This window comes from Rhodococcus sp. 24CO, assembly GCF_050586165.1.
Classification (GTDB): Bacteria; Actinomycetota; Actinomycetes; order Mycobacteriales; family Mycobacteriaceae; genus Rhodococcus_F.
Map to the genome: position 1 here is coordinate 1 of NZ_JAZFNF010000007.1, position 57,671 is coordinate 57,671.

50 protein-coding genes (1 of these 50 running past the window's edge) are annotated in these 57,671 nt (G+C 61.9%); 24 read left to right on the forward strand and 26 right to left on the reverse strand.

Features of this window, described 5'->3' with window-relative positions; all coding sequences use genetic code 11:
* Nucleotides 1–208 precede the first annotated feature (208 nt).
* The 3 genes from V2B23_RS17770 to V2B23_RS17780 are packed head-to-tail and all read right to left on the reverse strand — an operon-like array spanning nt 209 to nt 3,413.
* The gene (locus V2B23_RS17770) at nt 209–1,030 is read right to left on the reverse strand and encodes an enoyl-CoA hydratase/isomerase family protein (protein ID WP_430951574.1); all 822 of its coding nucleotides are present in this window, start codon (nt 1,028–1,030) and stop codon (nt 209–211) included.
* Nucleotides 1,030–2,274: an acetyl-CoA hydrolase/transferase family protein gene (locus V2B23_RS17775; RefSeq protein WP_430951575.1), complete on the reverse strand. Its 1,245-nt coding sequence runs from the start codon at nt 2,272–2,274 to the stop codon at nt 1,030–1,032. Before V2B23_RS17775 ends, V2B23_RS17770 begins: the two co-directional genes overlap by 1 nt.
* On the reverse strand, nt 2,265–3,413 hold the full coding sequence (locus V2B23_RS17780; RefSeq protein ID WP_430951576.1) for a CaiB/BaiF CoA transferase family protein: 1,149 nt from the start codon (nt 3,411–3,413) through the stop codon (nt 2,265–2,267). The genes V2B23_RS17775 and V2B23_RS17780 overlap by 10 nt, the downstream gene beginning before the upstream one ends.
* Before the next feature lie 80 nt (nt 3,414–3,493).
* Between V2B23_RS17780 and V2B23_RS17785 the strand changes: the two genes are divergently transcribed.
* The 4 genes from V2B23_RS17785 to V2B23_RS17800 all read left to right on the forward strand — a co-directional run bounded on the left by V2B23_RS17785 (nt 3,494) and on the right by V2B23_RS17800 (nt 8,345).
* Entirely contained in the window at nt 3,494–5,020 is a 1,527-nt protein-coding gene (locus tag V2B23_RS17785) for a class I adenylate-forming enzyme family protein (protein WP_430951577.1), read from the forward strand.
* Nucleotides 5,017–5,793, forward strand: coding sequence for an SDR family NAD(P)-dependent oxidoreductase (locus V2B23_RS17790; protein WP_430951578.1), 777 nt, complete (start codon nt 5,017–5,019; stop codon nt 5,791–5,793). Before V2B23_RS17785 ends, V2B23_RS17790 begins: the two co-directional genes overlap by 4 nt.
* A 123-nt stretch (nt 5,794–5,916) precedes the next feature.
* Complete coding sequence (locus V2B23_RS17795) at nt 5,917–7,056, forward strand: acyl-CoA dehydrogenase family protein (RefSeq protein ID WP_430951579.1); 1,140 nt, start codon at nt 5,917–5,919, stop codon at nt 7,054–7,056.
* A complete protein-coding gene (locus tag V2B23_RS17800; protein WP_430951580.1) occupies nt 7,053–8,345 on the forward strand; it encodes an acyl-CoA dehydrogenase family protein in 1,293 nt (430 codons plus the stop codon). Before V2B23_RS17795 ends, V2B23_RS17800 begins: the two co-directional genes overlap by 4 nt.
* 13 nt (nt 8,346–8,358) lie before the next feature.
* Here the strand turns inward: V2B23_RS17800 and V2B23_RS17805 are convergent, their stop codons facing one another.
* Nucleotides 8,359–9,750, reverse strand: a complete 1,392-nt coding sequence (locus V2B23_RS17805; protein ID WP_430951581.1) for a diguanylate cyclase — start codon at nt 9,748–9,750, stop codon at nt 8,359–8,361.
* A 337-nt stretch (nt 9,751–10,087) separates the two neighbouring features.
* Between V2B23_RS17805 and V2B23_RS17810 the strand changes: the two genes are divergently transcribed.
* From V2B23_RS17810 to V2B23_RS17820, 3 genes are read left to right on the forward strand one after another with little or no spacing between them, the layout of a single operon-like run.
* Nucleotides 10,088–11,071, forward strand: a complete 984-nt coding sequence (locus V2B23_RS17810) for an MDR family oxidoreductase (RefSeq protein ID WP_430951582.1) — start codon at nt 10,088–10,090, stop codon at nt 11,069–11,071.
* Between the two features lie 16 nt (nt 11,072–11,087).
* On the forward strand, nt 11,088–12,287 hold the full coding sequence (locus tag V2B23_RS17815) for an FAS1-like dehydratase domain-containing protein (RefSeq protein ID WP_430951583.1): 1,200 nt from the start codon (nt 11,088–11,090) through the stop codon (nt 12,285–12,287).
* 28 nt (nt 12,288–12,315) lie between these two features.
* On the forward strand, nt 12,316–14,031 hold the full coding sequence (locus V2B23_RS17820) for a class I adenylate-forming enzyme family protein (protein WP_430951584.1): 1,716 nt from the start codon (nt 12,316–12,318) through the stop codon (nt 14,029–14,031).
* 50 nt (nt 14,032–14,081) lie between these two features.
* Here V2B23_RS17820 and V2B23_RS17825 read toward each other — a convergent pair whose 3' ends face one another.
* Genes V2B23_RS17825 through V2B23_RS17845 form a run of 5 tightly spaced genes read right to left on the reverse strand, consistent with a single transcriptional unit; the run spans nt 14,082 to nt 19,297 of the window.
* On the reverse strand, nt 14,082–15,185 hold the full coding sequence (locus V2B23_RS17825; RefSeq protein WP_430951585.1) for an acyl-CoA dehydrogenase family protein: 1,104 nt from the start codon (nt 15,183–15,185) through the stop codon (nt 14,082–14,084).
* Nucleotides 15,185–16,360: an acyl-CoA dehydrogenase family protein gene (locus V2B23_RS17830; protein ID WP_430951586.1), complete on the reverse strand. Its 1,176-nt coding sequence runs from the start codon at nt 16,358–16,360 to the stop codon at nt 15,185–15,187. The genes V2B23_RS17825 and V2B23_RS17830 overlap by 1 nt, the downstream gene beginning before the upstream one ends.
* The gene (locus V2B23_RS17835) at nt 16,357–17,139 is read right to left on the reverse strand and encodes an enoyl-CoA hydratase/isomerase family protein (RefSeq protein ID WP_430951587.1); all 783 of its coding nucleotides are present in this window, start codon (nt 17,137–17,139) and stop codon (nt 16,357–16,359) included. The genes V2B23_RS17830 and V2B23_RS17835 overlap by 4 nt, the downstream gene beginning before the upstream one ends.
* Nucleotides 17,136–18,125 carry an acyl-CoA dehydrogenase family protein gene (locus tag V2B23_RS17840; protein ID WP_430951588.1) on the reverse strand — a complete coding sequence of 330 codons (990 nt, stop codon included), beginning with the start codon at nt 18,123–18,125 and terminating at the stop codon, nt 17,136–17,138. Before V2B23_RS17840 ends, V2B23_RS17835 begins: the two co-directional genes overlap by 4 nt.
* The gene (locus tag V2B23_RS17845; RefSeq protein WP_430951589.1) at nt 18,122–19,297 is read right to left on the reverse strand and encodes an acyl-CoA dehydrogenase family protein; all 1,176 of its coding nucleotides are present in this window, start codon (nt 19,295–19,297) and stop codon (nt 18,122–18,124) included. Before V2B23_RS17845 ends, V2B23_RS17840 begins: the two co-directional genes overlap by 4 nt.
* A gap of 96 nt (nt 19,298–19,393) precedes the next feature.
* Between V2B23_RS17845 and V2B23_RS17850 the strand changes: the two genes are divergently transcribed.
* Nucleotides 19,394–20,200 (forward strand): FadR/GntR family transcriptional regulator, encoded by an 807-nt coding sequence (locus V2B23_RS17850; protein ID WP_430951590.1) that lies wholly within the window; start codon nt 19,394–19,396, stop codon nt 20,198–20,200.
* Here the strand turns inward: V2B23_RS17850 and bioD are convergent.
* Both bioD and V2B23_RS17860 read right to left on the reverse strand, forming a co-directional pair.
* Nucleotides 20,156–20,857, reverse strand: coding sequence for a dethiobiotin synthase (bioD, locus tag V2B23_RS17855; protein ID WP_430951591.1), 702 nt, complete (start codon nt 20,855–20,857; stop codon nt 20,156–20,158). The two genes, V2B23_RS17850 and bioD, sit on opposite strands and share 45 nt — an antisense overlap.
* A complete protein-coding gene (locus tag V2B23_RS17860) occupies nt 20,854–21,999 on the reverse strand; it encodes an 8-amino-7-oxononanoate synthase (protein WP_430951945.1) in 1,146 nt (381 codons plus the stop codon). The genes bioD and V2B23_RS17860 overlap by 4 nt, the downstream gene beginning before the upstream one ends.
* A gap of 38 nt (nt 22,000–22,037) precedes the next feature.
* Here V2B23_RS17860 and V2B23_RS17865 point away from each other — a divergent pair, with 38 nt between their 5' ends.
* From V2B23_RS17865 to V2B23_RS17885, 5 genes are all read left to right on the forward strand, one after another.
* Entirely contained in the window at nt 22,038–23,324 is a 1,287-nt protein-coding gene (locus tag V2B23_RS17865; RefSeq protein ID WP_430951592.1) for an adenosylmethionine--8-amino-7-oxononanoate transaminase, read from the forward strand.
* A gap of 60 nt (nt 23,325–23,384) precedes the next feature.
* Nucleotides 23,385–25,739 carry a glycogen debranching protein GlgX gene (gene glgX / locus V2B23_RS17870; protein ID WP_430951593.1) on the forward strand — a complete coding sequence of 785 codons (2,355 nt, stop codon included), beginning with the start codon at nt 23,385–23,387 and terminating at the stop codon, nt 25,737–25,739.
* A gap of 10 nt (nt 25,740–25,749) precedes the next feature.
* Nucleotides 25,750–28,104 (forward strand): malto-oligosyltrehalose synthase, encoded by a 2,355-nt coding sequence (treY, locus tag V2B23_RS17875; protein WP_430951594.1) that lies wholly within the window; start codon nt 25,750–25,752, stop codon nt 28,102–28,104.
* Between the two features lie 109 nt (nt 28,105–28,213).
* A complete protein-coding gene (locus V2B23_RS17880; protein WP_430951595.1) occupies nt 28,214–29,026 on the forward strand; it encodes a mycofactocin-coupled SDR family oxidoreductase in 813 nt (270 codons plus the stop codon).
* Nucleotides 29,027–29,103: 77 nt separating this feature from the next.
* Nucleotides 29,104–30,027 carry an NADP-dependent oxidoreductase gene (locus tag V2B23_RS17885; protein ID WP_430951596.1) on the forward strand — a complete coding sequence of 308 codons (924 nt, stop codon included), beginning with the start codon at nt 29,104–29,106 and terminating at the stop codon, nt 30,025–30,027.
* Between the two features lie 26 nt (nt 30,028–30,053).
* Here V2B23_RS17885 and V2B23_RS17890 read toward each other — a convergent pair whose 3' ends face one another.
* Nucleotides 30,054–30,482 (reverse strand): PaaI family thioesterase, encoded by a 429-nt coding sequence (locus tag V2B23_RS17890; RefSeq protein WP_430951597.1) that lies wholly within the window; start codon nt 30,480–30,482, stop codon nt 30,054–30,056.
* Between the two features lie 55 nt (nt 30,483–30,537).
* Here V2B23_RS17890 and V2B23_RS17895 point away from each other — a divergent pair, with 55 nt between their 5' ends.
* Nucleotides 30,538–31,131 (forward strand): TetR/AcrR family transcriptional regulator, encoded by a 594-nt coding sequence (locus tag V2B23_RS17895; protein ID WP_430951598.1) that lies wholly within the window; start codon nt 30,538–30,540, stop codon nt 31,129–31,131.
* A 34-nt stretch (nt 31,132–31,165) separates the two neighbouring features.
* Here V2B23_RS17895 and V2B23_RS17900 read toward each other — a convergent pair whose 3' ends face one another.
* The 3 genes from V2B23_RS17900 to V2B23_RS17910 are packed head-to-tail and all read right to left on the reverse strand — an operon-like array spanning nt 31,166 to nt 32,475.
* Nucleotides 31,166–31,522 carry a PLD nuclease N-terminal domain-containing protein gene (locus V2B23_RS17900; protein WP_430951599.1) on the reverse strand — a complete coding sequence of 119 codons (357 nt, stop codon included), beginning with the start codon at nt 31,520–31,522 and terminating at the stop codon, nt 31,166–31,168.
* A gap of 56 nt (nt 31,523–31,578) precedes the next feature.
* A complete protein-coding gene (locus V2B23_RS17905; protein ID WP_430951600.1) occupies nt 31,579–32,229 on the reverse strand; it encodes a TetR/AcrR family transcriptional regulator in 651 nt (216 codons plus the stop codon).
* A 57-nt stretch (nt 32,230–32,286) separates the two neighbouring features.
* Complete coding sequence (locus V2B23_RS17910) at nt 32,287–32,475, reverse strand: DUF1918 domain-containing protein (protein ID WP_430951601.1); 189 nt, start codon at nt 32,473–32,475, stop codon at nt 32,287–32,289.
* A gap of 175 nt (nt 32,476–32,650) precedes the next feature.
* On the opposite strand from V2B23_RS17910, the gene V2B23_RS17915 reads away from it, so the two are divergent.
* Complete coding sequence (locus V2B23_RS17915; protein WP_430951602.1) at nt 32,651–34,642, forward strand: MFS transporter; 1,992 nt, start codon at nt 32,651–32,653, stop codon at nt 34,640–34,642.
* Between the two features lie 109 nt (nt 34,643–34,751).
* The gene (gene treZ / locus V2B23_RS17920; protein ID WP_430951603.1) at nt 34,752–36,473 is read left to right on the forward strand and encodes a malto-oligosyltrehalose trehalohydrolase; all 1,722 of its coding nucleotides are present in this window, start codon (nt 34,752–34,754) and stop codon (nt 36,471–36,473) included.
* Between the two features lie 56 nt (nt 36,474–36,529).
* Here the strand turns inward: treZ and V2B23_RS17925 are convergent, their stop codons facing one another.
* A complete protein-coding gene (locus tag V2B23_RS17925) occupies nt 36,530–38,074 on the reverse strand; it encodes an MFS transporter (protein ID WP_430951604.1) in 1,545 nt (514 codons plus the stop codon).
* A 126-nt stretch (nt 38,075–38,200) separates the two neighbouring features.
* On the opposite strand from V2B23_RS17925, the gene V2B23_RS17930 reads away from it, so the two are divergent.
* Entirely contained in the window at nt 38,201–38,722 is a 522-nt protein-coding gene (locus tag V2B23_RS17930; protein WP_430951605.1) for a TetR/AcrR family transcriptional regulator, read from the forward strand.
* A gap of 19 nt (nt 38,723–38,741) precedes the next feature.
* On the opposite strand, the gene ilvA is transcribed toward V2B23_RS17930, so the two are convergent.
* The 4 genes from ilvA to V2B23_RS17950 all read right to left on the reverse strand — a co-directional run bounded on the left by ilvA (nt 38,742) and on the right by V2B23_RS17950 (nt 43,937).
* On the reverse strand, nt 38,742–40,097 hold the full coding sequence (gene ilvA, locus V2B23_RS17935) for a threonine ammonia-lyase IlvA (protein ID WP_430951606.1): 1,356 nt from the start codon (nt 40,095–40,097) through the stop codon (nt 38,742–38,744).
* 54 nt (nt 40,098–40,151) lie between these two features.
* The gene (locus tag V2B23_RS17940) at nt 40,152–41,399 is read right to left on the reverse strand and encodes a phytanoyl-CoA dioxygenase family protein (RefSeq protein ID WP_430951607.1); all 1,248 of its coding nucleotides are present in this window, start codon (nt 41,397–41,399) and stop codon (nt 40,152–40,154) included.
* 312 nt (nt 41,400–41,711) lie between these two features.
* Nucleotides 41,712–43,487, reverse strand: coding sequence for a pyruvate dehydrogenase (locus tag V2B23_RS17945; RefSeq protein WP_430951608.1), 1,776 nt, complete (start codon nt 43,485–43,487; stop codon nt 41,712–41,714).
* A 15-nt stretch (nt 43,488–43,502) separates the two neighbouring features.
* A complete protein-coding gene (locus V2B23_RS17950; RefSeq protein WP_430951609.1) occupies nt 43,503–43,937 on the reverse strand; it encodes a nitroreductase family deazaflavin-dependent oxidoreductase in 435 nt (144 codons plus the stop codon).
* Between the two features lie 169 nt (nt 43,938–44,106).
* Here V2B23_RS17950 and V2B23_RS17955 point away from each other — a divergent pair, with 169 nt between their 5' ends.
* Complete coding sequence (locus V2B23_RS17955) at nt 44,107–44,337, forward strand: hypothetical protein (RefSeq protein WP_430951610.1); 231 nt, start codon at nt 44,107–44,109, stop codon at nt 44,335–44,337.
* 86 nt (nt 44,338–44,423) lie between these two features.
* On the opposite strand, the gene dnaE is transcribed toward V2B23_RS17955, so the two are convergent.
* The 5 genes from dnaE to lspA all read right to left on the reverse strand — a co-directional run bounded on the left by dnaE (nt 44,424) and on the right by lspA (nt 51,182).
* Nucleotides 44,424–47,960 (reverse strand): DNA polymerase III subunit alpha, encoded by a 3,537-nt coding sequence (gene dnaE / locus V2B23_RS17960; RefSeq protein ID WP_033230986.1) that lies wholly within the window; start codon nt 47,958–47,960, stop codon nt 44,424–44,426.
* A gap of 99 nt (nt 47,961–48,059) precedes the next feature.
* Nucleotides 48,060–48,983 (reverse strand): EamA family transporter RarD, encoded by a 924-nt coding sequence (rarD, locus tag V2B23_RS17965; protein WP_430951946.1) that lies wholly within the window; start codon nt 48,981–48,983, stop codon nt 48,060–48,062.
* A gap of 26 nt (nt 48,984–49,009) precedes the next feature.
* A complete protein-coding gene (locus V2B23_RS17970; protein ID WP_430951611.1) occupies nt 49,010–49,654 on the reverse strand; it encodes a hypothetical protein in 645 nt (214 codons plus the stop codon).
* A complete protein-coding gene (locus V2B23_RS17975; RefSeq protein WP_045070283.1) occupies nt 49,651–50,577 on the reverse strand; it encodes an RluA family pseudouridine synthase in 927 nt (308 codons plus the stop codon). Before V2B23_RS17975 ends, V2B23_RS17970 begins: the two co-directional genes overlap by 4 nt.
* Complete coding sequence (gene lspA / locus V2B23_RS17980) at nt 50,574–51,182, reverse strand: signal peptidase II (RefSeq protein ID WP_430951947.1); 609 nt, start codon at nt 51,180–51,182, stop codon at nt 50,574–50,576. Before lspA ends, V2B23_RS17975 begins: the two co-directional genes overlap by 4 nt.
* An 81-nt stretch (nt 51,183–51,263) precedes the next feature.
* Here lspA and V2B23_RS17985 point away from each other — a divergent pair, with 81 nt between their 5' ends.
* From V2B23_RS17985 to V2B23_RS18010, 6 genes are all read left to right on the forward strand, one after another.
* A complete protein-coding gene (locus V2B23_RS17985) occupies nt 51,264–52,205 on the forward strand; it encodes a hypothetical protein (protein WP_430951612.1) in 942 nt (313 codons plus the stop codon).
* On the forward strand, nt 52,205–52,963 hold the full coding sequence (locus tag V2B23_RS17990; protein ID WP_430951613.1) for a sensor domain-containing protein: 759 nt from the start codon (nt 52,205–52,207) through the stop codon (nt 52,961–52,963). The genes V2B23_RS17985 and V2B23_RS17990 overlap by 1 nt, the downstream gene beginning before the upstream one ends.
* 126 nt (nt 52,964–53,089) lie before the next feature.
* Complete coding sequence (locus V2B23_RS17995; RefSeq protein ID WP_430951614.1) at nt 53,090–53,608, forward strand: SDR family NAD(P)-dependent oxidoreductase; 519 nt, start codon at nt 53,090–53,092, stop codon at nt 53,606–53,608.
* A 48-nt stretch (nt 53,609–53,656) separates the two neighbouring features.
* On the forward strand, nt 53,657–55,423 hold the full coding sequence (locus tag V2B23_RS18000) for a flavin-containing monooxygenase (RefSeq protein ID WP_430951615.1): 1,767 nt from the start codon (nt 53,657–53,659) through the stop codon (nt 55,421–55,423).
* 127 nt (nt 55,424–55,550) lie between these two features.
* A complete protein-coding gene (locus tag V2B23_RS18005; protein WP_430951616.1) occupies nt 55,551–55,931 on the forward strand; it encodes a hypothetical protein in 381 nt (126 codons plus the stop codon).
* A 119-nt stretch (nt 55,932–56,050) separates the two neighbouring features.
* Complete coding sequence (locus tag V2B23_RS18010; protein ID WP_430951617.1) at nt 56,051–57,442, forward strand: glutamate decarboxylase; 1,392 nt, start codon at nt 56,051–56,053, stop codon at nt 57,440–57,442.
* Between the two features lie 73 nt (nt 57,443–57,515).
* Here V2B23_RS18010 and V2B23_RS18015 read toward each other — a convergent pair whose 3' ends face one another.
* Nucleotides 57,516–57,671, reverse strand: partial view of a hypothetical protein gene (locus V2B23_RS18015; RefSeq protein ID WP_239654799.1) — the end only. It continues 327 nt past the right edge of the window; only the last 156 of its 483 coding nucleotides appear in the window; its start codon lies off the right edge, out of view; its stop codon occupies nt 57,516–57,518.

Consider the following 57,671-nt stretch of genomic DNA (forward strand, 5'->3'; position numbering starts at 1 on the left):
ACGCAAACGCCACAACCTGCCGCGCACACCCACAGCCGAACCGGCTACAACATCCCCCACCGAAACGAAATCGCTCAACGTAGTCATCAAGGCCTCCCCACCCTGACTCAATTATACTCGAACATATATTCGATTCAAGGGACATACCGGGCACGTTTCGTTCCCCCCACATTGTCACATTGCGAGGGTCAACAGTCACAGGAGCCCGTCAACTTCCCGTCCACTGCGGGCGACGCTTTTCGGCAAATGCAGCCGGCCCTTCCTGCGCGTCGTCGCTGTTGTAGCAATACTCGGACACGTGGCGCGCGGCCTTCAGTGCGGCCGAACGACCCATGTCCGTCGACAGCATCACAGTTTCCCTCGCCGCTTTGACAGAAAGTGGTGCACCGGAGAGTATTTCGGTTGCCAGGTCCAGAGCCGTAGCCATCAGATCCGCAGGCTCGGCAAGTCGGTTGACCAGACCGATCTCGTAGGCGCGCGCAGAAGATATCGGCTTACCGGTGAGCAGGATTTCCATCATGATGCGCTGCGGAATCATATGAATCAGCGGCGACGCCCACGGAGAGCTTCTCCCTACCTTGACCTCCGTCACGGCAAACTTCGCGGTGGTACTGGCGACACATAAGTCACAGGCCTGGGCAATCATCCACCCACCTGCATAGGCAACCCCGTTGACCGCGGCGATGGTGGGTTTCGAGAGTTCGACTGTGTCGTAGGGAAGTGCAAACATATCGCGCGGCGGCACTGCCATTGCGGTGTTTACCATCTCTTTGAGATCTCCACCTGCACAGAATGTTTCGTCCCCGGAACCGGTGAGGATCGCTACCCGCAACGCGTGATCATGTTCAAATCGGTTCCAGGCGTCACGTAATCCCTCTCGCACGTCCCGATCGAGACAGTTACGGGTCTCCGGTCGGTTCAGCGTGATGACGGCGATACCGTCGTCACGCGCATCGAACAACACGGCATCCTTCGACAAAACAGCGTCATTCGACAAAACAGCGTCATTCGAGAACGCACCGCCATTCATCAGAATCCCCTCTGCTTGATTGCGTGTGCTTCGCGCATCAAATCTTCGCGAAAATCCGGATGGGCAATATTGATCAAACGTTGTGCCCGTTCTGCGAGGTTCTGTCCTCGCAGTTCGGCCGCACCGAATTCGGTGACCACAACATCGATGTCACTACGCGCCGTCGTGACAGGCCCGGACAACTGCGCGGTAATCCTGCTGACGGTTCCTCCCTTGGCCGTGGCGGGGAGAGCCATGATCGCGTGACCACCCGGTGAACGCGAACCGGCCCGGACGAAGTCCACCTGACCGCCCGTGCCACCGAGATACGCCGAACCGCTTTGCTCGGCATTGACCTGCCCCGTGAGATCGACTTCCAGTGCGGAATTGACTGTCACCAGTTTGTCGAGCTGAGCCAGAACTGCCGCGTCGTGTGTGTACGAAGTCGCGCACATACGTATCGCCGGGTTTCGGTGCGCGTACGCGTACAGTTCCTTGCTGCCGATGAGTGCGCCGGTGATGGACACTCCCCTGTCGATACGCTTGCGTGCATTGGTCACAGTGCCCGACTCCACCAGATCAACGAGGCCGTCGCCCACCATTCCCGAATGAACACCCAGATCTTTCCGGTCTCGAATCAGCCGAAGCAGTGCATCCGGCACAGCTCCGATCCCGACCTGAATGACCGAACCGTCCTCGATATACGCAGCGGCATGTTCGGCAATAGCATGATCGGTCGGTCCAATTATTGCCGGCGCCAGGGTAACTGGAGGTCTGGACACATGGATGGCGTAATCGATTTTCGCTGCCGGCAGCAGTTCCCCGCACGTGAACGGGACTTGATCGTTCACTTCTGCCACGACAACGCGAGCCCGAGCCACAGCCGCCTGAACGTAGTCACTGATCAAGCCGAAACTGTGATTGCCGCCGCGGTCCGCAGCGCTGACTTGCACGAAGGCAACGTCGCACCCGATCAACCCGGCCTCGATCATCGGTGCAACTTGACTGACATGGCACGGGATCACACTGAGCTTATGCGCTTTGGCCAGCGATCGCAGCGTTCCGATCGCCCCCATACTGGAGAGCGAAAAACTCTCACTTGCTTCGGCATTGAAGACTCCCGAGAAACTCGTTGCGACAAACGCCGACAGGCCGCCAATGGCCGCACCCTGATCGATCAGAGCTTCGATCAACGTCGTAGGTTCGCCGCACGCCTGACCGATGACAATGCGGTCTCCCCAATTCAGGAACCGATTCAACTCCACGCTCGACCGACCTCATTCAGGACTTCCTCGGTGTGCTCACCGAGTCGAGGAGCCGGCCCAGCAACGCGACCGGGTGTGCGCGAGAACCAGGTCGGCGGACCAGGGAAACGCACTGGGCCGTAGGGAGTATCGACATCTTCGAAAAAGTTCACGGCATCGAGGTGCTCGTTGTTCAGCAACTCGTCCAGCGTCCTCACCGGAGCGGCCGGAATATCGTGAGATCGGAGCAGATCCAGCCATTCCTGCGTCGTGCGTTCGAGGAACGTTTCACCCAGTCGCGCGTACACCGTGTCGATCTGACGGGCACGTTGTTCGAGAGTCGCGAGATGTACACCTGCCCAGGGTGGATCGACTGCGTCGACGAAAGCCGCCCATTGCTTGTCGTTGTACACCAGGGCCGAAATCTCGCCGTCTTTGGTCCGGTACGGTTTCCGATTCGGTGCCACTGCACGGGGATACACCGCCGGTCCAAGTGCCGGTGTGAACAGTGCCCCGTTTGCATGTTCGACCAGCATGAATGCTGCCATCGTCTCGAACATGGCAACCTCCACCTCCTGGCCTTCTCCCGTGCGTTCGCGGTGAAAGAGGGCCATCGTGGTGGCGTACACGGCGGTGAGGCCGGCAACCTTGTCCGCGATAATGGTTCCGACATAACCACTCTCGCCGGTCAACTGTTCCTGCGCGTGCGGTAATCCGCATTCGGCCTGAATTGTGTCGTCGTAGGCTGTCAAATCGGCATCCGGCCCGCGGCGCCCGTATCCGTAACAGTTGGTGTACACGATCGACGGATTGATGGCGGCCACGTCGCCGTAGCCGAAACCAAGTTTTGCGATTGCCGCGCCGCGCATGGAATGGATGAATACATCCGCATCGGCAATCAGGTCACGCAGTGCGTCTGAACCCTCATCGGTTCGCAGATCCAGTACCACGCTGCGCTTTCCACGATTCACGTTGACAAACACACCGCCCAACCCCGGTTCCGGACCCACCGAAATGTAGCGGGTGTTGTCGCCGGCAGGGCTTTCGATCTTGAGAACATCAGCCCCCATGTCGGCCATGATCTGTGTGCAGTAGGGACCCATCACCATCGCCGTGAGATCGACGATCCGAACCCCGGTCAACGGACCCGAGTGCTTCATCAGAATGAACCTCCACTTTTCTTCAGAACGATTCGACGCTATCAGGTGAATCCTTACAAGGATAGTGGTATTAGTTAGTGGTGAAGAATTCCAACGACACCGCCGACCTCGGCACGATAGCGACGGTGCTCGATGCGGCACTGGCGGCAAACCCGCAGGCCTCGGCCGTGGAAGCCGCATCCGGTATCTGGTCCTATGCCGAACTCGACACTCAGGCGAGGCGCTGTGCCGGAGCGCTGTGGTCACTGGGCGTGCGACCAGGCGATCGTGTCGCCGCGTGCCTGCCCAACGATCTGGGCATCGTCGCGGCATTTCACGGCGCACAGCGGATCGGTGCGATCTGGGTGGGAATCGGCGAAGCACTGTCGCCCCGTGAGCAGAAAGATATACAAACTCTGTGCCGGCCGAGCGTCGTCCTGGCCGGACCGAACTGTCGGCTGGACACCAGCGACTGCGTCAGCGAGGCGCAGTGGGCAGAGTTGTGCGGGCGCGACGAGACCGCCCCTTCGATTGAGTTGGATATCGACGCTCCAGCCGGAATCGCTTTCACCAGTGGCACTTCGGGCCAACCCAAAGCTGTGGTACACAGTCAGCGAAACCTACTTCTCCCCGGCGCCGTCCTGTGCGCGACCAGAGAATGGGGGCCCGAACTACGCAAGGGCGACAGTTTCCCGCTCACCATTCTCAATCTCATGGTCCTGTCGACGCTGCTCACCGCCCAGGCCGGCGGGTGCTCAGTCGTGATGAACCGTCGCGACGTCGACGGGGTTGCCGAATGGATCGCCTCACGGCGTGTCACAGTGTGGAACGGTGCGCCCGCGCAGCTGTACGACCTCGCGCGGCGCCCCGACGTCGACCTCAGTTCACTCCAGGAGATCTGGTGCGGTGGCGGCGACACACCGGACGGACTGCGCCAGGCATTCGCCGACGCACACGGCCTCGTCCCCCGCGTCACGTACGGCCTGACGGAAGCACCGACCGTCGTATCGATCGATCCTCCCGGGCGCGAATGGCACCCCCGGACCAGCGGGCAGGTGCTGCCGCAGTACGAGGTTGCAGCGTACGGCGAAGACGGAAGCCCGCTACCTGCAGGAGAATTGGGTGAACTACGTGTGTGCGCGGCAAGCTCCGGTCCGTGGGCGGGCTCGTGGACGCCGATGCTCGGCCAGTGGGAGCACGGCGGTGTCAGTCCGACTGAACCCGGACCACTCGCTACCGGGGATATCGGAACCGTCGACGCCGACGGTTGGCTGACAGTTCTGGATCGCCAGAAATTGGTCATCATTCGTGGTGGCGCAAACGTCTACCCACTCGAAGTGGAACGAGTCATCGCGACGCACCCCGATGTCGCGAAGGTCGCCGTATATCCGGTGCCGGACGACCGGCTCGGGCAGCGGGTTGCCGCCGTTGTCGAAAGTGTCGGGCCTCCAGTGGAGTTCAGCGTCCTTGCCGAACTCTGCCGAGGCGAGCTGTCCCCGTACAAGGTTCCGGAGTTCTGGTCACAGGTTGACGCACTGCCGGTCAATGCCATGGGAAAAATTCAGCGCGCCGGACTCGCCGACCTCACCGCTTCCGTCGTCGGGGCACCGCAGCGAGGTCTGCGGTGACAACGCACGGCGATACCGCGGCACGGATGTTCGGTCTGGACGGCCGGATAGCCATCGTGACCGGCGCTTCGTCAGGCCTCGGAGCCGCCATAGCCGAGGCCCTTGCCTCACTCGGTGCCCGAGTTGCCGTCGTCGCTCGCCGGCGCGACAAACTCGTCGAGCTCGCCGAACGGATCAATGGCACTGCTATCGCGTGCGATCTCTCCGACCCCGGCCAGGTCGAGTCTGTTGTGCCCGCCGTGATCGAAAGCCTTGGCCCGCCGGAGATTCTGATCAACGCCGCAGGCAGCATGTTCACCTACGAACGAGCGGAATCCGAGCCGCTCGACGCCGTCCGCAAGACCTTGGACCTGAACCTGATCGCTCCGTTCTTGTTGGCGCAGGCCACTTTTCCTCACATGCAGTCCATCGGCCGCGGCGCTGTCGTCAACATCTCGTCCATCAGCGGCCGGGTGGGAATACCGGGTATCCCGCAGGCGTCGTACGCCGCGAGTAAGGCCGGATTGTCAGGACTCACCGCAGAACTCGCGGTGCAGTGGGCGCGGCACTCCATCCGGGTGAACACCGTTGCTCCCGGATTCTTCCGGAGTGAAATCACTGATCAGCTCTACGCCAATGACCGGTCGGCGGAGTATCTACGGCGAAACACTCCACTTCCCCAGGAAGGGACACCGCACGACATTGTCGGCGCTGTTCTCTGGCTCGCAAGTGACGCGGGACGCTACGTGACCGGCCAGACGATAGTCGTCGACGGCGGCTGGACGGCGCGCTGAGCGTCCGAGCACCTGCGCTGATCTTCAGTTCGATTCTTTAATTTCCACGTTGTAAATGCTATTCTCAAAATCAAGAGTTTCATACTCTTATTGCGATTCTAACCGCAGGGCGAGAGGGCGAACATGTTGTTGGAGCTAACCCCCGACCAGGAGTTCTTCCGGGACACCACAGCGCGATTCCTGAGCACGCAGGTGCCCAGCTCAGCTGTGCGTCTTCTGCGTGACAACCCCGCCGGCTTCGACTCCGAATACTGGCGGCGCGGAGCAGAACTCGGCTGGACCAGCCTCCTGGTTGACGAAAAGCACGGCGGGGGCACAATCAGCGAACGCGGACTGATCGACCTCACACTGATCGCGTACGAGTTCGGCCGTACCGCCGCGCCTGGCCCACTCATCCCGACCAACGTCGTTGCCGCACTTCTCAACAACTACCCCAGCGAAACCACGGGCAAAGTTCTTGCGGAACTTCTTTCCGGAACTTCTACCGCAGCATGGTGTTTCACGCAACCACAAGCGAACAGTCTTGTGAGCACTCCCCCACTGGAGATTCGAGTCGAGGGCGCCGACGTCGTTGTGTCCGGCACAAAACGCCCCGTCGAAGCTGCCCAAACCGCCGATATCCTTCTGGTCACCAGCCAGAGCGGCGACTCCGTCGCGCAGGTCCTGGTGCCCGTCAACACGCCCGGCGTTCACGTAAAACCGTTGCGATCAATCGATCTGACACGGCGCTACGCCGAGGTGACGTTCGACAACGTACGTCTCCCCCTGAGCGCGATGATCGGAGACACTCTCGATGCGACTCGTGATGTCGAGCGTGGTCGGCAACTCGCCATCGTGCTCGGCTGCGCCGAATCCGTCGGTGCGATGCAAGCAGCATTCGACCTCACCGTGGCGTGGGCATTCGACCGATACTCGTTCGGACGCCCCCTGGCGTCGTACCAAGAACTCAAGCACCGCTTCGCAGACATGAAGACCTGGCTCGAAGCCAGCCACGGCCTCGCCGACGCTGCCGCCGCCGCAGTTGCGGTGGGAAGCTCGGACGCCGCTGAACTCACCAGCGCCGCACACGCATACATCGGTGATCGCGGCGGCGAGCTACTCCAGGATTGTGTGCAGATCCACGGCGGAATCGGCGTCACATTCGAGCACGATCTACACCTGTTCATGCGTCGGGCCGCAGCTAATCGCGCCAGTTACGGCACTCCCGCAGAGCACCGCCAATTGATCGCCGCCATCGCCGTACGTCAGGAGAGCAACCGTTGAGCACCCAGGCACCCCAGACCGTCGTCGACAGGGAATCGGTCGAACAGTTTCGCACGCGCGCCCGCACCTGGATCCGAAACAACCTCGGCCCCAGCGACCCGAAGGCAAACATCGGTGTCATGCGCGCCGAAGGACCCGACGAGGATGAACTCGCCGACGTCGCGGAGCAACGCGCACTGCAGCGACGGCTGTTCGATGCGGGACTTGCCGGGATCTGCTTCCCTCAGGAGTACGGCGGGCAAGGCCTCACCCACGCTCACCAGCGGGCATTGAACGAGGAACTCGCCGGTTACAAGTACGCCGAACGTCTACAGTCTCCGACCTTTGTGCCCTGCGCTGCAGTGCTTCTCGAATTCGGCACCGAAGAGCAGAAGCAACGCCACATCCCTGCCATCTTGAAGGGCGAGGAGATCTGGATGCAAATGCTCTCCGAGCCCAGCGGCGGCTCCGACGTCGCCGGCGCGGTCACCACCGCTGTTCGCGACGGCGAAGATTGGGTACTGAACGGATCGAAGATCTGGACTACCGGCGCCTGGTGGTCCGATTGGGCGCTCTGTCTTGCCAGAACCAACTGGGACGTCCCCAAGCATCGGGGTCTGAGCGTGTTCATGGTGCCGCTCGATCGCAGCGGCATGGAAGTCAACCGCATCGAGTTGCTCAGCGGTTCGCGCGAATTCTGTCAGGAGTTCATGACCGACGTCAGCGTTCCGGACAGCGACCGTATCGGCGAGATCAACGACGGTTGGACCGTCGGCACCCGCTGGATGTTCCACGAACGGATGCTGTCGAACTCGCCCTACGCGACCATGGCAGCGGGAAGCACACAACGAGGAACCAAGATGCCGGAACTCCTTGCCGTCGCGCGCGATGCTGGACGATTGAACGACCCCGTCAGCCGCGACCTCATCGGTGAGGCACGCATGCTGGAACTGGCCAACAATGCACTGCAGCATCGAGTTGTCCAGGGCATCACCACCGGTGCAATGTCCGATCAGGCCGCGAGTATCGCCCGATTGATGGCAGGTTTGATGTCTACCCGCCTGGTGACGATCATCTACGAATTCACCGGACCTGCCGGAGTCGCGTGGGACGACGACGACGGTACCGTCGGCGACTGCGCCACGGACTACCTCGGACAACAGGTGTGGTGCATTGCCGGCGGGACCACCGAAATGGCTCGAAACGCCATCAGCGAGCGAGTACTCGGTATGCCGCGCGAACGCACGCACGAGCAGAACATCGCCTTCCGGGATATCCCGAAGAGCCGATCAGCTTCCGGCAGTCACTAACTTCTGGCGGTCGTCAACTTCGCGCAGTCAGGGACACGGTGCAGTTACGGTCGAACTTCTTTGCCAGATACAGCGCTTCGTCGGCGCAATCGATCATGCCGGCCACGTCCGCGTCACCGGACGGTGAACACGCCACACCGATACTGACAGTCGGGCCGAGTTCTCCGAGCGTTGTCCTCGATTGCTCCTGCTGTGCCACCCGAATTGTTTCCGCAGTTTCCGTTGCCTCGTCGAGATCCGTGTCGATCAGCAGAACGGCAAACTCCTCACCGCCCAGGCGTGCGAACAGTGCTGTTTCATCGAGATGGCGCCGCACTTGATCCGCAAAGGCAACAAGAACTGTGTCCCCGGTCCGATGGCCCAAGGTGTCGTTGACCTTCTTGAAGTGGTCCAGGTCCATCATCAGGACGCTGACAGGCAGGCCGGACTGAAGCGATTCGACGGCGCCGATACTCTTTCGCATGAATTCGTCCCGGCGAAGCGCTCCAGTCAGGTCGTCGAGCATCACAGCTTCAGTCAGAGCAGCGAGAGCGCATCGACGTTCATAGATCACGCAGGCAACTGCGAGGGGCGCAGTTGCCAACAGAGCCAACCCGATCCGAACGGAAACGCTGACCACGGATAAACCTTCGACAGCTGTTCCCAGATGCCCATCGGCTGTCAAGACCAACGTACATATGGTCGAAACGGCCGTCATCAGTGACGTGACAAAGACGTTGGTCAGTAGTGCCGCGGTGACAAGAGCAGGCATGGCAAACGCAATTGCCCCGGCGCCGCCGACGACCCATTCGAGCAGAATGCACACCGCCAGAAATGCGGCCGGAATCACGGACAACCGAAGGATCCTGGACGCCGCCTCTGGGTCTCGGTCCTCAGGTCGAAGTGACGGAAAAGTCAGCACCAGCGGAACAATCGTCATGTAGTTGACGAGGTTGCCTGAGAACCAGAGAATCCAGCCTTCCGGCCACGTGCCGCCGAAGAGTTCCACATTCGCGGCTCCTCCGACACATCCTGTCAGCGCCGCCGCGACCACGGTCATGGCGACGAGGTAACCTGCCGACCGGATACTCGAAAGTCGTCGGTCTTCCGCGCCCACCCATCGAAATGCGTAGAACCCACCGACAACGCCGATCATGTTGCTGGCAGCGAGCCATAGAACTGCCTCGAGGGAACCGTCAGTGACAAGACCCGCGGAAAGATAGCCGGCCGCCGCAACGAACCACGTCGGAACGGTTGCCGAACGGGGTGATCGCACAAGCAGACCGAGCAGCAGCGCGTTAGCCGGCCAGAACACGGCCAGGGTACCGGGAAGTCTGCTGAACGTTCCGATCAGGCACGCGACAAAAACGCAAAGACCGATAAGCAGGCTGTGGCGTAGTGCCGCAGTTGACGTCGAATCTTCCACCGCCCTACCTACCTAATCTTTGGACCAAACGTGACAGGTGATCGGGCATACAGCGGAAAATGTGCGCCGAAAACCGACGAATTGCGCTAATTATCCCTTTTGGAGCGGTCAAATCAAGGACATTCGTCATTTACAACCCGAGCTGCATAAATGTCAAGTATTGCCATCATTAATAGGATTGAAGTACTGTGCGAAAAGACCTGTACGGCAGCTACTGCGCAGTACAGTCCCGGCAGTTCGGCCCACTAGCGGTACCCACTGCGATCTGCAGTGCATCGCCCACGGATTTGAGGACGCGCATGCGCTCCGAACCGGTTGAGGAAGGAATTCATTTCTGATGTTTTCGGCAATAGTCATCGAGAAGAACGACACGGGACAGAGCGTCGCCTGCACCAGCCTCGACGAAGCTGATCTACCCGACGGAAATGTCAGCATCGACGTGGACTATTCAACTCTCAATTACAAAGACGCTCTCGCCATTACCGGTTCATCTCCAGTAGTGCGCAAGTTCCCGATGGTCCCCGGAATCGACCTCGCCGGCACAGTCAGCGAGAGTTCACACCCAGACTGGGCAGCCGGCGATCGCGTCGTTCTCAACGGTTGGGGCGTCGGCGAATCCCACTGGGGCGGACTCGCCCAGCGCGCGCGACTGAACGGCGACTGGTTGATACCGCTTCCCGCTGCATTCACCGCCCATGCGGCCATGGCTATCGGTACCGCGGGATATGCCGCCAGCCTGTGCGTCGACGCTCTCATCGACTTCGGTGTATCGCCCGACCAGGGCGAAATCCTCGTGACCGGAGCATCCGGCGGAGTGGGCAGCGTCGCGATTGCTCTTCTGGCAAAGGCAGGCTTCACCGTCGCTGCGTCGACGGGCAAGATCGACGAAGCGCAGTACCTCCAAAGCCTCGGCGCGACAACGGTGATCGACCGCGCAGAACTCTCCAGCGCCGGCAAACCGATGCAGAAGGAACGCTGGGCCGGCGTCGTCGATTCGGTGGGAAGTCACACCCTCGCCAACGCGTGCGCGCAAACTCGGTACGGCGGTGCCGTCGCCGCCTGTGGCCTCGCTCAGGGGATGGATTTCCCGGGCTCGGTTGCACCGTTCATTCTCCGCGGAGTATCACTGCTCGGTGTCGACAGCGTGATGGCACCCAAGTCTCGTCGCCTGGCCACCTGGGATCGTCTCGCTCGCGATCTGGATGCCGAGGCACTGGAGTCGATCGCCCACGACATCACACTGAGCGAATCCATCACCGCTGCAAGAAAACTCATGGACGGCACGGTGCGTGGACGCATCGTCGTCGACGTCAATCGATAACCGGGAGCAAGAGACGATGAACACGAAGTTGACCGAACCGGAAACCGTCGAACTCGATCTGTCCGATGTAGATCACCGTGTGGGCCAACCCGTCGGCGGCGGGCAGTTGTGGGATCCGTGCAGCACCACCGACGTGCGGCGTTGGGTCATGGCGATGGACAACCCCAACCCGATTCACTGGGACGAGGAATTTGCCCGAGCCAGCAAATTCGGCGGTCTGATCGCACCGCAATCCATCGCTGTAGGTCTGGACTACGGGCACGGAGCTCAGCCGGCGTGCGTCGGACACATTCCGAACAGCCACTTGATCTTCGGCGGCGAGGAATGGTGGTTCTACGGAACGCCGGTACGTCCCGGCGACACGTTGTTCCAAGAACGACGCTTCCACGATTACAAAGTTGCCGATACGAAGTTCGCCGGTCCCACAATGTTCTCGCGTGGCGACACACTCCACACCAACCAACACGGCTCCAAGGTTGCACTCGAACGATCCACTGCCATCCGGTATCTGGCCGACGAGGCGACAAAGCGCGGCATGTACAACAACAATGTCGGGGCCGTCAAACGGTGGACCAACGCAGAACTCATCGAGGTCGAGAACCTGCGCCACGAATGGCTCATGTCCAACCGCATGGGTGTTTCGCCGCACTTCGACGAGGTCAAGATCGGCGACACACTGCAGCGACGCGTCATCGGCCCGCACAGCATCGCAAGCTTCACCACCGAGTACCGCGCATTCCTGTTCAACATCTGGGGCACATTCCACTGGGTAGCACCCGAGGGCGTCGAAGATCCCTGGGTCTACCAGGATCCAGGCTGGGTGGAGGGCTTCGGTTACGACGAAGAAGGAGCCAAGATCGACCCGCGCAAGCGTGACGGCCTGTACGTCGGCCCGTCCCGCGGCCACATCGACAGCGACAAGGCCAGCGAAGTCGGGATGGCCCGCGCCTACGGCTACGGCGCGACGATGGGCGCCTGGTGCACCGATTTCCTGGCCAACTGGGCCGGCCACAACGGCATGGTTCGGCATACCAAGGCCGACTTCCGTACACCCGCATTCGAAGGCGACGTGACGTACTTCGACGCCGAGGTCGTCGGCAAGGAAGCTCAATCAGCCTGGGGCGTACCGCTTGTCCAGATCAAGCTGCGTCTGACCAATCAGGACGGCGACGTTCTGGTGTCCTGCACGGCCGAGGTCGAACTGCCGTTCTCCTGACTCTCCCTCGACCCGAAAGAGGCAAGCCTTGACCACTGATGTGAATGCACCGACTGTTTCGATCGCGCAGGGTGTTTCGATCGCACGCGGAATGCCGCTGCTCGACGAACCAGGGCTCGGCGCGCTGACTCTGCCCGGCTTCCTCCGGGAAGTGACGCAGCTGTACGGCGATCGCGAAGCTCTGGTCATGCGCTCCGACAACGGTGTCGTCCGCTGGTCCTACACACAATTGTGGGAGCGCGCGATCGAGGTCGCCCAAGCACTGCGGGGTATCGGTCTGAGCAAGGACGGCCGGGTGGGCGTGTTGATGACCAACCGTCCGGAGTGGATTGCGTCGGTGTTCGGCACCGCCCTCGCCGGCGGTGTAGCGGTCACACTCAGCACGTTCTCGACTGCGTCGGAACTGGACTACCTGCTGGAGAATTCTGCTGTCTCGGTTCTGCTGTTCGAGCGCACCGTACTCGGCAAGGACCTTGCGGACGTGTTGACCACGCTCGAACCACAGTTCGGTACGGCAGCGCCCGGCACGGTCCAGTCGCCGCGATTCCCCTTCCTTCGGCATCTGGCCATGGTCGGCGACGGAGAAGCAATCGGGGCGATCGACACGTGGGACACATTCCGCTCGCGAGGCGTCGACCAATCGAGGGGGTTGATCGAATCCATCGCGGCGGCTGTGCGCCCGAGTGATGCTGCCGTGCTGTTCTTCTCGTCAGGGACGACAAGCAAACCCAAAGGCATTCTCAGCGCGCATCGTGGTGTCAGCATTCAGCTGTGGCGATTTCGGCGCATGTATCGTTTCAACCCCGAGGACAACATCCGATGCTGGTCGGCCAACGGTTTTTTCTGGTCAGGCAATTTTGCGATGGCGCTGGGAACGACCTTCGCGAGCGGTGGCTCATTGGTACTGCAATCGACGTTCGACGCAGCCGAGGCAATCGGGCTCATCGAGTCGGAACACGTCAACTTTCCGTTTGCGTGGCCGCACCAATGGGCACAGTTCGAATCCGCACCCAACTGGACAGGCGCGGATTTGAGTAGCTTGTCGTACGTCGATTTCAACACTCCGGTAGCCCGTCACCCCAGCGTCACGGCCACATGGTTCGAACCCGGCCATGCGTACGGAAACACCGAAACCTTCACCATTTCAACGTGTTTCCCGGCCAACACGCCGGACGACGTGACGGGGGGCAGCAGCGGTGAGCCGCTTCCCGGAACAACCGTCAAGGTTGTCGACGCACTCACCGGCGCCGTTCTTCCGCTCGGCGAACGCGGCGAAATTTGCGTCAAGGGTCCGACACTGATGCTCGGATATATCGGCACACCACTCAGCGAGACCGTCGACGCCGAAGGTTTCTTCCACACCGGCGACGGCGGATATCTTGACGATCTTGGCCGACTGTTCTGGGAAGGCCGCCTCACCGACATCATCAAGACCGGTGGCGCAAACGTCTCACCACTCGAAGTCGACGAGGCGCTGCTCAGTCATCCCGGAGTCAAGGTCACCCGCACTGTTGGTGTGCCGCACGAGACGCTTGGCGAAGTCGTCGTTTCCTGCATCGTTCCGCACGAAGGCACCGACCTGAATCAAGAAGAGATTCGCGCTTTCCTGCGAGAGCGACTCGCCAGCTACAAGGTTCCGCGTCATGTGCTGTTCTTCGACGAGGACCAGATCGTTCTCACCGGCAGCGCGAAAATCAAATCCAGTGAAATTCGAGAGCGTGCTGCACAACTCTTGAAGGCGTGAGCGTGAACCGGCTGATCAATATCTACTGATTTGATCAGCCGGTGCACCCTCTACATTCCTGACTCCTGAAAATACCTCTGGGCCAGCCGCGTTCGGTGGGCAGCCGGCGATCCGAACAGGGAACGATTGAGCGTCGCACGTTTGAGGTAGACGTGTATCCCACTCTCCCACGTGTAGCCCATGCCGCCGTGGAGTTGCATTGCCTTCCCGGCAATATCAACAGCGGTCGAGCAAGCGTACGACTTCGCCATTGCAGCTGCGACGGAGGCGTCCGACGTATCCTGCGCCAGAGCGCGCACCGCCGCCGCGACCAGAGATCTGGCAACAGTCACCTGAACGAGCATGTCGGCACACGCATGTTTGACGGCCTGAAATGAACCGACCCGACGTCCGAACTGCTCACGCACTCCGACGTAGTCGACGGTCGCCTCCAACATTGCCTCGCTCAACCCGAGACTGTCACACGCCACTGCAACCGCAGCCCGATCACACAGTCGGGTAAGAGCATTCGACGCATCACCGCGCACACGCCACACCGATTCCAGGCCGACGTCCACGCACGAAGCTGTCACGGACCCGAAGTTGCGCGTGGCATCGAGAACTACCTGTTCCATCACGGTCAATCCAGCAGCCCGCGGATCGATGTTGACAATAACGAGGTTCCCGTCAGCCTCACGCGCAGGCACAAGGTAACTGTCCGCTGCGCTCGCATCGAGCACAAAGCTCGCGTGCCCACTCAGTTGGTAACCATCTGCAGTCCGCTCGACGCGGAACGAGCTATCCCCCAACGATTCACTCCCGAGAACAACAATCGGAGCCGTTAACCCCGCGGCGGTATCGCGCAACAGTTGATCTCGTTCCGGGCGCGATTCCAGCAGGTTGAGCGCTCCGACGCCAAGTGCCGCTACAGCCCCGTATCGGCTGCGCGAGGCCGCACGACCGATTTCCTGTAGGACGATCGCGACCTCCACAAATGTTGCGTCGGCACCGTCGAATGCCGCCTGCACCTCGACACCAACAGCACCGGAGCGAGTAAGCAGCCCCCAGTCCACCTCCCTGTTCACCGCCTCACTACCGGGCTTTGCCAGAATCTCACGAACCATTGCACGCAGTTCGGTATGTACCTCGGCAAGATCTGCAAGCGACGACGACATCAGTGGCCTCTCGGTTCGCGAGGGAGACCAAGGCCGCGCTCGCCGATAATGGTGCGTTGGATTTCGCTGGTTCCACCGGGGATCGTCCATTCCCACGAGCCGATGAAGTCCAGAACCCACGCACCGGATTCCCACCCACTCGACAGAGGTTTGCGCAGCACGGTATGCGCGGACAGGCCCGCCATGTCGGCGCCGAAATCCGTCATTCGTTGCAGGAGTTCGCTGTAGTACAACTTCACGATCGACGCATCCGCCGGACCTGGCCGAGGATTGGCGGCAAAGTCTGCGCACAGCGCACGTAATCCCGTCAGTTCGATCTCGAATGACGCAAGCCTGTCCGCCACCAGCGCGTCACCGTGGTGACGCGAACACAACTCGACCAGCCACCGAAACCCGCTCGAGCCCAGGCGTTCTGCAAGCTCGAGCATTGTCATCCCACGTTCGGCTCCCAGCGTTTCCTGCGCAACCTGCCATCCCTCGTTTGGCCGTCCGACCAGCTGGGCTGCCGGGATGACAACGTCGTCGAGAAATATCTCGCAGAAATGCGACTCACCGGTGGCCTGCCTAATCGGCCGGACCTCGATGCCCGGAGTGTTCATATCCATCAGGAAGTACGAAATACCCTGTCGTTTAGGCACGTTCGGATCGGTTCGGGCAAGAAGAAGGCACCAGTCCGCGTGCATCGCACCACTCGCCCACAGCTTCTGACCGTTGACGACGTAGACATCGCCGTCGCGTCGCGCTGCAGTCTTCAGTGCCGCCATGTCCGATCCGGCTCCCGGTTCGGAGAAACCTTGGCACCAGATTTCGCCGTCGAGGATCGCGGGTAGATGACGACGCCGCTGTTCGTCAGTACCCGCCGCGAACAGCGTCGACGCTGCATGATGGATCGAGACGAACGGCAGCACGAGGCGAGGCGCGTCATGAGCTGCAAGCTCTTGATACAAGACGATTTGCCGCGGGGTGGACATCCCGCCGCCCCACTCCTGCGGCCAGTGCGGCACCGCCAGACCCGCGGTGCGAAGTTCCTGCATCCACGCCTTCTGGAACCGAACGAACTCCTCGTCCGACGCTCCGGTCTGCTCGGCTCGCCAGTCTGTCGGCACATGGGCGCGGCACCAGTCCCGCACGTTCTCGCGAAATTCGTCGAGCGTGCCACCAGCGAGCACGGTCACCGGGTCACTGCCGTCGATCGCATGGCACCAAGACGCTGCCGATGCTCGGGAGAGGTCATGGTGGCAACCTCCGCGGCAAAACCGGCTTGCATGGGACCACCGAGTGCTTGGGAGAGGTACATGTTGACGATGCGTTTGGTCCCCTGCAATGCCTCTCGCGGCTGCGCCGCCAATCGCAGCGCCAGCCGTCTCGCCTCCCCGACCAAGTCCTCCGGCGCGCAGGTTCGACTCGCAAGCCCCAACTCGACTGCGGTAGCAGCAGGGATTCGATCACCCGTGTACAGGAACTCCCTCGATCTCATGATCGGGGTGAGCAACGGCCAGAAGGCAGCCCCGCCGTCGCCGGCAACCAGGCCGACGGCCACGTGCGGATCGGCAAGATAGGCGGTGTCCGACATCAGTACGACGTCGCACAGCACAGCCACACTGCACCCGAGGCCGACGGCCGGACCGTTGACCGCGGCGATCACGGGAAGCGGAAATCTCAGCATCTCGTCGATCACTTCTGCGCCCTCACGGATGCTTTCGTCCCTGGCAACCGGATCGTCGAGGAACGAACAGATCCAGTCCAGATCGCCGCCGGCACTGAAGGCTTTGCCGGCCCCGGTCAGAATCACCACAGCCGCCTCACGATCCGCGGCCAACTGTCTCCACACGTTCGCCAGAGCCCAGTGCAGAGGTTTGTTCACGGCATTGCGTTCGGCCGGTCGATTGATAGTGACAACTCGAATCGGGCCGTCACACTGGACGGTCAGCTCATCAGGAAGGTCATAGGTCACAGCGTTGCCACTTCCCGTGTAGTACCGACAGATGCGGTATCACCGATAGATGCTGTGTCACTGAATAATCCGGTGAGGCCACGGCGGCCGATTCGCTGCGTCAATGCGCTACCCGTCGCGGACAAGCCGAGCGGTAGCCGCCGCAAAGGAAGGCTGTACCGCGAGAGCCACGACAGCGTGGTCTCGTCGCAGAAGCCACTTGCTCCGTGTAATTGATGGGCAACTCGGAACACGATTTCGGCAGCTTCGATTGCGGCCAACCGCAGTGCAAGTGCGTCGTCGAGCGCTTCACTGCTATCGGTCTGGACGCTCCACAGGGCGTACTTCGCGAGCACCTCGAGGCCACTGCGCTGCACCTGTGCATCAGTGAGTTGGAACTGCACACTCTGGAGCTTCGCGAGCGGTTGCCCGAACTGCTCGCGCAGCAATACATGCGCGCGGGTCAGGTCCATTGCTCGATCGAGCATTCCAAGTAGCGTCCAACAGGGCAACAGCAACGCCAGCGCCACATCCTTCGCGCCGTTGTCGTCGACGAAGTCCGTATCGAGCTGCGCGACGAATGCTGTTGTGCGAGGCGAGGCGTGCGACGGACGGACGACTACCGAGCTACGACGGCCGTCCAATGTCACTGCGGCCCAGCGCAGATCGATACCGGCTACCGGTCCGGCCGGGGAGCGGTCGGCAACCACCATCAACCCGTCGACGGCAAGGTCGACCGGCCTCGCCAGCCGCTCAGCCACTGGATACGGCACGGCCCAGTACCCCGCACTGTGGCACAGCGCGGCCGCTGCTTCGAGTTCGTCCCCGTCACCGCGGGGATCGAGATCCCACGCGCCGAGGTCGGCCAACACCGGTGCGACAACACTCCCCCGGCGCGCCGGGTCCCGCTCCGCCCACTGAATTAGTTGATCACCACCCGCAGACTCGAAGGCCCGCAGGGCTGTTCGACCGTATTCGATTGCCTCGTTACTCAATTCAAGCTTCATGCGGCCGCCAAAAGTGACCGAGCAAGGAGAATTCGCTGCATCTCGATGCTTCCCGACGCCACTGTCGCGGCCTGCGAATAGCGCCAGTGTTCCTCGACATCGCGGCAGAATCGTTGCGCGTCTGTGTTATTGACCGCCACACCCGCTGCAGCGTCCGACGAGTGCACAAAGGCCGCGAGTTCCGTCAGCACTTCGGCACTGTCCTGATCGAGGGTGGTCACAGCGATGCGGTATGCGGCGGCATCGCCCGGGCGAACCGTTCCTTCACTCTGCAATGCGACCACTTGATAGGCAAGCAGTCGAGCACGCCGGCAATGGGTCAGCATTCTCGCCCACCGGTTTCGCAATCCTTCCGGGACACTGTCCCAGCTGTCTCCGAGAACGGTTGCGGCGTCGTGCAACAGCCGTTCACAGCGCGCGTAGCGGGCGATGCCGACGCGCTCGAAGGCAAGCACTTCCTGAACCAGGCTCCAGCCTTCGTCCACCTGACCCAGCACGTTCTCTTCGGTAACCCGCACATCGTTGAAGAACACCTCGTTGAGGTGGTGCGGTCCGAGCATGGCGCGGATCGGCCTGACCTCGATACCCGGGTCGGACATCGGCACCAGAAATACTGTCAGGCCTTGCTGCCGGCGCTCACCGGTGGACGTCCGGGCAAGCAGGAAGCACCACTGTGCCATCGTCGCGTACGACGTCCAGATCTTCTGGCCGGAAATGAGCCAACCGTCGCCGTCACGACGAGCGGCAGTACGCAGCGACGACAGATCGGAACCGGCTTCTGGCTCACTGAAACCTTGACACCAGATGACGTCGCCTCGGGCGATCGGCGGGAGATGCAGGCTCTGCTGCGTGCTCGTTCCGTGTCGCATGATGGTGGGCCCCACCCAGTTGACGCCCATGTACTGCGCGCCGCGAGGTTCGTGAAGCGCCCACATCTCCTCGCGAACCACCGTTTGCTCCCACACCGTGGCGCCGCGGCCGCCGAACTCCTCGGGCCATGCCATGCACAGCAGTCCACGGTCGGCAAGAATGCGGCAGAACCGCTGGGCCACATCAAGATCAGCCGGGTCATCTGTGAAGGCCCCGCGGAAGTCCTCGGGAACGTGCTCCTTCACCAGCTGGCGCAGCTCACCTCGGAACGCCGTCGCAGCCTCACTCATCGTGAAGTCCATGGGAATTACATTAGTTCAATCCTAATAAGGATAGCAATACTTGGAGGTGCGAGATTCTCCGTCTAGGATTCACCCCATGAGCAAAAAGGTGCCCGTGTGAATACCGGCGGGCGCGGCCGCGTCCCGCAGCGCCGCATTGCAGAAACAGTTGCAGACGAACTTCGCGACCACATCCTTGCCGACGACAACTACCGGCTCGCCACCCAGGAACAACTGGTCAAAGACTTCGGTGTCAGCTACCCGTCCATCCGGGAAGCACTGCGCATACTCGAGACCGAGGGGTTGGTGACGGTACGGCGCGGCAATGTCGGCGGCGCCGACGTGCATCGCCCCGACGAAGTTTCAGCCGCTTACCACCTGGGCCTCTCCCTCCAGGCCGCACGAGTCACGTTGCGCGACCTCGCATCCGGCCTTCAGATGCTGGAACCGCTGTGCGCCGCCGAATGCGCGAAGCGGGAAGACCGCAACCGCGTCGTAGTCCCGGCACTGACCGCGTCCATCGACGCATCCGCGCGAAAGATCGGCGACGGCGTCGCCTTCACGCACGCAGCGCGCGAGTTTCACGATCTTGTTGTGTCCTTCACCCCGAATGCCACCATTCGCTACGCGGTGAGCAGTTATGTTGCGCTGTGGTCCGCGCAGGAAGAAGCCTGGGCAGAGGCGCTGACCGTCCGCGGCGAGTATCCGTCCGAGGGCGAAGCGCAGGAAGCGGTACTCACGCACCGCCGCATCGTCGAAGAAATCGCAGCTGGACGATCAGCCGAAGCCGAGCGCCTGGCGCGCGTGCACCTCGCGGCAACCCAGTCACTGGTTCTCGAGCGCTTCGGCGAGACCGTCGTCAATGCCTCGGTTGCGATGTCACGGCAGGCAATCCACTCCAACAGGCGATCGCGACTCACCTAATTCGCTCGACGCTACGCGAGCAAATTCCCCCGGACCCAGTGAACCGCTTCCGGCAGGCAGCGATCCGAGGAGCGGAACGCCGGTAACCGACACCAGATCGTCGCGATTGCACCGCTCAGCCAGACCGGGTTGGTCCGGCCACGATCCGATCACCAGACCGGAGCACCGAACACCCCTGTGCGCCAATGCTTCCACACTCAGCGCGCAGTGGTTGAGCGTTCCCAACCCGGCAGCGGCAACGAGGACGGCAGGCGCCCCAAGCTCCGCGGCGACATCGCGCACCGTGAAGTTACCGGCACCCAGTCGAACCAGGACTCCGCCGGCACCTTCGATCAGCGTCAGGTCATGAGCAGCATCCAACTCCCGGGCACGGGCCAGTACCGCGTCGATGGTCAGCAACGGACGACCGCTGCGCCGAGCGGCGGTATCGGGCGCCAACGGATCGGGATACCGCGCCAATTCGGCCAACGTGACGCCGCCGCCGGTCAGACGATCGATCTCGGCCAGATCTCCCGGTTCACCGGGTTCGACGCCGGTCTGCGCCGGTTTGAGTACAGCAACCGAGCGCCCCGACTGCAGCGCCAGCGACGCCAATGCCGCTGTCACGACCGTCTTTCCGACGTCCGTCGACGTGCCCGTCACCACAAGAATGCTCATACCGCAGCCTCCGCCAGAACATTTCCGAGAATCTCGCCGATCCGGTCCATGTCGGCCCGGGACAGGGAAGCGCGCGCGGTGAGTCGCAGACGCGACGTACCCTCGGGAACCGACGGCGGCCGGAAACAACCGACGTGCAACCCCTGCCGACGACACTCCGCGGCCGCGTCGTACGCCCGCTGCGGATCACCGAGAACAACTGACACGACCGCAGATTCGGGTGTTCCGACGCCGGTGATCGCGGCCAGTTCCGACGCACGGTCCAACACGTCCTTCGCGCGCGACGGCTCCCGCCGAAGAACCGTCAGCGCTGCCCGTGCGGCACCCACCGCTGCGGGCGCCAGCCCCGTGTCGAAGATGAACGTCCGGGCCGAATCGATCAAATGCGCACGAACCTTACCGTGTCCCAACACAACCCCACCCTGACTTGCGAGGGACTTGGACAACGTTGCAGTCACCACGACGTCCGGCTCACCGGCAAGACCGACTTCGTGCACCAGCCCGCGCCCACCGCTCCCCCGGACGCCGATGCCGTGGGCCTCGTCGACCAGCAACAAAGCACCGTTTTCGCGGCAGATGCCGTGCAACGCGCGAAGCGGGGCCAGATCGCCGTCAGCGCTGAACACCGAATCGGTGACCACCAGAGCCCGCTCTTCGGTTCGCGACGCGAGCTGCCCTGCGACGAAGTCGATGTCGGAATGCGGAGCAACCACCACCCTCGCCCGGGAGAGACGACACGCGTCGACCAACGACGCATGCGATCCGGCGTCGGAGATTATCAACGAACCCGGTCCCGACAATGCCGTCACCGCGCCGAGATTGGCGGTATAGCCCGACGAGAAGACCAAGGCGGAATCGGACCCGACAAACTCTGCGAGTTCGAGTTCGAGCAATTCGTGTTCGGTGGTACTTCCCGTCACGAGTCGCGAGCCCGTGGCACCAGCGCCCCACTTCTCCAATGCGGCCATAGCGCCGGCGATCACTTCGGGATGACGAACCAATCCGAGGTAGTCATTGGACGCGAGGTCGATCAGCGGCGAGTCGGCAGTTCGCGGGCGCAGGTCACGGCGCAATCCGGCGGCGCGGCGTTCCGTTTCGACGGCAGTGAGCCAGTTCAACGAGGTAGTCACATTTCCGACCATACTTGAACGCCGTTCAAGCATGTCGCTATGGTGCAGGTGTGCACACACTCGGACTGGAATCAGCCACTGTCTCCGCGATCGATGCCGCGCACCTCTGGCATCCGTACGGAGCGTTTCCGGCAACAACCGAACCACTGGTCGTCGACAGCGCACACGGCGCCACCTTGACCTTGTCCGACGGCACCCAACTCGTCGACGGCATGAGTTCGTGGTGGGCTGCGATCCACGGCTACCGCAATCCCGTTCTCGACGCCGCCGCGGTATCCCAACTCGGCAAGATGAGTCACGTCATGTTCGGCGGACTGACGCATGAACCCGCGGCCAAGCTCGCACAACTCCTCGTGGATATCACCCCGGTTGGGCTCGACAAGGTATTTCTCTCCGACTCCGGTTCCGTCGCCGTCGAGGTTGCCGTCAAGATGTGTCTGCAGTACTGGCGCAGTCTCGGGAAACCGTCGAAGAATCGCCTGATGACCTGGCGCGGCGGGTACCACGGCGACACGTTCACCCCGATGAGCGTCTGCGACCCCGACGGCGGCATGCACTCCCTCTGGACCGACGTTCTCCGGGCTCAGGTTTTTGCCGACGCACCGCCAACCGAATACCACCCCGAGTACGTCCGGCATCTCGACGGATTGCTCGCGGCACATCACCACGAACTGGCTGCGGTCATCGTCGAACCGGTAGTTCAGGGCGCCGGCGGCATGCGATTCCACGACCCCGCCTATCTTGTCGACCTTCGAGTGCTCTGCGACAAGTACAACGTCCTTCTCGTCTTCGACGAGATCGCGACCGGATTCGGCCGAACCGGTGAACTGTTTGCCGCCGACCACGTCGGCGTCAGCCCGGATGTCATGTGCGTCGGCAAAGCTCTGACCGGTGGATATTTGAGCCTGGCAGCCACTCTGTGCACCACTGACATGGCTGAGGCCATCACCGCCGGCGAGGGCGGCGGCCTGATGCACGGGCCGACGTTCATGGGCAATCCGCTGGCCTGCGCGATCGCCGTCGCGTCCACCGAACTCCTGCTGGCGATGAACTGGCGACGGGACGTCGCGAGACTGACCGAGGGACTCGATCGAGGACTCGCGGACGCACGGTCGATCCAAGGTGTGAAGGACGTCCGAGTTCTCGGCGGCATCGGAGTCGTCGAACTCGGCCGTCCGGTCGACATGCGCAGCGCCACCGATGCCGCGGTCAGATCAGGTGTATGGCTGCGCCCATTCCGCAACCTCGTTTACACGATGCCGCCGTATCTCTGCTCCACCGACGAGGTGGAACAGATCACAGCCGCAGTGCTCGAAGTCGCCCGCAGCCAGGCCTGACGAGGTTGGCGGGTAAGCGTCCGACAGGAGGGTGTCCGACGTGGGCGATAGGGTTCGTTCATGGAGCAGTCGCCGACAGACAAATCTGCCAGCACACCGATCGCCGTGTGGCCGGGCAGCGCATATCCTCTGGGCGCGACGTACGACGGCGCAGGGACCAACTTCTCCCTGTTCTCCGAAGTTGCCGACGCCGTTGAGCTCTGCCTGATAGCCAAGGACGGAACCGAAACCCGAATCCGGATGGACGAAGTGGACGGATACGTCTGGCACGCCTATCTGCCCTCGGTATCCCCCGGCCAGCGCTACGGCTACCGGGTGCACGGTCCGTACGATCCAGCTGCCGGACTGCGCTGCGACCCCAGCAAGTTGTTGCTCGACCCGTACGGCAAGGCCTTTGCCGGCGACTTCGACGGTGATCGTTCGCTGTTCTCCTACGACATCGATGCGGCCGACATTGCTGAATCGAACGACGACAACACGACGCCTGACACCGGCGAACTCGAAGAACCTACTGCCGAAGAAACAAGCACCGACGAAACGGTTGTCGAAGAAATTCAGGATGAAACTCAGGCCGAAACTCAGGCCGAAGTATCACCCGACGACGACAGCAGCGACATCGCAATCGACGCCGACGAGTTGGTCGACGAACCCTCGACAATATCTTTCCCACAGCATGATTCACTCGGTCATACGATGTCTACCGTCGTGATCAATCCTTTCTTCGACTGGGCGTCGGATCGCTCACCGGGGCGCCCGTACCACGAGACTGTGATCTACGAGGCACACGTCAAGGGCATGACCGCCGCACACCCCGGAATTCCGGAGGACCTGCGCGGAACCTATGCCGGACTGGCACATCCGGTGATCATCGACCACCTGACCAACCTCGGAGTCACGGCCATCGAACTGATGCCGGTGCACCAATTCATGCACGATCAGGTTCTCCTCGACCAGGGACTGCGAAACTACTGGGGATACAACACCTTCGGATTCCTTGCCCCGCACACCGACTACTCGTCGGCCACCAAACCCGATGCGGCAGTCGCGGAGTTCAAAGCGATGGTGCGCAGTTTCCATCAGGCCGGCATCGAGGTGATTCTCGACGTCGTCTACAACCACACCGCCGAGGGCAACCACCTGGGGCCCACCATCTGTTTCCGCGGCATCGACAACGCGGCCTACTACCGCCTGGTCGACGGGGACGGCGCGCACTACATGGACTACACCGGCACCGGCAACAGCCTCAATGCACGCCATCCGCACACGCTGCAACTCATCATGGACTCGCTCCGCTACTGGGTCACCGAAATGCACGTCGACGGTTTCCGCTTCGACCTCGCGTCCACGCTGGCCCGGGAACTGCACGACGTCGACCGACTGTCAGCGTTCTTCGATCTGGTGCAACAAGATCCGGTTGTCAGTCAGGTCAAGCTGATTGCCGAGCCGTGGGACATCGGGGAAGGCGGCTACCAGGTCGGAAACTTCCCCGGACTGTGGACCGAATGGAACGGCAAGTACCGCGACACGGTTCGTGACTACTGGCGCGGTGAGCCGGCGACACTCGGTGAATTCGCGTCCAGGCTCACCGGATCGTCCGATCTGTACGAGGCCACCGGTCGACGGCCCGGCGCGAGCATCAATTTTGTGATCGCCCACGACGGTTTCACTCTCCATGACCTCGTCTCGTACAACGAGAAGCACAACGAAGCCAACGGCGAGAACAACAACGACGGCGAATCGCACAATCGATCCTGGAACTGCGGTGTCGAAGGCCCCACCGACGATCCCGAGATCCTCGAACTCCGTGCACGCCAGAGTCGCAACATTCTTGCCACGTTGATGCTGAGCCAGGGCACCCCGATGCTCGCACACGGCGACGAGATGGGCCGAACTCAGCTGGGTAACAACAACGTCTACTGTCAGGACTCCGAGCTGTCCTGGATGGACTGGTCGCTCGCGGAGACCAACGCCGACCTCGTCGAGTTCACCAAGCGCGCTATCGCGTTGCGCGCCAAGAACCCTGTGTTCCGGCGTCGACGGTTCTTCGAGGGACGGCCCATTCGCAGTGGTGATCAGAGCCGCGACATCGCGTGGCTCACTCCCGCCGGCGAGGAAATGACACCGGCGGATTGGGACAGCGGCTTCGGTAAATCGTTGGCTGTGTTCCTCAACGGCGAAGCCATCCCCGAGCCCAACTACCGCGGCGAGCGTGTAGTCGGCGATTCGTTCCTGTTGTGTTTCAACGCCCATTACGAAGACATGGAATTCTCGACTCCTAATTCCGACTATGCCGCGGAGTGGACGGTGGTGCTCGACACCTCGGCGCCCACCGGCGAAAGTGATGTAGTCATCAAAGCCGGAACAGTTCTCGACGTCCGCGCTCGTGCATTGATGGTCCTTCGCAGAACGGCCTGAGGAGACAACGATGACGCCGATCACCAGCACGTACCGCCTGCAACTGCGGCCAGACGCGTTCACACTCCACGACGCGGCCGATATCGTCGATTACCTTGACACTCTGGGAGTTTCGCATCTCTACCTCTCCCCCATCCTGACGGCGACGTCAGGATCGACACACGGCTACGACGTCACCGACCCCACCACCGTCGCCGAAGGTCTCGGTGGCCGAGAAGCACTGGTGAAGCTGTCGGGCGTGTGCCGAGAACGCGGCATGGGATTGATCGTCGATTTGGTCCCCAACCACGTCGGAGTGGCCAAACCTCACGAAAATGCTTGGTGGTGGGATGTTCTCACGCACGGGCGAGCATCTGCTTTCGCAGACTTCTTCGACATCGACTGGGACCACGACAACGGCGCGGACGGAAAGCTAGCTCTCCCGGTGTTGGGAAAGCCCGCTGATCTCGACTCCCTCACCGTCGATGACGCCACCGCGACACCGCTTCTCGCATTCTACGAACACCGGTTCCCCATTGCCCCGGGAACCGGCACCGGAACGGCTCAGGAGATCCACGCCCGTCAGTCGTACCGGCTGGTTCCGTGGGACGCGGGAGTCATCACCTACCGCAGGTTTTTTGCCGTCAACGAACTCGCGGCGTTGCGCCAAGAAGATCCCCGGGTCTTCGAACTGTGCCACCGCGAACTGAAATCGTGGGTCGACGAGGGACTGATCGACGGAGTTCGGATCGATCATCCCGACGGACTTGCCGATCCGATCGAATACCTCGAACGCCTTCGATCGTTGCTGGGACCGGATCAATGGATCGTGATCGAGAAGATTCTCGGGCACAGCGAACCGCTCGATCCATTACTTCCCGTCGACGGCACCACCGGGTACGACGCTCTGAACCAACTGGGCGGAGTATTTGTCGATCCCAGTGGCGAGCACGAGCTTTCCGAACTGTCCGGCGCCTTGACCGGTAACGACGGCGACAGCACCTGGCTACATCACACAGAACGTCAGTTCAAACGCGAGACGGCGCGCGGTGAACTCGCCCCGGAAATCCGTCGCCTGGTGCGGGCTATTCGCACCGAAACCGGAACCCGATGCAGCGACAAGGCGCTCAACGACGCGGTCGTGGTCGCTATCGCACGCATGCCGGTGTACCGCTCCGACTACAGCCCCCTTGCCGGGCTGACGGCTCGGGTTGTCGGCGGAATCCACGAACTTGCTCCTGGCCACGAAGAAGCCTTCAACGCCCTGGCGCAGGCACTGTCCAGCGGCGGCGAGGCAGCGGTGCGCTTCCAGCAAGTGTGCGGCGCAGTCATGGCAAAATCCGTCGAGGACCGGTTGTTCTACCGGACTGCGCGATTAGTCTCGCGGCAAGAGGTCGGAGGCAATCCCGCCGCGTTCTCCGTCTCGGTTGCCGAGTTCCATCTGGCCAATTCCGATCGGGCTCGCCTGTGGCCCGCAGCCATGACCTCACTGTCCACACACGACACCAAACGCGGCGAAGATGTCCGCGCCCGGATCAACGTTCTGTCGCAGATACCGGAACTGTGGTCGAGGCTGGTACAGGATTGGGAAGACGCGGAACCCAGCCCCGAACCGATGACAGGATTGTTCCTCTGGCAGAACATCGTCGGCGTGTGGCCGGTGGGTGAGGCTGCGCCCGACTTCCGCTCGCGTCTGCACGCCTACGCCGAGAAGGCAATTCGCGAGGCGGCGCTCGCGACCTCGTGGAATTCTCCGGATTCGGCATTCGAGACGGCGGTCCATACATGGATCGACAACATCATCGACGGACCTGTCGCAGCATCGATCACACAACTGGTCGCCAGGATCGCCCGGCATGCCTGGTCGGACTCGTTGGGACAGAAACTACTTCAGATCTGCGGACCCGGAATCCCGGACATCTACCAGGGCACCGAACTCTGGGAAGATTCGTTGGTAGACCCGGACAATCGTCGGTTGATCGACTTCGATCTCCGTCGCGCGCTGGTCGAGCGTACCGAAACCTCCGTCGACGCGACCGGCGCTGCAAAACTCCAGGTAGTTCGCACCGCATTGACAATGCGACGCGAGAACCCCGCCTGGTTCGTGGGCGGCACCTATCGCCCGGTTCTGGCATCGGGCGAGAGTTCAGGGCACGTCGTCGGACTCTCTCGCGGTCCCCACGATGGGTTGGCCACCGTCGTTGCTCTAGCTACCCGGCATTCGATGGTCCTTGCGGATCACGGCTGGGGTGACACGGTGATCGGGCTGCCGGAGGGGATCTGGACCGACAGCGCAACCGGCAAGGTGATCGAGTCCTCTCGTGCCGGCGACATCTTCCGCGGCGGTCCGACTGCTCTCCTGATTCGCGAGACCACGTCACCGTGAACCAGGCCTGCCCGTGTGTTCCGGTGAGCGGGTTACGTGTCGTGCAACACACTTTCCCAGGCTAACTTTCTTGGTACCAGCACAACCGGACCATCGAAAGGTTGCACACATGTCCACAGGTCGCTACGCCGGCAAGGTCGCATTCATCACGGGAGCCGCTCGCGGTCAGGGCCGCGCCGAAGCAGTTCGGCTCGCCGAGGAAGGCGCCGACATCATCGCCGTCGACGCGTGCGTCCAATTCGATTCCACCTCGTACACCGGTGCAACCGAAGACGATTTGGCCGAGACCGTGGAACTGGTCAAGGCTCTCGACCGTCGAATTGTTGCCACCAAAACCGATGTCCGCGACTTCGCCGCACTCTCGGCGGCGCTCGACGCCGGTATCGCCGAACTCGGCCGCCTAGACGTCGTAGTTGCCAACGCCGGAATCTGTTCCGCGAACATGTCCTGGGAGATCACTCCCGAGCAGTGGAAGGAAACGCTGGACGTCAACCTCACCGGCGTCTTCTACACAGCGAAGGCCGCAATTCCGCACTTGATCAAGCAGGGCACCGGCGGCTCGATCATCTTCACCAGTTCCGTGGCCGGCCTGCGCGGGCTTCCGTTCCTCGGCCACTACGTCGCCAGCAAGCATGGCATCACGGGTCTCGCGAAGACCATGGCGTCGGAGTTGGGCCAGTACAACATTCGGGTCAACACCATCCACCCGCATGGTGTGGCTACCGGAATGCAGATGACGGATATGCAGCCTCTCATCGCGGAGCACGCTCACACACTCGGACCGATCTTCATGCAGACCCTGCCCGATCCGGTCAGCCAGCCAGAAGACATCGCCGCAGCGGTCGCGTTCCTCGGATCGGACGAAGCGCACCACATCACCGGCATTGCCATGCCACTCGACCTGGGAACCTTGCTTCGCTGATCCAGTCCCACCGACAAGCCGGTACAGGTGCAGCGGGTCTCGGGAATATCGTTCCCCCGAGGCCCGTTGCGCCACACATGACCAAAACAGTGGTAGCCCAGAAATACGGAAGCCCGGACGTTCTGACGCTGATCGACGTGGAGGTTCCACCGCCGGCGCGCGGAGAAGTACGCGTCGACGTCAAAGCAATAGGCGTCAATCCATTCGACTACAAGCTCTACAGCGGTGCATGGGGAACCGACCCGAGCAAACTGCCGATACATCTCGGTGGTGAGGCTGCCGGAGTTGTGTCCGCGATCGGCCCCGCTGTCACTACAGTTGCCGTCGGCGACGAGGTGATCGTCAGCCCGGGAAGCGGCCTGTACTCCGAACAGGTTGTGATTCCCTCGTCGTCCGTCATGCCAAAACCCGCTTCGATCAGTTGGGAGCAGGCAGCCGGCCTACTCCTGGTCGGCGGGACCGCCGTCGACGCACTCGATACGATCCGCGTCAGCGCGGGTGACACCGTACTGATCCACGGAGCATCCGGCGGTGTCGGATCACTTGCCGTTCAACTCGCCGTTGCTCGCGGTGCAACCGTGATCGGAACCGCGGGCGCATCCAATCAGGAGTACGTCCGATCCTTGGGCGCGACACCGGTTCTCTACGGCGACGGGCTTGAAGCCCGCGTCCGGGAACTGGGTTCGGTGGACGCCGCATTCGACACCGCAGGCACAGACGAAGCGGTCGACGTGTCGCTTGCGTTGGTTGCCGACAAGCGACGCATCGTCACGATCGTGGCGTTCGGGCGAGCAGAGTCCGACGGATTCAATGCCGTCGGTGGCGGCAATCCGCAAAGCGCCGAAGCCAGACTGAAAGCCCGGGCCGAACTCGTCGAACTCGCCGGGGCGGGGCGATTGAACGTGAACATCGCCAAGACATTTCCCTTGGCCGACGCGGCTCAGGCTCATGCCGAGCTGCAGAGTTCCCATCCTGCCGGGAAGTTCATCCTGATTCCCTGACGTTTGGAACTATTGCGCCTCGGAGACTATTGCGCCTCGGAACCCGGAGCAAGTGGCACCAGAAGCGTCGTACCGAAGGCGACGAGCACCGATTCGCCTTCGCGTTCGGCATGAACCTCGGCCGTGACGAATACCTGCTTGCGCCCGGTCTTGACCGAGCGTGCCGTGGCGACAAATGCGGTTCCGACACCCGGATTCACGAAATTGACCGCGCAGTTCGACGCCGCCACGATGCCTACCTGCGTGAAGGCAGCAAATCCGCACGCAGTGTCGATAAGTCCCGCTACGAGCGCAGCGTGCAGATGCCCGGAGTACTGCCCAAGGTCCTCACGCCATTCGAGTCGCAGACTCACGCGACCCGGTTCGGCCTCCGTGACTTCGAATCCGGCCCACCGATTGAATGCCGCCGACGCGTTGACCGCCCGCAACTGTTCGAGCATCTCGGAATCTTCCATGTAGACCAGTCTACATAGATTGTGATGGCTCGCCGGGGTGTTTAAGCTCCAACGCGTGGCGACTCCCCCGAAACACCGCGAAGCGCTTGTTCGAGCAGCGGCCGATCTGTTTCGCCGCCAGGGGTACGCGGCAACCGGCCTCAACGAGATCCTCAAGTTGAGCGGAGCCCCGAAAGGTTCGCTCTACCACTACTTTCCCGACGGCAAAGAGCAGATCGGCACAGAGGTCGTCCGCGTCGGCGGGCTGTTGGTGGCCAACACTCTCACCGAACTAGCAGACAGCCACGCGGACGCCGGGTCGCTGCTTCGCGAGTACGCCCGGTTACTTGTCGGATGGGTGAGCGATTCGGACTTCCACGAAGGCTCACCGATCACGACGGTGCTGTTGGAGCTTGCCCCCGATTCGGAGAGTGTCACCGCCGCCGGACAGGCCGTCTACCGACAGTGGTCGTCGATACTGAGTGACTCGTTGATCGCCTCTGGTGTCGCACGCACTCGAGCGGAACGCCTTGCCGTCCTGGCAGTGTCGGCACTCGAGGGTTCGCTGGTACGGGCTCGCGTCGAACAATCAGGTCAGCCGATTCTCGATTCCCTCGGCGAGGTGGCAGACGTGTTCGATGGCGCGATCGCCGCGGCGGACGCGTACTGAGCGAAACACCGCAGACGAGCGCGCTATCGGTAACTCATATCCGACCAGCGTCGCCGTCGCCGCGCTGCTGCTTCGCGATCCGGCGCTGCTGCTCCGCCCGCTCGCGGCATTGCCGGAGGAATTCCTCGTCCGCGGCCGGATCGGTGGCAACTGCCCGGCCCGGACGCTCGTATTCGCCGTATCCGGTTGATCCGACGTATCGCGCCGGTGCGTTGTGTCCACGCCCGACGATCAGCCACAGCACCGACCCGAGTGTCGGCAGGAAGATGATCACCAGAATCCAGACCACCTTGGGTAGGTGCTGGATGTACGCGTCGTCGCGAGTGATGGCGTCAACGATGCAGAAAATCCACAAAAGCATCGTGATGAGTCCGAACAATGCGTAAGGCACGCTGGATTTCCTCCCAGATTCGAAAAACTCCCGCCATGCTAGCTAAAACAGACCGATTAGTACATTAGATTCGTCCGAATCGCGAATTCGAGCCACTCGCGGTAATCGTTGACATTCCAGCCTCCGATCGATCGCAGTTGCTGATGCACGTGCGGCGAGACCAGGGCAGCGAGAACGCCCGACGCCTTGTCCACCGAAATGTCATTGCGCAATAATCCGTGTTCGGCAAGACCTTCCGCGATCGACGTGGCGTTGGCAAAGGACTGTTCCGAAGATTCCGCGGCCAGCCGACGCATATCGGCGTCGGCGCCCGACGACTGGACCGCCGTCATCATGAGTGGACCGGCCCGTTCGAGAAGACCGATACTCTGTTCGACGATCTGCGCAACCAACCTCCGAACGTCGTCGGGACCGGAGTGATCACGGCGCACGGGCGCGCTGTCGTCGACCGACTCCGCCTCGAGTGCATGGCTGAATGCCGCCTCGAAGATCTCGAGCTTGCCCCCGGGGAACGCAGTGAAGACAGTGCGAGGCGCAACACCGGCTGCGTCGGCGATGTCCTTGGCGCTCGCACTGACATAACCTTTGTCGACGAAGAGCGCAGCTCCGGCATCTCGGATCAATTCACGAGTGCGACGGGCTGCATCGCCTCGAACCTTCGATTGATAGCGCCGCTTCTCGATCACAGAAGAACTGTAACGGCCCATCCCATCGGCTGCATTGAATGCAGTGCGGATGCAGATAAAATAATTGCAGGTCGCGGTCTATTTCTTCGGATGATCGATCCATCCGTCACTGCCTGGGAACACCAGAACTTGATGCCCGTCGTCGTAACGCACGAGATACGGCGGAGCACCGTCCTCTCCGTGCACCTCGATCACTTCTGCCGACGTCTCGGGCTGGCCCACCACTCGACCCTGCACATGTAGTCGATCACCTACCTGGGCACGCATGTGAATTCCTCCCTCGAGACGAGTACTCACAATTCGGGTTCCCCACTGCGTCGTCGAATAACCCAGACGCGGCGCCGTGACAAAATCCACACCGAATTTCGTGGCGTAAGCGAGGTAAACAGTGGTTCACTTTATGGTGAACGCACATTCACCCCGTCGAGGAAGGCCCCTCATCTTGGCTCTGCACTCGGCACCTGCCACCCGCCGTTCCAGCGGACTCATCACTGGAATCCTCTGCCTCTCCGGAACCGTGGTCGCCCTCCAGCAGACGATGGTCATTCCGCTCCTCCCCGATTTCCCGAAAATTCTCGGAATCAGTTCCGACGACGCGTCGTGGCTCGTCACGATCACGCTCCTGACAAGCGCGATCGCTACGCCTATCGTCTCGCGTCTGGCCGACATGTTCGGAAAACGCCGAATGATGCTGATTTCGATGGCAATGATCGTCCTCGGGTCGCTGATCGCGGCCGCCGGTGGCACGTTTGTGACACTGCTCATCGGACGCGGATTGCAGGGATTTGCCATCTCGATGATCCCGGTCGGCATCAGCATCATGCGAGACGAGCTACCGAAGGACAAGGTCGCATCGGCCACGGCGTTGATGAGCGCCACCCTCGGAATCGGCAGCGCGCTAGGCCTGCCGCTCTCGGGATTGATCTTCGAACAGTTCGGGTGGGAAGCAATATTCTGGCTCTCCGCTGCTGTCGGCGTGCTGCTGATAGTTGCAGTTGCGCTTGTCATTCCCGAATCCAGCGTGCGAACCCGCGGAAAATTCGATTTCCTGGGCGCGGTCATGCTGTCGGTTGCGCTGGCAGCACTGTTGCTTGCCATCTCCAAGGGAGCGCGGTGGGGATGGACCAGTGAGCCGACGATCCTGATGTTCGGTCTCGGCTTCACAGTTCTGGCACTGTGGTTCCCGTATGAGCTTCGCGTGACACAACCGATGGTCGACCTGCGAACCTCGGCCAAACGTCCGGTCCTGCTGACCAACCTCGCGTCGGTCATGGTCGGTTTCTCCATGTACGCCAACAACTTGTCGACGACGCAGCAACTACAGATGCCGAAACTCTCCGGCTACGGCTTCGAACTCGGTGTGATGGCAGCCGGAATCTGCATGATCCCAGCGGGTCTCGCCATGGTCTTCTTCGCACCGGTGTCCGCGAAAATCACCAAACGATTCGGAGCAAAGACAACGCTGATGGTCGGCGCGGTAGTGCTCGCGGGAGCATATGTGGCCCGCGTCTTTCTCACCGGTTCGATTCCACTGATCGTGATCAGCGCCGCCGTCGTCAGCATCGGCACGGCCATCGCCTACTCCGCGATGCCGATGCTGATCATGCGGTCCGTGCCCATCACGGAAACCGCGTCCGCGAACGGACTCAACTCACTTCTGCGCTCTGTGGGCACCTCGATGTCGAGCGCCGTTGTCGCCGCGATGCTCACCGCGTTGGTAATCCCGTCCGGCCCCGGTGCCGGACTGCCGTCACTCGACGCGTTCAAGAACATCTTCTGGCTCGCCGCCCTTGCTGCCATCGCCGCACTGGCAGCAGCGGCGTTCATTCCGCGGTACGGCGCCAAGCCCGAATCCGCCGTACGTCCTGTCACACCCGAGGGTTTCGAAATCTCGTCCACCGACAGCGACATCGTCGTGGCAGGGCGAGTGATTCGTGCCGACAGGCGCCCGGTCAAGCAAGCCGTCGTGACCGTCATGGACATGGCCGGGTCGCCCGTGGACTGGAGCCGCGCCGACAACGAGGGAGTCTTCTCCCTGGCATTGCCCGAACCCGGGCGATATCTCGTGGTGACCAGCGCAGACGGATGGTCTCCGACGTCGCAGGTCATGCGCTTCGAGGACGCGGAATCAACACATACCGTGATGTTGGGCGAACGGCTCACCATCTCCGGACAGGTCACCATAGCCGGCCTGCTGACCTCCGGAACCGTGATCACGCTGACCAAACCGACCGGCGAATTCGTGGCCTCCACCATCACCGACCACGCCGGACGCTACGAAATCGCGCTCCCCTCGTCTGGCCGATACATCCTCACCGCACTCGCCGACGACGGAGCAGGCTCGCAAGCCAGACAGATTGCCGTGATCGCACAGTCGACGTCCGTGGACTTCGACGTGCCGCTGGAACCGCTCGCGGTACCGAGTCGCGTCTGAGTGCGCGGCACAGTGACATCTCAGTGCGCGGCACAGTCACATCTGAGTGCGCGGCACAGTCACATCTCAGTGCGCGGCACAACCGGGCAAAACCAGGCATGCTGATGCCGTGCACACATTCGAGGTCTGGGCGCCCACTCCGGAATCAGTACAGGTCGACGTCGACGGCGTAGTTCACGCGATGACGCGCGATACCGATGGTTGGTGGCGCGCCGCTGTCGACTGCACCGAGGATGCCCGTTACGGCTTTGTCGTCGACGGCAATACACTCCCCGATCCGCGATCCCCGCGCCAACCCGACGGGGTTCACCAACACTCACAACTGCACACCCTCGACCACGCGGCATGGTCCGATACCGCCTGGACAGGGCGTCAACTCGCGGGCTCGTCGGTGTACGAACTTCACATCGGAACCTTCACTCCCGAGGGAACATTCGACGCAGCGATCGAGCGCCTCGATCACCTGGTGAATCTGGGAATCGGATTCGTGGAGATCATGCCGGTGAACGGCTTCAACGGAACTCACAACTGGGGTTACGACGGCGTTCTCTGGTACACCGTCCACGAGGCGTACGGCGGACCGGACGGGTTGCAGCGCTTGGTGAATGCGGCACATCAACGCGGACTGGGCGTACTCCTGGACGTGGTCTACAACCACCTCGGTCCGTCGGGAAACTACCTCGAACGCTTTGGCCCTTACCTCACCGACGGCGCCAACACCTGGGGACGCACCATCAATATCGGTGGTCCCCTGTCCGGTGAAGTACGCGAGTACATCATCGAGAACGCACTGCGCTGGATGCGTGAATTCCACATCGACGGCCTCCGCCTCGACGCCGTCCACGCGCTGGTCGATCACACCGGCACCCACATCCTCGAGGAACTTGCCGTCCGAACCGAAACGCTGTCCGCCCATCTCGGCCGGCCGCTGACGCTGATCGCCGAGAGCGACCTCAACGACGCCACTCTGATCACCGCGCGGGCGGCGGGAGGTTTCGGGCTGAACGCACAGTGGGACGACGACATTCACCATGCAATCCACACGGCAGTCTCCGGTGAGCGTCAGGGTTACTACGCTGATTTCGGTTCACTGGAAACACTCGCGAACACGTTGCGCCTCGGTTTCTTTCACGCGGGCACATACTCGTCGTTCCGCCGACGAGTCCACGGTCGACCCATCGACATCACGCATCAGCCGGCAAGTGCGCTGCTGGCCTACACGTGCACGCACGATCAAATCGGAAATCGTGCACTCGGCGACCGTCCGAGTGCCTACCTGACGCCAGGACAGCTGGCGGTCAAAGCCGCGCTCGTGTTGCTCTCCCCCTACACACCGATGCTGTTCATGGGCGAAGAGTGGGGGGCGTCAACCCCTTTCCAGTTCTTCACCTCGCATCCCGAGCCCGAACTGGGCGAGGCGACCGCCAAAGGACGCAAAGCGGAGTTCGCGGCCCACGGTTGGAACACCGAGGACATCCCGGATCCGCAAGACCCCCAGACCTTCCTGCGATCGAAACTGAACTGGGACGAACTTGTCGAGCTGCCACACACTCGAATTCTGGCGTGCTATCGCGATCTGATTGCATTGCGCAAGAGCCGAAGTGAGCTCACCGACCCGTGGCTCGGGCATCTTCATGTCGACTACGACGAGGACAAGCGGTGGATAACGCTGCGCCGCGGCACCTTACAGATTGTCTGCAATCTGGGACCGGACGCGGCCCACGTCCCGGCCGGCGGAACCCCCATACTCTGGTGGGATCAACCGACGCAGGACGAGACCGCGTCCGCAACAGTGGTACCTGGGTATTCGTTTGTCGTACTGGAGAACTAACGCTTCGCGTTCTGCTGCTACACGCGCTAACGCTTCGCGTTCTGCTGCTACACGCGCTAACGCTTCGCGTTCTCTGGTGTACTCCGCAGCATCCGCAGAACCAGCGCCGCACAGATGAACAGTACGAGCGCAGTCGCGCCGGTCGCTACGTGCATACCGTCGACAAAGGCCGACTTCGCGGAATCGACCAGCACCGAGCCCGCGTCGCCAGGCAGGTGAGAAGCTTCCTGGAGGGCTCCACCGAGCGTGCCCTGCGCCGCATGCGCCTGATCTGCGCCCAGCATCGACGTGTCGATTCCCTTGCGGAAAATCGCCATGACCACGCTGCCGAGAATCGCCACACCGAGTGCGATACCCAGTTCGTACGCAGTTTCCGATACCGCCGAAGCGGCACCGGCCCGCTCCGGTTCAACAGAACTGACCACCAGGTCGGAGGTGAGCGTCAGTGCGATACCAACACCTGCGCCAACCAGACCGAAGCCGGCGACGAATGCCATTGGCCCGCTGTCGACACCGAGAGCCAGCAACATGGCCGCGCCGATGCCGGCGATGATCAGACCGGCACTGAGCACCTGCGTCACCGTCCAGCGCCGAACCAACCAGGCTGCGGCGACGGCGGTGAACGCGCTGAGCAACATGCCGGGCAGCATGAGCAGACCTGCGTCGAACGCACCGTTGCCGAGGACCAACTGCAGGTACTGCGAGCCGAAGAACAGCACACCGGCCAGCGCGAAGATCGAAAGCAGGTTCGTCAGAACCGCCGTGGTGAACGACGCATTGGAGAACAGTTTCAGATCCAGCATCGGATCCTTCAAGCTCCGCTGACGACGGACGAACGCAACACCCGCGGCAAGACCGAACGCAGCGATTCCCAGCATCGTCAGATCAATGCCATGCACAACGGATTCCTTGACCGCGTAGACCAGCGGAAGCATGGTTGCCATCGACAACGCGGCGCTGACCAGGTCGAATCGGCCGGGGTTCGGATCCTTGGACTCCGGAATCAGAATCGGGCCGAGCGCGAGAAGTGCGATCATGACCGGAATGTTGATCAGGAACACCGAGCCCCACCAGAAATGTTCGAGCATCCACCCACCGATCAGCGGGCCGGCTGCCGTACCACCACCGGCCATCGCGCCCCAGATGCCGATGGCCTCGGTGCGCTGACGCGGGTTGATGAAGATGGTACGAATCAGACCGAGCGTGGCGGGCATGAGCGTCGCGCCGGAAATACCTTGAAGCACTCGGGCACCGATCAGCATCTCCGGACTTGTGGAGACGGCAGCAACGACCGATGCCAGACCGAAGCCGAAAGCACCGATCAGCAACAGCTTTCGGCGTCCGATGCGGTCGCCGAGTGTACCCATCGTGATCAGCAGACCGGCAAGGATGAACGAATAGACGTCGATGATCCAGAGCAACTGCGTGCTACTCGGTTCGAGGTCCGCGCTGATGAACGGGAGCGCCAGATCGAGCACTGTGCCGTCCACCGCGATGAGCAACACCGCAAAGGCCAGGACCACCAGTCCTGCCCAGTCACGTTTTGTTGCCCGAACATCCTCGGGATTGATTGCAGACGTGTGATCTGCCGACACTGACATGGCTCTTCTCGCAACTTTCCGTGAGTCGACTACTAATTCGCTGAACCGTCCAGCCGGTACAGTGGTATTGACACTAACAGTGAACCGTCTGGGCGGTAAAGTTATTTCCCGGTACAGTTTCATCACATGGCTGAAGGCACGCGCGATCGCATTCTCGACGCACTGGAGAAGTTACTGCTGGTCAACGGGGTCGCACAGGTAACCCTGGAAGCAGTCGCGGCACAAGCAGGCGTATCCAAAGGCGGGCTTCTGTACCACTTCCCGAGTAAGGAAGCTCTCCTCGCTGCCATGGTTCGCAGACTCGGCGAACGCTCCGATCAGCAGCTCGAGGACGCCGTTGCCGGCGGAACTTCGGCAAGCGAGTTCTACCTACAAATCCCGGATGTGAGCGAACAGGAAGAATTGGGGCTATTCCGATCGATCATCGCCGCGCTGCGGACCGTCGACGGACAGCACGATGAAATCCAGAAAGCTGTCACCGACGTCATGCGCAGCTGGGATCGGGGACTGCAAGCCGAGATCTCCGATCCCGTGCAAGCCGAAATCATCCGCCTCGTCGGCGACGGCCTCTACCTCGCCGCAATGCTCGGACTCCCCCAGCCCGATCCCGAACTCCATCGCCAGGTGGTCGAGCGTCTACTGCCCTGACCACCTGGCGGGTGAGTTGTTACGTCAGATACCGATAAGCCGGGCTACCCGGCTCGAGTCGCTCGGACTGCATCGGCGCCCGCTCCATCCGTTCGAGCAACGACGCCAATCCGTCGGCCGAGCCCAGTTCGATACCGACCAAGGCAGCACCCGTCTCACGATTGTTGCGCTTGACGTACTCGAATAGCGCGATGTCGTCGTCCGGACCGAGCACCTCGGACAGGAAACGACGCAACGCACCCGGCTCCTGCGGGAAGTCCACCAGGAAGTAGTGCTTGAGACCCAGATGCACCAGCGAGCGCTCGAGGATTTCGCCGTAACGGGAGACGTCGTTGTTACCACCGGAGATCAGGCACACCACGGTGGAACCAGGTTCAAGCGTCAAATTCTGAAGGGCCGCAACGGAAAGCGCTCCCGCAGGTTCGGCGATGATGCCCTCGTTCTGGTAGATCTCGAGCATCGCCGTGCAGATGGCACCTTCGTCGATCTGGTTCACGACAAACGATCCGGTTCCCGGAATCGCGGACAGCTGCTTGGCAACCAACGGCAACGACGCATGAGAAACCACGGCAGCGCCGAGCCTCGATACGACCTCGAACGGAACATCACCGATCCGCTTGACTGCCGCACCGTCCACAAACGGATCGACCACCGGCAGCGTCACGGGCGCACCGGCAACCAGCGCAGCGGTCATGGATGCCGCGCCCGAAGGTTCGATACCCACGATCGACGTCTTCGGCGAACGCTCGTGCAGGTACGTGGCAATACCGGCGATGCACCCACCGCCACCAACCGGGACAACAATCGCGTCGAGGGGGGCGTCCAATTGCTGCAGGATTTCGGCGGCAATAGTTCCCTGCCCCGCAGCGGTACGCACATCGTCGAACGGCGGAACCATCGTGGCACCGGTCCTGGCGACATCCTCAGCCGCAGCTGCGGCAGCCGCGTCATACGTTTCACCCACCATGAAGAGTTCGACGAAATCGCCGCCGTGAGCGCGGATTCGGTCACGCTTCTGCTTCGGAGTGTTAGCCGGGACGTAGATCCGTCCGCGGATCTGCATGGTTCGACACGCGTAGGCAACACCCTGTGCATGATTTCCGGCACTGGCCGTGACGGCACCGGCGGCACGTTCCGCCTCCGTCAGCTGCGACATGAGGTTGTAGGCACCGCGGATCTTGTACGAGCGAACACCTTGCAGGTCTTCACGCTTGAGGTAGACCTTCGCGCCGGTCAGCGCGGACAGACGCTCGCTGTACTGCAAAGGTGTAGCCGCAATAACGTTCTGAATTCGCTCGATAGCCGCGTCGATTTCCCGCGCATCGAGCGCGGGCAGAGTGGACTGGGTAGCTACGACATCGGGCGAGTTAGACACTCCGCCATTTTTGCACGTCCGAGCGCAAGGTTTCCATCGCGGTCACCTCACCCCTCACGCGCGTTGGGTGGCCGCGCGCGCTGAAACCGTCCCGTCCTCGTCGGCGCGGAACAGTGCGTCGTTGTAGTGACATCCCGGGGGCACCCATCGGAAGGTCTTCTGCTCGGAGAACTTGTAGTACAAAGCCCGCCGACCAGCGTCGCGACCGGTCGGCGGCGGGGTGCTGTGCATGACGTCGCCGAAATGAAGCGTGAGGTCGCCTGGCTCTGTTTCGAGCTTCGTCACCGGCAGGTTTCCTTCCTCACCCCACTTGCGCCAATGGTTGGCGTACCGATGCGATCCTGCCAAGACCATGAGCTGACCGTTCTCGGGATTCGCGTAGTCGAGCTGAATTCCGCCCTGAATGAGAGGACACAGAACCGGATGCCCACCGATACCGTCGTCGACGTGCCAGCCGAGGTCGCCGTCTCCCTTGACCACGTTGGACGACTTGATGAAAACCATCGGCCCGTCCAGGCGGTCATCGCACACCCGAAAAGCTGGGTTTCCCAGGCGCGCCCACTCGGTCAGTCGAGGTTCGAAGCAAAGATCTTGCAGCACTTGCGAATAGCGACCGAGGTAGTTGACGCGAGTGACCACTTCTTCGCCGTCCGCGTTGACGGACCACCACGAAAACGGATCACCTGGGGTTGTCTTGGACCGAACGAATTCGACTTCGTCGCGGAACGTCGAGATCTCCTCCGGTGTGTATACCCCTTTGACATGGAGGAATCCCGCAGTGGCGAGAAAATGGCGCATCTCGTCACGATCACCGTCCACCGAGAATCGTCGAAGCAGATCGAGCGGTGTGCCGTCGCGATCGATCAACGTGTCCCAGACAGCTTCGGTGTAGATCGGTCGACCTGTAATCAACGCCCGCGTGGCCGGTTCCCATCGCTTCCAACTGCCGACGGTTCCCCGCGTCACCTTTGCCCGCCCGGTCCGAACCGACCCACTGGCCGTCAGGAGTTCATGCAGAAATGCGGAGAACGTCGCCTCATCGAGTTCGACGAGTGTCGCGGCATTCGCGTCGCCTTCGACCGCTTCGATGCCGTCCGCCGTGGCGATCCACGTGAACGTCAGACCGTCGACGCGGAAGGCCAGCGGTGGCACACCGGTCAAGTCGTCGACAACCAGCCTGCCGTTTTCGGCGTTCAGCGCTGGTAGCTGGACCGCGTGAAACGTCGCACACGAGTATCGCGGGAACGAATCCGCAATCGCCTCGACCCACGGAAGGCCGGTTCCCGACTTGTCCGTACCCATGAGCACCCCTCTCGACATCGTTTTGCTGAGGCTAGCGATCACGCTGCACAGTGGCTCGAGCCATGGCGGCGCGTTGATCCCAGCCTGACCGACTCTGCCTTCGCGACAATCCGAGCACGCGGCTGGGCATAGAACGACGACGAGGATTCGACGGCACACGAGCAGTCGGGGCTGCCCTACGGCACGCCGACGGCCAACCGGTTGCAGCGTTAGTGCTGTGTGCCCCGGACAGCCGCTTTCAACCCGAGGTGATGCAGCAACACGGCGACCTGGTCGCGCGGCTTGCCGGTTCCTGGCAAGCCCGCCGCTGACCTATCCTCTCGGGTTGAACTGCGACGGACGCGGCACGTTCCGCAGATTCGACTTTGCCATCTGAACGGCCTCGCCGACGCCACCGTTCATCACCATCTTCGACATCGCGAGAGCAAAGCCCTTGACCTGGCCACCGGTTATGGTGGGCGGCAAAGACAATGCCAGCGGATCCGTCACAAGATCGACCAATGCCGGGCCGTCGTGATCCAGCGCCTCACGTAAACCCGATTCGATGTCAGCAGGATTCTCGATCCGTCGCGAGTAGATTCCCAGCGCAGCGGCGACGCCCGCGTAGTCGACAGCGGGAACGTCGACTCCGAAATCGGGCAGGCCGTCCACCAGCATTTCGAGCTTGACCATTCCGAGCGTGGAGTTGTTGAACACCACGATCTTGACCGGCAATTTGTACATCGCCACTGTCACCAACTCGCCCAGCAGCATCGACAGGCCGCCGTCGCCGGAGACCGAAATAACCTGCCGACCGGGACTGGCCCACTGCGCTCCCAGCGCGTGTGGCAAGGCATTAGCCATGGAACCGTGCAGGGCCGACGACAGGAATCGTCGCGATCCGTTGGGGTTGAGATACCGCGCCGTCCACACGTTGCACATGCCCGTATCCGCGGTGAAGATCGCGTCCTCGGCGGCAAGATCGTCGAGGATCGACGCCGCGTACTCGGGGTGAATCGGGGTGCGTTGTTTCACCGGATCGGTATACGCGCCCACAACTTTGGTCATCAACGTTCTGTGCACCTCGAGCATGTCGTCGAGGAACGCTCGATCCGACTTCCGTTCCACCTGGGGAATCAACACGGCCAGCGTCGCAGCAACATCTCCGTGTACTGCAAGATCAAGACTGGTTCGGCGCCCCAATTTCTCTGCGGCAGAATCGATCTGAGCCGTTCTCACGGTGTGCGGTAGAAACTGGTCGTACGGAAAGTCTGTGCCGATCAGCAGCAACAAATCGGCCCCGTGCATACCGTCGTGTGCCGCGCCGTAACCGAGTAGTCCGGTCATGCCCACGTCGTACGGATTGTCGTACTGAATCCACTCCTTGCCGCGGAGTGTGTGCCCGATCGGCGCGCCAACTGCCTCGGCCAGCGCGAGCACTTCGTCGCGGGCACCTCGCACTCCGGCTCCGGCAAAGATCGCCACCTTCCGCGACGCGTTGATCACATCTGCCAGCGCGCGCACGTCACCGGCATCGGGCACCAGCGTCGGACGACGAGTTGCGACCAGCGTCGGCGGTTCGCCCTCCACCGGGCAGTCCGCGATATCACCGGGGAGAACGATCACGGATACGCCGCTTCGGGCGACCGCGTGCGTGATTGCCGACTGAACAACGCGCGGCGCCTGCGCTGCTGTGCTGATCAGCTCGGTATAGCTCGAACACTCGATGAAAATTCGCTCAGGATGGGTTTCCTGAAAATAACCCATACCGATCTGAGCGCTCGGAATGTGCGACGCAATCGCCAGGACCGGCGCGCCCGAGCGATGTGCGTCGTAGAGTCCGTTGATCAGATGCAGATTTCCTGGCCCGCACGAGCCCGCACACACGGCCAACTCGCCGGTGATCTGGGCATCGGCCGCAGCTGCGAACGCGGCCGCTTCTTCGTGACGAACATGAATCCAGTCGATTCCACCCTTGGCAGAGCCACCAGTGCGCCGCACGGCGTCCACTACAGGATTGAGACTGTCTCCCACGATGCCGTAGATCCGAGATACCCCGGCATCCACGAGCTGTTGAACCAATTGATCTGCAACAGATTTCGGACTCATGACGCCTCCGTAGATCTACTTGGGTTCGAGCACGAACACCGGAATCTCTCGGTCGGTCTTCTTCTGATAGTTCGCGTAGTCGGGGAATGCCTCCACTGCGCGCTCCCACCAGATCGCCTTCTCGTCGTCCGTTACCTCACGCGCAACCATGTCGAAGACCTGCGTCGCATCACGCAACGTGACATTCGGGTTTGCCTTGACGTTGTAGTACCAGACGGGGTTCTTGGGCGCACCGCCCAATGACGCCACAACGGCGTACTTCCCGTCGTGCTCGACGCGCATCAACGGCGTCTTTCGTACCTTGCCGGACTTAGCACCGATTGTCGTGAGGATGACAACGGCCATCCCGTTGAGTTCGTTCCCCTCGGTGCCACCGGAGTTCTCGATCTGCTCGACCTGATCTGCTGCCCACGTAGCGGGGCTGGGTTCGTATTCACCTGTTATTGGCATGGGTACAAGTGAACACCGACTGTCTGACCTTGGCCACCGCAACACGCACACTGCAAGGTGATCGATACAGTGATAGTGATGTAGCCATCAATAAAGTTCGCTTGCCCGAAACCAGCTATCTGGATACCCTTAAAGTCCAGAACGGACCACAGAAACGGTAGGTGACCTCATGACAACCGCAGGTTTCGATACTCGCGTGTCACGTCGGATCACCGACAACAGCGTCGACATCGCCGGCACACAGTGGCCGCTGTACAAACTCGAAGCTCTGGCAATCGGTCTGATCGTCTTTGTTGCCACCCTCGCGATCACCACATCAATGCAGCCGGCAGTTCTCATCGCCGCCGCCGCGACCGTAGTTACGTGGTGGGTTCGCAGAAATTTCTACTCCCGCAGCTAAGCCTCTCGCTTCCTTCTCCAGCACATACAGAAAACGTCTCGTTCACTTGGCTTCCCAGGTGAACGAGACGTTTTTTGTATGAGGCCCTAAACCGCGAGGCAGCCAGGCCCGAGAAGCGCTTTGAGATCGCCCATCAGAGCCGACGACGGCTCTACCCGCAGAACGTCGTCGACCTTCCACATCGTGATCTCGTTACTTCCGATCAAACGGACATGCACGTCCGATGTTCCGGGGTGCCGCGTAAGGATCTGCTTGAGCGCGCCAAGCTTGTCCTTGGTGCACTGACGCAACGGCAACGACACCGAAAGCGGTCGTGCCACGCCGATAGCCGAAAGGTCCGGCACCGCAAGATCGTTGCCGATCAACGACATACGGTCATCGCGAATAGACACCCGCGCCTTGACCAGCACGATCGCATCCTCCGCGATGTCCATGCCGTACACGGCGTACGCCTGCGGGAAGAACAGCACCTCGATACCGCCGACTAGATCCTCGAGTTGCACGATGCACCAGGTGAGGCCGTTCTTGTTTACTCGGCGGTCGACCGACGCGATGATGCCGCCCAATGTGACCTGCGCACCATCCTGGACACCACCGTCGAGGATTGCGGCAATCGAGGTATCGGACTGCTGCTTGAGGATATGTTCGACGCCGTTGAGCGGGTGCCCGGAAACGTACAGCCCCAACATCTCTCGTTCGAGCGCAAGGCGATGTTTGGTTTCCCATTCCTCTTCGGGAATGCGAACGTCGAACACCGACGCGATGGACTCGTCCACTTCGGACCCACCGAACAGGTCGAACTGGCCGATGGCCTCCGCCTTCTTGGTGCTCATGACGGCATCGATAGCGTCAGCGTGCACCAACATCAAGCCCTTACGCGGATGTTCGAGAGAGTCGAATCCGCCTGCCTTGATGAGGGATTCAGTGACCTTCTTGTTGCACGCCATCGCGTCGATCTTGCCGAGATAGTCGGAGAAGTCGGTGAACTTACCCTTCTCCGTGCGCGCTTTGATGATGGATGCCACGACATTTGCGCCCACATTTCGGACGGACCCCATACCGAAGCGGATGTCCTCCCCCACCGTCGCGAAGTCGACCCGCGACTCGTTGACGTCCGGCGGCAGCACCGTGATGCCCATCTTGCGGCAATCGGCGAGATAGACAGCGGACTTGTCCTTGTCGTCGCCGACCGAGGTGAGTAGACCGGCCATGTACTCGGCCGGATAGTTCGCTTTGAGGTATGCCGTCCAGAACGAGACGAGCCCGTAGCCGGCGGAGTGCGATTTGTTGAACGCGTAGCCGGCGAACGGGAGAACGGTATCCCAGAGCGCCTTGATGGCGGCTTCACTGAAGTTGTTGTCCAACATGCCCTGACGGAACCCGGCGTACGCCTTCTCCAGTTCGGACAGCTTCTTCTTACCCATGGCGCGGCGCAGCAAGTCGGCCTGGCCCAGGGTGTATCCGGCCACCTTCTGCGCCAGTTGCATGATCTGCTCCTGGTAGATGATCAGGCCGTACGTCTCCGAGAGGATCTCCGCGAGCGGTTCTTCCAGTTCGGGGTGAATGGGGCTGACTTCTTCGAGGGCATTCTTGCGCTTGGCGTACGAGATGTGGGCGTCCACACCCATCGGACCCGGCCGATACAGCGCCAGTGCGGCCACGATGTCGCCGAAACCGGTGGGCTGCATCAGTTTCAGAAGCTCACGCATACCGCCGCCGTCGAGCTGGAACACGCCGAGAGTGTCGCCGCGCGCCAGGAGTTCGTACGTGGCCGGGTCGTCCATCGGCAACGTATCGAGATCGATGTCGATGCCGCGGTTGGCCTTGATGTTCTCGAGTGTGTCACCGATGACGGTGAGGTTTCGCAGACCAAGGAAGTCCATCTTGAGTAGACCGATGGCCTCACACGACGGGTAATCCCAGCCGGTGATGATCGCACCGTCCTGCGCGCGCTTCCACACCGGAATCGCATCCATCAACGGCTCGGACGACATGATCACGGCACAGGCGTGGACACCCGCGTTACGGATCAGACCTTCCAGACCCACCGCGGTCTTGTAGATCTTCGCGACGTCCGGGCTGGAATCGATCAGTGAGCGAACCTCGGCAGCTTCCTTGTACCGCTCGTGCTTGGGATCGGTGATACCGGATACCGAGATGTCCTTGGCCATGATCGGCGGCGGCAACGCCTTGGTGATCTGATCGGCAATGGCAAAACCGGGCTTGCCGAACTGCACGCGAGCGGAGTCCTTGATGGCTGCCTTGGTCTTGATGGTTCCGAACGTGATGACCTGTGCGACGCGGTCATCACCCCACTTCTCGGTGGCGTAACGCACCATCTCACCGCGACGGCGATCGTCGAAGTCGATATCGATATCAGGCATCGACACACGCTCGGGGTTGAGGAATCGCTCGAACAGCAGACCGTATGGAAGCGGGTCGATGTTCGTAATACCCATTGCGTACGCGACCAACGAACCGGCAGCGGATCCACGACCGGGTCCGACGTGGATGCCGACTTCCTTGGCATGGTTGATGAGGTCACCGACCACGAGGAAGTAGGCGGGGAAGCCCATCTCGTTGATGACGCCGATTTCGTAGTCGGCGCGCGCGAGATACTCCTCGGGAGGACCGCTGGGGAAACGTCGATCCAAGCCGCGCATGACCTCGGCACGCAGGAACGTCTGCTGCGTGTGGCCCTCGGGAACCGGGAAGATCGGCATCCGGTCGTGGAACTTCCACACGTCCTCGTAGGACTGGACGCGCTCACCGATTGTCACGGTGTTGTCGCAGGCTCCGGGAACTTCGCTGTCCCAGATAGCCCGCATCTCGGCCGCGGACTTGAGGTAGTAACCGTCGCCGTCGAACTTGAAGCGCGTGGGATCCGAGAGGGTTTTACCGGTCTGGATGCACAGCAGCGCCTCGTGGTTCTCGGCTGCGTCCTTGGTGACGTAATGGCAGTCGTTGGTGGCGAGCGGCGGAATTCCGAGCTGCTGGCCGATGTTGAGCAATCCCTCGCGCACCCGACGCTCGATCGACAGACCGTGGTCCATCACCTCGAGGAAGAAATTGTCAGGGCCCCAGATTTCCTGCCACTTCGCGGCCGCTTCGAGGGCTTCACGATCATGCCCGAGCCGTAGGCGCGTCTGGATCTCACCGGACGGGCAACCCGTGGTGGCGATGATGCCCTCGGCATGCGAGGCGATGAGCTCCTCGTCCATACGGGGCCACTTACCCAACTGGCCCTCGATGGACGCAAGCGAAGACAGTTTGAAGAGGTTGCGTAGACCTGTGGCATTTTCCGCGACCATCGTCATGTGCGTATACGCGCCGCTACCAGAGACGTCGTCGGACTTCTGGCTGCGATCACCCCACAACACGCGCTTGGTGTTGAACCGGGATTCCGGCGCGATGTACGCCTCGATGCCGATAATCGGCTTGATCCCAGCCTTGACCGCTTCGTTGTAGAACTGGCTGGCGCCGTACATGTTTCCGTGGTCGGTCATACCGACAGCGGTCATGCCGAGCCGAGTGGCCTCCTCGAACATTGCGCCGACCTTGGCCGCGCCGTCGAGCATCGAGTACTCGGTGTGATTGTGAAGATGAACGAACGAGTCAGCCACGTGCGCCTCTCTGATGTCTGGGAGCTTGGTCGAGTGTATGCCCCGCTACCGACAGAGTCGGCGGCCGATCGACGTGACCGGCGGGCGCAGCGATGAGAGTTACGCGACCGGCTCCTGCTTGGACGACGTCGACCCCTGTGAACGCCGATTCGCGCGGACGATGTCTGTCGTGAAGATCACCAGTGCCAGCCAGATCAAGGCGAACCCGATCCACCGCGACGCCGGCATGTCCTCACGCATCACTGCGACGCCCCACAACATCTGCAGCGCCGGTGTCAGGTACTGCAACATGCCCATCGTCGAGAGTTTCACTCGCTGTGCCGCGACCCCGAACAGCAACAGCGGCAAGGCCGTCACCGGGCCGGCCGCTATGAGGAGCAGGCTTTGGCCGGTGCCACCGGATACGAACGCACCGGCGCCGGTCAGACCGAGGAAGACGAGATATCCCACTGCGAACGGAGCGGCGACGACGCCCTCGGCGGTCAAACTGGTTCGTGGGTCGAGCGGAACCACCTTCTTGATCAGTCCGTACGTCGCAAACGACCCCGCCAGGACGAGTGCCACGATCGGCGGTTTGCCGTAGTCGACGGTGATCACCACCACCGCTGTTGCCGCCAGCGCCAGCGCCGCGATCTGAGCGCGTCGAAGTCGCTCCCGGAAGATCACTACGCCGAGAAGGACAGTCACCAGCGGATTGATGAAGTATCCGAGCGCGGCTTCCACCACTCGCCCCGACGCCACCGCATAGATATAGGTTCCCCAATTGACGGCGATAGCCGCCGACGCTGCCGTCACCAGCAACCACGTACGCCCGCTGATACCGCGAAGAGAGGCGAGTCGGCCGAGAACCGCCAGCACGATCAGCATCAGAACGAGTGTCCACACCACTCGATGAGCAAGAATTTCGAGCGGGTCGGCAAAATCGAGCAACCCGAAGAACGCGGGAAAAGCGCCCCAGATCAGGAAGGCTCCGACGCCGAACGCGATGCCCGGACTCGAACCGGACCTGGCCGCTGTCGACAGAGTGATCTCGCGTCCCTCATCGGCGCTCACGGAACTGGTCCGTCATCCGGTCCAACCCGAACCACGTCCACATACTCCGGCAGCAGCGGCCGAACCGCCGCACGCCACGGAGTGCCGTCCTCAGGCAAGGCTTCGAGCGCTCGGATCGATGGCGAACCCGCCAATGCCGCAAGTTCCTGCGCACTGCCGTGCACTACCGCGCCGATCGCACACGCGCACCCCTGCGCCAACTGCCGACTCGACACTTCCGCGACGCGTTTCTGCCGTTCGTCGACCCCCGACATGGCTGCGAGTCGCGTCGCCGCAGCTACGGGTGCCCGTCGAATCGCGTCGTTGTTGTCCGGTACTGCGATCACGACCATCGGGGTCTGAACCCGGTCCAACGGCACGCGGAACAGCACCTCGGACACCCGGACTCCCGGGGTGGCCGCGATGACGTCGTCGGCGATCATCGGAGCGGCAAACGATGCAAGGGCCCACGCAGATTCCTCGACCGCGTCGAGTGACTCTCGCGCACGGTCGAGATAATCGGATACCAGTTCACTACTGTCCGGGCCGAGCGAATCGGTTCCCACCGGCGGGGTGGGAACCGGATTCAGCAGGCCGGCTCCAACGACGAGCGCAACAACTGCGATTCCCGCCAGCGCGGAACCGACTGCTCGCGCGCTCATGCGGATCGAAGAACCTCTAGCGCATGTTCGAGGTCCTTCGGATACTTGCTCTTGATCTCGACCCAGCGCCCGTCCGCCGGGTGCGCGAACCCGAGTGACACTGCGTGAAGCCACTGCCGCTCGAGTCCCAATCGCTCGGCGAGGCGGGGGTCCGCACCGTACGTCAAGTCGCCACAGCACGGGTGCCGCAGTGCGGAGAAGTGCACCCGAATCTGGTGTGTCCGGCCCGTTTCGAGGTGCACGTCCAACAAGCTTGCCGCCTGAAATGCCTCGATGGTGTCGTAATGCGTGACGCTTGCCTTGCCATCGGCGGTGACGGCAAAACGCCAGTCGTTCCCGTGGTGCCGTCCGATCGGAGCGTCGATTGTTCCGCTACTCGGATCCGGGTGGCCCTGGACCAGCGCGTGGTACCGCTTGTCGATGGTGCGCTGCTTGAAGGCCCGCTTGAGTACCGTGTACGCCCGCTCGGACGTCGCAACGACCATGACACCGGACGTGCCGACATCCAGTCGGTGAACGATGCCCTGACGCTCGTGTGCGCCGGACGTCGAAATCCGGAAACCTGCGGCGGCCAGCCCACCGATGACCGTCGGACCCGTCCACCCCACACTCGCATGCGCGGCAACGCCGACCGGCTTGTCCACGGCAACAACGTCGTCGTCCGCGTAGAGAATCTCCATGCCCTCGACCGGAGTAGCTTCCACGGTCAGCGGACGCGGCGGCTCGGGTAGGACAACTTCGAGCCACGATCCTGCGGTCAAGCGATCGGACTTACCGACGGCTACACCGTCGAGCAGTACCGAGCCTTCTTCTGCAAGGGTGGCCGAGACGGTTCGAGACAGACCGAGTAGCCGAGCCAAACCGGCATCGACACGCATCGCGTCGAGTCCGTCCGGTACCGGCATCGAACGCGATTCCCTCATTTGCTCTCCCCCTGGTCCGCACTGGACTTGTCGCTGCGCAGGCGCTCGCCGTTGGGTTCGAACCCGAACAGGGTCAAGCCGACCAACAGAATTGCCCCGCACACGATCGCAGAATCTGCGATGTTGAACACGGGCCACCAACCGATGGACATGAAGTCGACGACGTGTCCTCGCATGAAGCCCGGGGCACGGAACAATCGGTCGATGAGGTTGCCCAGTGCGCCGCCGAGCACCAGACCCAGACCCAGCGCCCACCAGGGTGACCGCAGAGTACGACCGATCTTGATCACTCCGATCACGACGCCGATCGCAACCAAGGTGAGAATCCATGTCATCGACGTTGCCATCGAGAATGCGGCACCGGGATTACGGACCAACGTGAAAGTGACGACGTCACCGATGATTTCGATCGGCTTGCCAGGCGTGATCGCCGCAACAGCCCAGATCTTGGTCGCGACGTCCGCGATCAGGATGACTGCCGCGATCGCGATCAGCATCGCCAACCGTTTTGGCCGTGTCGGTGATGCGGACTTCGACAAATCGGTAATCGGCTGATCCTCCGCGCTGAGATCTCGGTCTGGGTGGTCTGTACTCACGTCCACCATCATCCCCTATGTCTGCTGCTCTACACGCACGCGCTCCCCGACCCGACCGGGCACTGCGGCGAAGCGGTTAGCCTGGAGCGCGTGCCACAGTTGTCTATCTCCGGCCGGCGCGTTCCGTATGTGTTCGCGGCCGCCCTTGCTCTCGTCACCGTTCTCACCTCGTGCGGCGACGCCGAGCAGTCGCCCGATACGCCTTCGGCGACTCCGGCCGAGTTCACGGTCCCAGTCACCGCGGCTACCGTCGAGGTACTCGACGCAGGCAGTGAGCCCAGGCAGAGCCTGCGGATGAACTTGCCCGCTGGAACCACCCAGGCAACGACACTGGTGACGTCGACCGATGTGCGCCAGCAGATCGACCAGCAGCCGGTTCAGGACATTTCCTCGCCTGAAGTGACCATTCCGCTCAATGCCGTCGTGACGACGGCCGCCACTCCCGAGAATTCGACAACCGTGGTTGATCTCACCCTCTCTGGCATGACCACGCCGGACGAGACGCTCCAAGCGGCACTCGGAGGCGCCGAAGGTTCCGGAGCCGGGTTGACGTTCACGGAATCCGGCGCGGTCACGGCGCTGCGGTTGCGCCCGTCGGCCGGGGCAGCCAATGCCGCTCGCGCGGCAATCGAACAGGCCTTCGGCCAAGCGGTGTATCGCGCAGTTGCACTGCCGGCGGAGCCCGTCGGGGTGGGTGCGCGGTGGACAGTGAAGCAAGACGTCAGTAGCGAGATCCAGCTCGATCAGACAACCACCGTCACCGTGACTGCGCGTGACGGCGACCGTCTTACCCTGGCCGTAGAACTGTCACAGACTCCGCAGAGCAACATCTGGAATCTCGCAGGCGACGCGGGCACTCTCGACATCGATCAGTACGTCATGGCCGGATCGGGAACCATGACCGTCGACCTGAACCTGCCTCTTCCCGTCAGCGGCGAACTGTCCGTCGGTGGCGACCAGGCTTACAGCGACCCGGACGGCACATCGGTGATCCGCCAGAGCATTACCAACAACATTCGGTGGACATCGTGATGTCGCGTCGCGCTGTCGCCGGACTCGGCGTGGCGGCAGTTCTCCTCGTCGGCGGATGTGGATCCGAAACATCTTCTCCCACAGCATCGGGTTCCTCCCCGGTACCCGATGTTGCCCTCGCTCCGTTCAGCTCTGCACCTGTCCCGACTGACCTCAACGGCACTCCCCTGGACAAAGCGACGCTGACGCAGACCGTCCTCACGCTCAGCGACCTCCCAGCCGACTTCGACATCGTGCCGGATCCGGTCGAGGATCTGGGCCTCGCCCCCGCACCCGCTACATCGGAATCCGACAAGTCCAGCACCAACCCCGCCGCTTGTGCCGGCGTGCTCGCACCGATCGCCACCCAGGTTCCGGGTGCCGTCGCCTCGATCTCGAAGATGTTCACCGGACCCGATTTCACGAGCATCGATCAGGACAGCGCCTCGTACGCCGACGGCGCCGCGGCCACAGCAGCATTCGAGAGTATGCAGGCCACGATTTCCGGATGCAGCGAATTCGCGGGTACCGACGCCGACGGCATCAACATCACCTATCAGGTCGGCGCGGGGCATCAGCCGCCCGTCGGCGACGCGTCGTTCTCCTACCGAATCACGACGGCAAGTGAAGGTTTCACACTTGTCGCCGATGTAGTTGTCGCGGCAGTGGGACCCGCCCTGACTCAACTCTCCGCCACCGCGCCGACGCCCATCGCGCCCGAGGTTCTGGGATCGATGGCCAGCACGGCTGTGGAGCGTCTACACACTCCGTCCTCGTAATCGCTTCAGCCGGAGACACTCTCGCGAGCCCCCAGACTCCGTCCTACTGAATGGGAGTGCCGCGCTGACGCTTCTGTGATCCTCGTTACCTTCCGGACGACAACGACGTCGGACAGAAGGAGCAGGATGCCCGGACGGCTAGCTGGAAGAGTCGACTCGGTGCGCACGCTTCTCGACCGCGGAGTCGCGGAACTCGGCCGCGTCGACATCGTGGTCGCAAACGCCGGGATCTTCATCAGTGGCGAACCGGCACACCGGATTACCGAAGACGAGTGGGACGACGTACTCGACGTCAACCTCAAGGGCGTGTGGCACACCTGCAAAGCCGCAGTACCGCACCTGATCGAGCAGGGCGACGGAGGGTCGATCGTCATCACCAGCTCGACAGCCGGAATCAAAGGCACACGCAACGCCGGCGCCTACGCCGCCAGCAAGCATGCGGTCGTCGGCCTGATGCGAACGCTCGTCAGCGAACTCGGCGAACACGGCATCCGGGCGAACACCGTCCACCCGGGCGCAACCGATACCGACATGATCATGAACGATCGCTGCTTCAACCTCTTCCTGCCCGGCACCCGGAACCCGACCAAGGAACAGGTGGCACCGCTCTTCACGGGAACCAACGCCTTACTGGCACCGAACTGAAGGTCGACGCCGGCTTCACCACCCGCTGATTTCACGGAAAGTGTGTATATGACAACACAATTGGATTCCGCCGATCTCGACACGGTCGCAGTTGCGGCGACGGCAGAACAGTGGCTCTCCGATTTTGCCGACCTCCTCCGCTCCGGAGTGGGTGCTGAGATGGTTCTACACCCCGACGTGTGGTGGCGCGATCTGCTCGCCTTCTCCGGTGACCTACGCAGTCTCAACGGCAGCGCACCGATCGATGCCGTCATCGCGTCCGTGTTGGAGCAACGCGTGCACTTCGAACACCTCGACCCGGTGGCCGCACCAGCATTGGTTCCGACACTGTCCGGATCCACGATCCAATTACTGTTCCGGTTCGACAGCGACCTCGGCCACGTGCGGGGTGTTGCCAGGCTGATCCTCGACGACGGCACCTGGCGCGCCCGGAATCTCCTCACCGCACTGGATACCCTGGCAGGCCACGAACCGACCACCGGCGAGCATCGACCGGACGGCACGGGAGATCATCCGGAGTACTGGTCGGCACGGCGTAGCCGCGAAGTCGAGTGCCACGACGCCGATCCGGATGTTCTCGTAATCGGTGCCGGCCACTCGGGCTTGGCATTGGCCGCTCAACTCGGCGTGCTCGGAGTCAGGACCCTTCTGGTCGACCGCGGTGATCGAGTCGGCGACAACTGGCGCGGGCGCTACGACTCGTTGGTGCTACACGACGCGGTCTGGTCGAATCATCTTCCGCTCATGCCATTCCCATCGTCCTGGCCGGTTTTCACGCCCAAGGACAAGATGGGCGACTGGCTCGAAATATATTCACGTGCGATGGATCTGAACGTGTGGACGCGGTCGGAGATTGTGGAATCCACATTCGATCCAGGCGAGCGGCGCTGGACCGTCGTCGTCGATCGTAACGGCACACGGCGCACACTACGTCCGCACCACGTGGTTCTCGCGACCGGTCTCAGTGGTACCGAACCTGTCCTTCCAGAATTTGCGGGCGCCGAGGATTTTGCCGGCGAACTGCTGCATTCGAGCCGGTATCGCACCGAACCGGCACGCAAGGGAACCCGCACCGTGGTGATCGGAACCGGCAACAGCGGCCACGACATCGCGCAGGATCTCTACGAATCGGGTGCGCAGGTGACACTGATCCAGCGTGGGCCCACCCACGTGGTGAGCGGGCACACCCTGTCTGATCGAGGCCGGCTGCGCTACGGCGAACACACCTCCACGGACGTGGCAGATCTGCTCGACGCGTCGTCGGCACGCCTCGATCCACAATTTCTTGCAGCTCTGAAGTACGGTTCCGCCGCAATGGCCGAGGACGACCGCGAGCTGCTCGACGCTCTCGCTGCCAAGGGATTCGCGCTCTCCGACGGAGTGGACGGCACCGGAGTGATGATGCTGTTCTTGACCCGCAACGGCGGTTACTACATCGACGTCGGCGCCTCCCCGCTCATCGCTGATGGCAGCATCGAACTGGTGTCAGGTTCGACCGTCGAGCGACTCGTGCCTGATGGGCTGATCATGTCGGACGGCACCCACGTCCCGGCCGACACGATCGTGTGCGCCACCGGGTTCCGTGGCATTCTCGACACCGCACGACGCGTCCTCGGCGATGCCGTCGCCGACGCCTGCGGTCCGGTCTGGGATCTGGACGACGAGGGCGAGCTTCAGTCGGTGTGGCGGGCGTCCGGGCACGACCGGTTCTGGATCCACGGTGGGAACTTCATGCTGGTGCGTAACTACAGCAAGTACCTCGCGTTGCAGATCAAGGCAGACCTGACCGGCGTCGAATTACCAACGCTGACCTGACGATCAGATGTCGTCCGGCGTCCCCGCGGGGACGCCGTTCAGGGCAGACGCCACCCCAACTCTGCCCGGCCTGAGAACGCCTGCGCGCTAACCGCATACAGCCGCGTTCTCTGGGTATACGTCAGGCATGACGGTTCCTGTGAATGCACAATCACAATTGCAGGTGCTCGTGGTGAGCGCTCTTGTTCTCAGTGCTGTATTCCTCGCCGTCGCCGGAATTCTCGAAGGTGATTTCGGTACGGCCGTCTGGGTTGCGGTGGTGCTGCCCCTGCTCTTCGATTGGCGGATCACCGTGCGAGGCAAGCCTTCTGCGATCCGTCCCGACTCACCGCGGTGGCAGGCAGCGAAACTGACGTACGTCCTCACTCTCGGGGTGTCGGGAGCGGCAATTCTGGCATTCGACGAACGTGTCTTCGCTCGCATCGCGGGTTTACTCCTGATTGTCACCACACTGTGTTACTTCGCGGCGTTCTACGATGCGCGCAGGCTCAGGCCACAGACTGCCTGATCGACTGATCACAGTTCCCTTTGACAACTTCCCTCCCGCAATGGACGGTAAAGGGTAGCTGGATACGAACAATCAGGACACCGACCACCGTGAAATACCGTTGTGAGGAGCAGAAGTTCATGCCAGAGCCGCGAAGAGCCGAACATACCGATTACGTCGCCGCGAATCCCATTTTCTCCAGACCCGGAGAAGATTCGGTTGCCTCGAAATACACCCTCGAACCAGACGGCATGCTTCCCGAGACCGCATACCAAATCGTCCACGACGAAACGATGTTGGACGGCAATGCCCGTCTGAATCTTGCGACGTTTGTCGGCACGTGGATGGACGACCATGCCACCCGCCTGTACTCGGAGTCGTTCGACAAGAACATGATCGACAAGGACGAGTACCCGCAGACGGCAGCGATCGAAACATACTGCTGGCGGATGCTCGCCGACCTGTGGAACGCACCGTCCCCGAAGGACGCGATCGGCACGTCGACCATCGGCTCGTCGGAAGCCTGCATGCTGGGCGGACTCGCCCTGAAACGTCGCTGGCAGCACGCCAGGCGCGCTGCCGGCAAGCCGGTGGACCGCCCGAACATGGTGATGAGTTCAGCCGTACAGGTGTGCTGGGAAAAGTTCTGCAACTACTGGGACATCGAAGCGCGATACGTCCCCATCAGCGAAGAACATCGCACACTCGACGGGCACGACCTCGAGAAGTACGTCGACGAGAACACCATCGGTGTCGTCGCAATCATGGGTGTCACCTACACCGGGATGTACGAACCCGTCCTCGAGATATCCAACGCACTCGACGCTATCCAGAAAAAGACCGGACTCGACATCCCCATCCACGTCGACGGGGCGTCCGGCGCCATGATCGCACCCTTCCTCCAACCGGAAATCGAATGGGACTTCCGGCTCCCCCGAGTTCATTCCATCAACACGTCGGCGCACAAATACGGGCTGGTGTACCCGGGTCTTGGCTGGGTGGTGTGGCGCTCGGAGGATCTGCTCCCCGAGGACCTGGTGTTCAAAGTCAGTTATCTCGGCGGCAGCATGCCGACCTTTGCACTCAACTTCTCGCGCCCCGGCGCCCAGGTGATCTTGCAGTTCTACATGTTCTTGCGGCTCGGCCACGACGGATATCGTTCCATCCAACAGTCCTCGCAGGACGTTGCAAAATTCCTCGCAGAAGGCGTCGGCAAGCTCGACGCCTTCGAACTCTGGAACGACGGCAGCGATATTCCGGTGTTCGCGTGGCGCCTGAAGGCCGGGCACACCGAGAATTGGACGCTGTACGACCTGTCGGATCGACTACGCGCCAAGGGCTGGCTCGTGCCGGCCTATCCCATGCCGGACAATCTCACGGACCTCACCGTGCAGCGCATTGTCGTGCGCAACGGTCTGAGCATGGACTTGGCTGCCAACCTGCTGGGTGTCATCGAAGAGGAAACCGCGTTCCTCGACGAACTGTCCAGCCCGATGCCCAAGCCTCGTGTCACCGAGGGATTCCACCACTGAGCGAACCTGAGCAAACAAAAGCGGCCGCCGAACCCGTGAGGGTTCGGCGGCCGCTTTGTCAGCTAGCTGAAAATCAAGCAGCGCAAGCCGGGGTGGTCAGCTGAGCGAAGCTGACGATCTGGCAAGCGGTGGTCTTGGACAGTGCCCACTCGCCGTCCAGGTTCACGAAGACAGCATTCATGCCGCCGGCAAGAGGCTGGCCGTTGATAACGATGGCGAGCGGTGCGGT

Bases quoted from the DNA above. Each gene is read 5' to 3' on its own strand.
- glgX (WP_430951593.1), top strand. From the start codon at position 23,385: ATGGAGCAGTCGCCGACAGACAAATCTGCCAGCACACCGATCGCCGTG.
- V2B23_RS17780 (WP_430951576.1), bottom strand. From the start codon at position 3,413: ATGAAGCACTCGGGTCCGTTGACCGGGGTTCGGATCGTCGATCTCACG.
- V2B23_RS17890 (WP_430951597.1), bottom strand. From the start codon at position 30,482: ATGGAAGATTCCGAGATGCTCGAACAGTTGCGGGCGGTCAACGCGTCG.
- V2B23_RS17845 (WP_430951589.1), bottom strand. From the start codon at position 19,297: ATGGACTTCACGATGAGTGAGGCTGCGACGGCGTTCCGAGGTGAGCTG.
- V2B23_RS17945 (WP_430951608.1), bottom strand. From the start codon at position 43,487: ATGAGTCCGAAATCTGTTGCAGATCAATTGGTTCAACAGCTCGTGGAT.
- V2B23_RS17795 (WP_430951579.1), top strand. From the start codon at position 5,917: ATGTTGTTGGAGCTAACCCCCGACCAGGAGTTCTTCCGGGACACCACA.
- V2B23_RS17955 (WP_430951610.1), top strand. From the start codon at position 44,107: ATGACAACCGCAGGTTTCGATACTCGCGTGTCACGTCGGATCACCGAC.
- V2B23_RS17950 (WP_430951609.1), bottom strand. From the start codon at position 43,937: ATGCCAATAACAGGTGAATACGAACCCAGCCCCGCTACGTGGGCAGCA.
- V2B23_RS17770 (WP_430951574.1), bottom strand. From the start codon at position 1,030: ATGAATGGCGGTGCGTTCTCGAATGACGCTGTTTTGTCGAATGACGCT.
- V2B23_RS17975 (WP_045070283.1), bottom strand. From the start codon at position 50,577: ATGAGGGAATCGCGTTCGATGCCGGTACCGGACGGACTCGACGCGATG.
- V2B23_RS17990 (WP_430951613.1), top strand. From the start codon at position 52,205: ATGTCGCGTCGCGCTGTCGCCGGACTCGGCGTGGCGGCAGTTCTCCTC.
- V2B23_RS17925 (WP_430951604.1), bottom strand. From the start codon at position 38,074: ATGTCAGTGTCGGCAGATCACACGTCTGCAATCAATCCCGAGGATGTT.
- V2B23_RS18005 (WP_430951616.1), top strand. From the start codon at position 55,551: ATGACGGTTCCTGTGAATGCACAATCACAATTGCAGGTGCTCGTGGTG.
- V2B23_RS17825 (WP_430951585.1), bottom strand. From the start codon at position 15,185: ATGTCGTCGTCGCTTGCAGATCTTGCCGAGGTACATACCGAACTGCGT.
- lspA (WP_430951947.1), bottom strand. From the start codon at position 51,182: ATGGTGGACGTGAGTACAGACCACCCAGACCGAGATCTCAGCGCGGAG.
- V2B23_RS17815 (WP_430951583.1), top strand. From the start codon at position 11,088: ATGAACACGAAGTTGACCGAACCGGAAACCGTCGAACTCGATCTGTCC.
- V2B23_RS17840 (WP_430951588.1), bottom strand. From the start codon at position 18,125: ATGAAGCTTGAATTGAGTAACGAGGCAATCGAATACGGTCGAACAGCC.
- V2B23_RS17880 (WP_430951595.1), top strand. From the start codon at position 28,214: ATGTCCACAGGTCGCTACGCCGGCAAGGTCGCATTCATCACGGGAGCC.
- V2B23_RS17995 (WP_430951614.1), top strand. From the start codon at position 53,090: ATGCCCGGACGGCTAGCTGGAAGAGTCGACTCGGTGCGCACGCTTCTC.
- V2B23_RS17860 (WP_430951945.1), bottom strand. From the start codon at position 21,999: ATGGTCGGAAATGTGACTACCTCGTTGAACTGGCTCACTGCCGTCGAA.
- V2B23_RS17970 (WP_430951611.1), bottom strand. From the start codon at position 49,654: ATGAGCGCGCGAGCAGTCGGTTCCGCGCTGGCGGGAATCGCAGTTGTT.
- V2B23_RS18010 (WP_430951617.1), top strand. From the start codon at position 56,051: ATGCCAGAGCCGCGAAGAGCCGAACATACCGATTACGTCGCCGCGAAT.
- V2B23_RS18000 (WP_430951615.1), top strand. From the start codon at position 53,657: ATGACAACACAATTGGATTCCGCCGATCTCGACACGGTCGCAGTTGCG.
- bioD (WP_430951591.1), bottom strand. From the start codon at position 20,857: ATGAGCATTCTTGTGGTGACGGGCACGTCGACGGACGTCGGAAAGACG.
- V2B23_RS17810 (WP_430951582.1), top strand. From the start codon at position 10,088: ATGTTTTCGGCAATAGTCATCGAGAAGAACGACACGGGACAGAGCGTC.
- V2B23_RS17930 (WP_430951605.1), top strand. From the start codon at position 38,201: ATGGCTGAAGGCACGCGCGATCGCATTCTCGACGCACTGGAGAAGTTA.
- treY (WP_430951594.1), top strand. From the start codon at position 25,750: ATGACGCCGATCACCAGCACGTACCGCCTGCAACTGCGGCCAGACGCG.
- V2B23_RS17885 (WP_430951596.1), top strand. From the start codon at position 29,104: ATGACCAAAACAGTGGTAGCCCAGAAATACGGAAGCCCGGACGTTCTG.
- V2B23_RS17905 (WP_430951600.1), bottom strand. From the start codon at position 32,229: ATGGGCCGTTACAGTTCTTCTGTGATCGAGAAGCGGCGCTATCAATCG.
- V2B23_RS17940 (WP_430951607.1), bottom strand. From the start codon at position 41,399: ATGGGTACGGACAAGTCGGGAACCGGCCTTCCGTGGGTCGAGGCGATT.
- V2B23_RS17910 (WP_430951601.1), bottom strand. From the start codon at position 32,475: ATGCGTGCCCAGGTAGGTGATCGACTACATGTGCAGGGTCGAGTGGTG.